Source organism: Phycisphaera sp., assembly GCA_025916675.1.
GTDB lineage: Bacteria > Planctomycetota > Phycisphaerae > Phycisphaerales > UBA1924 > JAHCJI01.
This window is the reverse complement of record CP098402.1, coordinates 1-57,671: the sequence shown is the minus strand read 5'-3', so window position 1 is coordinate 57,671 and position 57,671 is coordinate 1. Positions and strand designations below refer to the sequence as shown.

Below are 57,671 nucleotides of genomic sequence, written 5' to 3'. Positions count from 1 at the left end.
AGCGGCGCGGGGCGTTGGCGGCGATGACCACGCCGCCGGCGTCCTTAGTCACGTTGAACATCGCCTGGTGGCCCTCTGGGAAGTTCGTCGCACTGCGGCCGGACTTCTTGATAAAGTCTTCCTCTTCGACCATGCCGCCGAGGTATTCGTCGATGGCGAGCTGCTGGTCGCGCTCGAAGAATTCGAGGAGGAGGGCGGGGGTCTCGTCGCGGTCGCGGACGCTCAGCATGTCCTTCCAGATCGCGGCGGCGACGGGGAGGCCAACGGGGTGGCCGTGGAGTTCGCCGAAGAGGACGGCGTCGGCATCGGTGGTGATCTGGTCGAGCTGGTAGTCAGCGATCTCTTTCCCCGTATTGCCATCGAACGCCTTCACGCTTGTCTGGGCAACTTGATCGCGGTACCCGTGGGGAATGACCGGATCAATCATCGTGTGCATGCAACCACCAAGAAACATCTTGGTCGCGGCGATCAGGGTGAGCAGGAGTTGTCGTTGCATGGTTCCTCCACGGCGTGAGATGGGATTGACCGCCCCTGTTCTATGCTTGGGCCCCGTACCCCGCCGCCCCAGTCGGAGCCACACCCTTGGACCCCACCACCTACGCCGGCTTCGCCGCCGGGCTAGCCACCAGCCTGCTCTGGGCGCTCACCAGCCTGTGCTTTGCCGCGGGTGGGCGGCGGATCGGGCCCACGCTGGTCAACGGGCTGCGGCTGTACGTGGCCATCGTGCTGCTGACGGGCATGGTGTGGGTCACGACCGGCGATCTGTGGCCCGTGCTCAACGACCGGCAGTTCATCCTGCTTGCGGTCTCGTCGCTGGTGGGCATCGTGATCGGCGACCAGGCGTTGTTCACCGCCTTTGTCGACATCGGCCCTCGCCTGAGCCTGCTGATGATGAGCACGGCCCCGATCTGGGCGGCCGTGCTGGGGTGGATCGTGCTGGACGAGGCGTTGGCGTGGCCGGCGGTGCTGGGCATCTCGGTCACCATCGCGGGCGTGGCGTGGGTCATCATGGAGCGGCCCACGATGCGGGCCGACGAGCAGGCCCACCCGCACCGGGTTCGGGGGATCATTCTGGCTCTGGTTGGCTCCATGTGCCAGGGCGGCGGGCTGCTGCTGAGCAAGGCCGGCATGGGGCACGGGTGGATGGCCGAGGAGGCCCACATGGCCCCGCTGCCCGCCACGCAGGTGCGCATCGCGGTGGCCATCGTGTGCATGACGCCGGTGCTGATCGCCCGCTGGCGGTACCAGGCCAGCCGCAAGGCGATCAAGATCCCGCCGCGGACCCTCAAGATCGGGCTGGTGTTCACGGCCCTCGGCGCGTTCGTGGGGCCGTTCTTGGGCATGTGGATGAGCCTCGTGACGGCCGACCTGACGCCGGTGGCGGTGGCTCAGACACTGTGCTCGCTAGCACCGGTCATGATCCTGCCGATGGTGGCCTGGCAAGGGGACAGGGTTTCCCCACGTGCTGTCCTGGGGGCCTGCGTGGCCGTTGGCGGCGTGGCCTTGCTGGCCCTGCTGCCGCTGGTGATGCCAGAAAGTTGGACAAAAAGCGGCGACGCGCGTGAGTCGGGCGACCCGGCTGCGCTGCCCAAGGCATGGTCTCCACCCGAAACGCCAGATTCGCTGGAATGATGCCCAACGTTCGGGACACCGAACCTCAGGGGAAACGCGGCCCCGCCGGTTACAATCCTCGAGACGAACGATTCCGGGGGGAACCGACCATGATCCAGGACCAGCCCAATCGTGACGGCAAGGCGGACGGCGCGTCCGATCCGTGCGAGGCGTTGCTGAAACAGGCCATCCGGGGCGACCGCAACGCGCTCATCGAACTCCTGGAGCAATGCGCCCCGATGCTGCGAGCACGGCTGGAGGGCAAGATCCCAGCCGCGCTGAAGGTGACCGTGGAGGCCGACGACGTGCTGCAGGTCACCTACATCGAGGTGGTCGGGCGGATCTCGCAGTTCAAGACCGGGGGCATGGGCGGCTTCCGGGCGTGGGTGTCCCGCGTGGCCGAGAATAACCTGCTCGACGCCATCCGTGCCGCGCAGGCGGCCAAACGGCCCGACCCGGCCAAGCGCGCCCACACGCCGCGCAACGCCGACGACTCGGCGGCCACGCTCATCGAGGTGCTCGCGGGCGACAGCAAGGCCACCCCCTCGCGCTTCGCGGCGCGCGGCGAGGCGGTGATGGCGATGGAGCGCATGCTGGCCACACTACCGGCCGACTACGCCAGGGTCATCCGCCTGTACGACCTCGCGGGCCACACGATCGAAGAAGTCGCCAAGGAGATGGGCCGCTCGACTGGTGCGGTGTTCATGCTCCGGGCCCGCGCGCACGATCGCCTCCGCGACGCCATGGGCGACGAGGGGCAGTACTTCTCACGAGCGGGCAGCTAGAGGCCCACGGAACCGGATGCCGCCGATGGACGATACGCCAAGCCAGGGAAGTGACCAAGGGCCCACGCCCCCCGATGACGCTGCGCCCACGAATAAGGGCGGCTCCAGCAGCGAGCGCAAGCTCATCGAGGCGGCCTTCGAGGGCGCCCAGCCCGCCAGCGGCTGGCCCGAGACGTCCACCGCGTGGTTCGAGGGTGCGCCCCTGCCGCCGCATGGCGCGTTTCCCGGCTATGACATCGTGCGCGAGATCCACCGTGGCGGGCAGGGCGTGGTGTACCAGGCCGTCCAGCTCAGCACGCGGCGGCACGTGGCGATCAAGGTCATGCACTCGGGGCCGTTCATGGGCTCGTCGGGCCGCGCGCGGTTCGAGCGTGAGGTGCAGGTGCTCGGGCAGCTCGATCACCCCAACATCGTGGGCATCCACGACAGCGGGGTGACCAAGGACGGCTCGTGCTTCTACGTGATGGACTACATCAGCGGCAAGCCGCTGGACAAGCTCTTGGCCGAGGGGCAACTGCCCATCCGCGAATCGCTGAAGCTGTTCGCCAAGATCTGCGATGCCGTCAACGCCGCCCACCTCAAGGGCGTCATCCACCGAGACCTCAAGCCGGCCAACATCCGCATCGACAAGCACGGCGAGCCCATCGTCGTCGATTTTGGTCTAGCCAAACTGGCCATCCCCGACCTCGACGAAGAGGGCAGCGGCAAGCTGATGAGCATGACCGGGCAGTTCATCGGTTCGCTGCCTTGGGCCAGCCCCGAGCAGGCCGAGGGCTCGCCCAGCAACATCGACGTGCGCACCGACGTGTACTCGCTGGGCGTGATCTTGTACCAGTTGCTCACCAACCGTTTCCCCTACGAAGTCCTGGGCAACATGCGGGACGTGCTGGACAACATCGTGCGCGCCGAGCCGGCGCGACCCAGTACCATTCGACGCAAGATCAACGATGAGGTCGAGACGATCGTCCTCAAGTCCCTGTCGAAGCAGCGTGAACGCCGCTACCAGAGCGCGGGCGAACTCGGGCGGGACGTCCACCGCTTCCTCGAGGGCCAGCCCATCGAGGCCAAGCGGGATAGCGGCTGGTATGTCATCACCAAGACGCTCAAGCGGTACCAAGCGCCCGTCGCGGTGGCCGGTGGTTCGCTGGTGGCGCTCATCGTGTTCGCGGTGGTGATCACGGTGTTGTACGAGGACGCCAAGACGGCTCGCGGCATCGCCGAACAAGAGACCATCGCCGCGAATCTGGCGCGCTCCGCAGAAGCCGAACAGCGACAATTGGCCGAGTCTCGTCTCGAAAACGCGTACGACCTCACCGGCACGATGCTCACGGACTTCTACGACGCGATCCGTGATCTACGCGGGGCGACAGCGGCGAAGCTCGCGCTCGCCGAGAACGCTGTGGCAACGCTCGATGGCCTCGAAGCCGAGGCGGAAGGGGATCCGCAGCGGCTGCTGTTGATCGGTCGCGGTCGGTTGCGGCTTGGGATGTTGTACGCGGGGCGGGCGGAGTTCCATCGGGTCGGAAGGCCGGACGAGGGGCCTGCGCTGTACGAATCCGCTCTGGCGATCGCTGATGGCCTGATCGCCGAGGGGGCCTCGTTGACCGAGGCACGTGTGCTGCGGGCCAGAACGCTCGCGGCGATCTCGCACGCTCGCAGGCTGCAGAAGGACTACCTGGGCTCGAGCAAAGCCATCGATGAGGCCATCGATGAGGCCGACCGCGCTCTTCGGCTTGTTGGCCCGGATTCGGAGCTGCGAGCGAACATCGAGTACCTCCGCGCCGACAGCATGCTGGAACGCGGGAACACACAGGTCGAGCGTGGTATGGCCGTCGCGAGTACTGATGAGGCCACGGCCCGTGAGATCGCCCAACGAGCCCGCGATGCGTTCGAGCAGGCGCAACGGGCGTTCCAGTCGATGATCGACCGAACGGTCGACGTCGATCGCGGCGAACTCGGCGTTTCGCGGGCACTGGTGCGGCTTGCCGAATGGACGATTCGCAGCGTCACGTTTGACAACGCGCAACTGGAATCCGTCGACCACCAGGAGATGCTCGATCGTCTCGATCGGGCGATGGCATTGCTCGATCGGGCCGTGGCGCTCATCGAGGGGCTCGAGACGCGTGACCCGAAGAGTGCGGTGTATCCGCGTGATCGGCTGATGGCCGACGAGGGATGGGCCAAGGCCATGCGTGTCCGTGGCGCGCAGCTCGATGCCCTGGCCGAACAGCAGCCGGAGCGGTCGGAGGAACTCGCACGGGATGCCAAGGAGGCGCGTCAGCAGTCGATCAGCATGCTCGAAGACGCCGTCGCTCGTGGGCAGCAAGCATTCAATGCCGACGAAGCGAACGTGACTCTGGCGCGCCGGTTGGCGATGCTGACCGGCCAACTCGGCCAGAGCTATCAGGAAGCCGGACAACTCGACAACGCCCGGCGAAAGTTCGACGAATCGATCCATCTTCGTGAGGCGTCGGCCGCGATCGACCCAACATCGCAGCACTTCAACGACGCCGTCGTGGGTTGGTATCGCCTCGGCGTGTTCCACGAGCGCCGGGCCGGCGAGCCCGATCCCTCACAGGACGAATTACGGGCTGCTCTCGATGCATTCACCAAAGCGCGCGAGTTTGCGGAAAAACAGATCGAATTGGGCATACCGCCCGATAACACACACCTCGAAGACGTTCAAGACCTAATAGACGGCGTACGGGCACGAATGTCTGCCGGGTAATACTACATATTGCCCTTGAGTCTAAAGACGCTCCTTGGTATCTTCCATCATGAGGAGCAAGCCGCTTGAGGGCGGATTGGGAGAGATGACATGACCAAGATGCGTATTCCCCGGGCGGCCACCGCCGCCGGCGTTGTGTTGCTGGCGGGCCAATCGGCTATCGGTCAGATCGACTCGACGTGGGTCGATGATACTTCGGGTTCCTGGAGCGACGCCGGGCGTTGGAGCACGCCCGACTTCCCCACCGCCCGTGGGCCGGACCGCTACCGCGCCATCATCGATTTCGATTCCGGTGGTCCGTACACCATCGGCCTCGCAGCCGATATCGACCTGGACTTCCTCCGCTTCACGAGCGGCGACGCGACCATCGACGGCGGTAGCGTGGGCACGATCGTGGTGCGCACCGATATCGAGTTTGGTGATGCAACCGTGCGCGCTTTGTCCGAACTCATGAGCGAGGGCACGCTGCGATTCAGCGGCGACATTCTCTGTGAGATCGACGACACACCGGCATGCCACGTCGGTGGCGCAGCGCGGAAGACCGGCCTGGGCGACATCCGCTTCTCGGGCACCACCATCTTCGAGACGGGTGCCACCTCGACATTCACCATCGAGAACTCCGGAGACTTCGTTGGAGATTCGACCGCAGTGTTCCGAAATGGCGGCACGCTCACCAAGGAATCGGCCGGTCTCACCCTTATCGATGGGGTGGGCTTCGAGAACACCGGCACCGTCATCGTCGAGCAGGGCACGCTGCGTATCACCAACCCGATCCTGCCGGCCCCGACCACGCTCGGCCCGGCGGTCTACGACATCGGCAATGGCGCCACGCTGGATTTGCCCGGCACGACGATCGCCACGAACCAGGCCGACGTGATCTTCCGCAGCTCAGATTCGGTGTTCTCCCAGTTCTCGGGTGTCGACCTGAACCAGGGCCTGGTGCAGGCCGAGGGTGGGGCCGACGTGTTCTTCGCACCCCCCGGCGGGCTGACCAACGAGGGCGAGCTTATTGCCGACGGCACAGGTTCGTCCATCACCGCCATGAGCGTCATCGACAACAACGGCGGGATGGTCACGGTCCTCAACGGCGGCGTGGTGACCGCGGGCGGCGGTGCCAGCACTTTGAACAACAATGGCGGCGTTGTCCAGGGGAACGGCACGGTCCAGGCCTCGTCGTTTATCAACGACGGGCTGGTCAGCCCGGGCAACTCGCCCGGCGTGCTGGTGACCCAGGCCCCCGGCAGTGGCAGCCATGTGTACGAGCAGACCGCGGGCGGCTCGCTGCTGATTGAAATCGCCGGCCGCGTGCCTGGTGTTGGCCACGACGTGCTCGACGTGCGGGGCATCGCCTTGATGGACGGCACGCTCGAGCTCGAGTTCTCGCCGTTCACGGGCGAGCCGCCGGTGCAGCCGGGCGATCAGTTCCAGATTGTGTTGGCCGATGGCATCGATGGCCTCTTCCGCGACGTGCAGCTCAGGGGTTTGGGACTTGAGGGCCAGGTCGACGTGTTCTTTAATCCCGGTGCCATCCTCGTTGTGGTACGTGAAGTCCCGACACCGGGCGCGCTGGCCTTGCTCGGATTGGGCGGCCTGATCGCCACGCGTCGCCGCCGCTGAATCAGGCGAGTTCTTTCAACGCTTCGGCCACCTCATCGATGTGGCCGGGCACCTTCACCTTGCTCCACACGCGGGCGATCTTGCCCTGCGCGTCGATCAGGAAGGTCGTGCGGTTGATGCCCATGTAGGTGCGGCCGTACATGCTCTTCTCGATCCAGACGCCGTACTTCTGGGCGATGGCGGGGTCGGGCTTGCCGGCGTCGTTCTCGCGGTCGTCGGCCAGCAGGGGGAAGTTCAGGTCGTTCTTGCTGGCGAACTTGGCCTTGCTCTTGGTGTTCAGGATGCTGATGCCCAGCACGGCCGCACCGAGCTTCTCGAAAGCGGGCAACCGATCGCGGAAGTCGCAGGCCTCCTGCGTGCAGCCGCTCGTGTCGTCCTTGGGATAGAAGAACAGCACCACGGGCTTGCCGGCGTAATCGCTCAAGGCGTGGGTGTTGCCGTCCTGGTCTTGCAGCTTGAACGCCGGTGCCTTCCGGCCGGCCTTGATGGGTTCGATTGCGGTGGTGGCCATGCGAAGTACTCCTTGGGGTTCCCAAGGAGCGTACCGCGATCACGAGCCTCGCTGCGGATCGTTCAGGAAAGCACCCAGCGGATGAGCGTGGCCGCGAGGACGACCCCCACCATCATCGCGATGCCGAAGCGGGCGGCGATGGGCAGGCCGGCCGGCGTGGGCGTGTGGGCGGGGCGGATGAGCGGGAGCCGCTCGGCGGTGGCCAGGCCCAGGGGCTCCTCGCCGCAGCGGGCCGAGTCCTGGACGATGGCGATGATGAGGTTGGCGTCGAACTGGCGGAGGCCCAGGTGGCTGGCCTGGTTCAGGAGTCGGTCCCGGGATTCGGGCCTGAGGATTGCCGCCCGGCCGCCCTCGAGGCTGGCCGCGACGCGGCAGGCGAGCACCCACCGTGCGTCCACCGCGTCGATGGCGGCGGCCTGTCGGTTAGCCCGGGCGACTTCGAGTTCTCGGGCGGCCTGGCGGGCCGCCTCGCTGGGGCGTTCGACGGCCGGCGCGGCAGCGACGAGCGCGGCCGCTGCCCTGGCGACGTTGCGTTGGGGCAACGCCGTTGCCCCGGCACCACGCGGGTTGCCGACGAGACGCAACGAATGGCTTGTTCCGGTCGAATCCCTCATCGTGTGGGCAGGATTGCACATCTCGTGCCGAACCGTCGCGAACCGGCCGATACACTGGCCAGCATGACCCAAGGGGACTCCCAACCCAACCAGCCCGCAGGAACGGACGATCAGTCCGGCGATGGGCTCGCGGACATCCGGGTTCCCCTGACCACGGAGCAAGTGCTCGAACGCCTGGGGCGGGCGGCCCGGCGGGGCAAGCTACCCGAATACGCCCGCGGCGGGCCCGAGAACGCGCTGTTTCGCGCCAGCGCACTGGGCCATCCTTTCGACCGTGACTTGCTGGGATGGGCCGAGCGGGACGGCGACGGGGTCCGCCTTCGCTTCGGCCTCCATTGGCGGAAGAAGATCCCCATCATCTACATCGCGGCCCTCGTCCTGACGGTCGAGCCCGGGCGGTACTTTCTGGACGTGATGATCCCCGGCTCGTGGGGCTGGGGATCGATCATGTGGTGGTACTACCCGCTCACGATCATCTCGATCCCGTTCATGTGGTTGAGTTTTGTTCGGAAATCAAGGAAATCGACGATGGAGACGGCCCGGGAAAGCCACGAGGCGATCCGGACGATCCTGAACGATGGGGTGGCGGATTAGCATCGCCCCGGAGGCGGTTGGCCTGACCCGAGGAAAGGTCGGGACGTAAGTTCCGATAGACTATGGATCGCAAGCGCGTGGCCGGGCCACGCTGACAGCACAGCAACGCGGGCCCAACGGAGGCCAGGAGGAATCGCATGTTCAAGTCTGTTCGTTCGTTTGATGGCCTGACCGGGCGAGTCGCGTGTGTTGTTTCGGCTTGCGGGATGGCTATCTCCGCCCCCGCTCTGGCGACCCCGGTGGTGCTGGACTATGTGCCCGAGGACGCGATGGGCGTGGTGGCGATCAACAACCTAGGCGGTGCCATGGGCGACATGCGGGCGTTCATGGACGCCAGCAGCGTGCCGCTGATGGGCGGCGAGATGCAGGCCATGCTGGCCGAGGTTGACGGCGTGGGCGTCAACGCGGGCGGTTCGGCCGCGTTCTTCTTCACGGGTGGGCCCGATGGTGAGAGCATCATGCTGCTTCCCGTCACGAGCTACAAGGAGTTCGTCACCGCCCGCGGCGGCGTGGGCGCGGGCGTCGAGGAGATCAATTTCGGCGGGCAGGACGCGTTTGTGAAGCAGGTGAGCGACAGCTACATCGCGATGAGCGACAACGACCTGACCCTCGAAGATTGGGAGCCCACCAAGGGCCACCAGGCCGCGCACGTGAGCGCGATGGGCACGCGATCGCAGGCCGCCGCCGAGTCCGCCGACGTGTTCATCATGGGTTCGATCGCTTCCTTGGCCGCCGACTGGCGTGAGAGTTACGAGGGCATGAAGGGCATGGCCATGATGATGGGCGGCCCCGAGGCGGCCCAAGGATTTGCGGCCGCGGATCCGCTCGTCGCGGCTTTCCTGACCGATGCCCAGGCCGGCGTCATCGCCATCGACTTCGAAAACGATGGGGTGACCGCCCGGCTCTTGAGCAGATTCAAGGAGGGCTCGCTGCTGGCCGGCCTGTTCCAAGGCAAGTCGAGTACAGAGGGGTTGCTCGATAGCCTGCCCGATATGCCGTTCGGGCTCGCGCTCTCGTTCGATACGTCCTCGCCGGGCATGAAGAGCATCATGTCGATGGTGGAAGAGGGCGCCGGCGATCAGCAGCCCGCGCAGGCCCAGGCCATGATGGACGCGATGAAGAATTCGAGCGGCGGCGCCATCGTGCTGGGCGCACCTTCGATGCAGGAGATGAGCATCGGAGCCGGCGCATTCGTTCGCAGCGCGGCGTACTACCGCTCCGCCGAGCCCGCCAAGCTCCAGAAGGCCATGGCCGAGGGCATGCTCGCGGCCGATGGTCAGACGGTCGAGCAGGACGGCATGACCATCACCACCACAACGAGCTACCGGCCCGAGGCGCGCACCATCGAGGGCGTGACCGTCGACGAGTGGGGCGTGGCCACCAACATCGAGGGTGAGGCCAACGAGCAGGCCATGCAGGCCCAGATGGCCATGAGCATGATCTTCGGCAGCAACGGCCTGGGCGGATACGTCGCTCCCGCCAAGGACGGCGTGGTCATGACCATGTCGCGCAACAGCCAGATGCTCACCCAGACCCTGGGCACGGCCAACAACGGCGGCGGCCTGGGCAGCGGCGACAGCATCGGCGCCGTCTCGGCCAAGTTGCCCAACAACCGCGCGTTCGAGTTGTACATCGGCGTTGACCACCTCATGGGCATCGGCGCCGCGTTCCTGGGCGATATCCCCCCGATGCCGCCGGTGGGCATCGTCGCGGCCAGCGGTGACGGCACCGCCGAGATCGCGTTGCACATCTCGCCCGCGGTCATTTCCAAGGGCATGGAACTCGGCATGATGTTCGGCGGCGCCATGGGCGGCCCGGGCATGGATTTCGAGGACGAGGGCGACGGCGGGCCGGCGTTCTGATCGAGTCCAGCCCCCAACCCAAGGCTTGGGCTTTAGCCCACGGACGCGCGGTCGCTCTTGAGCGGCCGCGCGTTGTTGCCATTCTGAATGCCACGCCCGACAGCTTCTACGACGGCGGCGAACTGCCCGACACGGGTACAGCCTTGGCGCGCGCGATGCAAGCGGTGCGTGGCGGGGCAGCCATGCTCGACGTCGGCGGCGAGAGCACTCGACCCGGTGCCGATCGAGTTTCGGCCCACGAGCAGATCGCGCGCGTGCTGCCGATTATCGGAGCCATCCGTGGATGCGATGACATGGACGTCGCTGGCATCCCGATCAGCGTGGACACCACGTTGGCCGAAGTCGCGAGGGCGGCCATCGATGCCGGCGCGGACGCGATCAACGACGTCTCGGGTGGCACCGAGGACCCCGCGTTGCTTGATTTGGCCGCGAGCACGGGCGCGGGTTTGGTGCTGATGCATCGCGGACCGGCTCCACCCAAGGACAAGTACGCCGACGAGTACGAACGCGAACCGGCGTACTCGGGCGGCGTGGTTAGAGCCGTGCGCAGGGCCTTGGCCGAACACACCGAGCGAGCGGTGGCCCACGGCGTGGCGCGTGAGAGAATTGTCATCGACCCGGGCCTGGGTTTTGGCAAGAGCGTGGAGCAGAACATGGACCTGCTTCGGCACGTCGGCGAACTCGCTGGAGTGGGTTTGCCGGTGTACGTTGGTGCCAGCCGGAAGCGGTTCGTTGGCCGCGTGTCGATCGGCGAGGCCAGCGAGCCGATGGAACGCCTGGCTGGATCGGTCGCCGTCACGGTGCTGGGAGCCCTGGGCGGTGCGCTGTTGCACCGTGTCCACGACGTGGCCCAGCACGTGCAGGCCTTATCGGTATTGGAAGCATGGAATGCTCGGGACGGATCGGGGGTTTGATAGAAGCACCCCCGTGGTGCCCCGAACCGAGTGGAAGGGACCGGACGGCTCGCTAGGATCGGTTGTCCGATCTCGGCCGGATTCGAGAGTAGGATGGGCCGCTGAGGCCCGCGAAACGCAAGGAGCGGCACATGGCCAACGAGCATGTTCAGGAGTTTACCGACGCTAACTTTGAGGCCGAGGTGCTCAAGAGCGACCAACCCGTTCTTGTCGATTTCTGGGCCGAATGGTGCATGCCCTGCCGGATGCTGGCCCCCACGGTCGACCAACTGGCCGAGGAGTTCTCCGGCAAGGCGAAGGTGGGCAAGCTGGATACCGATGCCAACCGCGAGGTTGCGGTGAAGTACGGCATCCACGCCATCCCCACGATTATCCTGTTCAAGGATGGCGAGCCCGTCGAGAAGTTCATCGGCCTGAAGAACCGCGACGAGCTCGCGGCGGCCATGAACGGGGCCGTCGGCGCGGCCTGACCCGAAGCCTTCCCCCCGAGCACGCGATACAGTCTCTGGTGACAACACCCAACCCCAATACCGGCAAGACCAACGGCGCCCGCTTGAGATGCGGGGCCGTGGGTGTCGGCCGCATGGGCCGCCATCACGCGCGCGTGTACGGCCAGCTCGCCGACACGGAACTGGTGGGCGTGGTGGACGCCAACCTGGACCGTGCCGGCGAGATGGCCGAGCAGTTCGGCGGAAAGGCGTTCGCCACGCTCGATGAACTGCTCGATGCGGGCGTCGACGCGGTGTCCATCGCCGCCCCCACAACCGCCCACCGCGACTTGGCCGAGCGCTGCATCAACGCGGGCGTGCACTGCCTGATCGAAAAGCCGCTAGCGGGCACGTCGGCGGACGCCGAGGCCATCCGCGACCTGGCCGAGCAGCGCGGCGTGGTGCTGATGGTTGGACACATCGAGCGGTTCAACCCGATCATGCGAGCGATGCAGCGGGCGACGGCGGCCGACCAATCGATCACGCCCCGCTTCATCGAGGTGCATCGCGTCAGCCCGATGACCTTCCGCAGCGTGGACATCGGCGTGGTCATGGACATGATGATCCATGATCTTGACGTCGTGCTCATGCTGATGGGCGGCACCGAGCCCGACGAAATCCAGGCCGCGGGCGTAGCCGTGGTGACCGAGCACGAGGACATCTGCAACGCCCGGCTAACCTGGCACAAGCCGAGCGGCGCGTGCGTGGCGAACATCACCGCCAGCCGCCTGGCACTCAAGACCGAGCGTGTCACGCGCATCACGGGCGAGAAGGCCTACATCAAGCTCGACTATGGCGCCAAGACCGGCGTCATCATCCGCCGAACGGCCAACGAGCTCCAGATGGGCGAGATCCGGGCCCAACTCCGCGGTGGGGCCGATCTGACGGATCTGAAGTGGGACGAGTTGGTCAACGTGGAGCAACTCGAGATCGACGACGGCGAGCCCATCGTGATGGAGATCCGGGCGTTCCTGGATGCGATCCACACGGGAAGCCCTCCGCCCATCGACGCGACGGCCGGCTTCGCCAACGTGCGGACGGCCCAACGCATCGTCGAATCGATCCATTCCATCATGGGCGATAACCTCGCCTCGGCCAACTCCAGCATCGACCTCAACATCGAGGTCTCGACCGAATCGGGCCAGGACGTGCCCGTCGGCCGGCCCGTGAGACGATGAGACCCGGCCCCTTTTCCAACGCATGGATGCCAGCCATAGCTAGACTTTCCCCACCGGTGGCCAGACCCGCCGGCAGTCCGAGCATCGTGCCTGACGACTGGCCGCCCAGTTCCACTTTTCACCCGTCCGGAATCCAAAGCCATGGCCGAAGAGCAGACCAGCACCCCCACCGATCCGTCGCCCTCGCCGGCTCAGCCCGCCCCCGAGGCGAGCGCTGCCAGCGAGAAGCCCAGTCCTGCTCCTCAGAGCACGCCCGATGCCGCGGCCACGAAACCGGCCGATGATGAAAGCGCGCCCGGTGGCATGCCCACAACCCAGCCGCTGAGCGACGAGTTGTCCAAGCAGATCGACGCGGCGATGGAAGCGTCGACGCCCGCCGACCAGGCCGGCCCGGGCAAAGGGATGGGCAAGGGCGGCAAGCCGGGCGGTATCCGCGGCCCTCGCGTCGTCGGCGGCCAGCCGTCCATGCGCACGGGCAAGGTCGTGAACGTCACCGAAAACGACATCTTCCTCGAGTTCGGCCCCAAGGAGCTCGGCATCGTCTCGCGCGACCAATGGCGCGAGGGCGAGAACCTGCCCGAAACCGGCCAGGAGCTCGAGGTCATCATCGAACGGTTTGACAAGGCCGAATCGATCTTCGTGTGCGCCCGGCCCGGCGCCATCCGCAAGGCCATCTGGGACACCCTGCAGAGCGGCCAGGTCATCGAGGCCACCTGCGTGGCCACCAACAAGGGCGGCCTGGAGATGGAGCTGGCCGGCGGGCACCGCGCCTTCCTGCCCGCCAGCCAGGTGGCCATCGAGCGCGTGAACGACCTGGACAAGTTCATCGGCCAGAAGCTCGAGTGCGAGGTGCAGCGCGTCGACCGCCGCGGCGGGGGCAACGTGGTGCTTAGCCGCCGGACGATCCTCGAGAAGGAGCGGGCCAAGGAAGCCGAGAAGCTCAAGGACACGCTGGCCGTAGGCCAGGTGGTCGAGGGCACCGTGCAGCGCATCGCGCCGTTCGGGGCGTTCGTCGACATCGGCGGCATCGACGGGCTCGTCCACGTGTCCGACCTCTCGCACGAGCGTATCGGCCAGGGCGAGGCCGCCGTCCGCAAGATGGTCAGCGAGGGCCAGCAGGTCCGCGTTGAGATCCTCAAGCTCGACTGGGAGAACCAGCGTATCGGGCTGGGCATGAAGCAGCTCCAGGCCGACCCGTACGCCGAGAAGATGGGCGCCATCGAAGAGGGCGCCGAGGTCTCGGGCCGCGTCACCAAGATCATGGACTTCGGCGCGTTCGTCGAATTGGCCCCGGGCGTCGAGGGGCTGATCCACATCTCCGAGCTCGACCACAAGCGTGTGAAGGCTGTGAGCGACGCGGTGAAGCCCGACGAGGTGGTGAACGTCAAGGTCTTGAGCGTCGACCCCGGCTCACGCCGCATCGGCCTGAGCATGAAGGCCCTCAAGCCGGCACCCGCGGGGGGGAAGGGCGGCAAGGGCGAGCGTGGCCCGAGCGCCGAGGAGATCCTCAAGGAGACGCCGCAACTGCGCCGGCTCCGCGAGAAGTTTGGTGGCGGCGGGCTCAGGGGCGGGCTGGGCTAAGCCTCCGGACTCGATTTACGCTTCGCTGATCCAGGTCATGTATTCTCGATATCGCTCAACCATGGGTTGGGCGATTTGCATGTTGTTTTGGAGTTTGATGGAGCAATATTGGGTCGCAAAGGGGTGATCCTCGCTCAAGTGCGAGCAGTACGCGGCACAGATCGCGAGAGATATATCCTGGCTCGAGTCGCGCATATCACAGTCAATGATGAGTGCGATGTTCAACACCGCCGCGATGACGGCATCGGGCGTGACCTTGCGATCGGCAGCGTGCGGGATCGAGCCCAGGCAGAACGCTTGGACTTCATCGGCCTGCAGGAAGGTCCAGTCCCGATACGAGCCCGGAGCCGATGCAAGCCGCTCGACGAGTGCAACTAGGTCGCCAAAGAGTTCAACACGGTCATCGGGATCAATCTCTTCGCGGTATGCCTGACAGAACGCCGTCCACTCGGTCTGCAAGCGGGTTGCTTCGCAAACGAGATTCACGAGTGACATCAGGAAGCCGCCACGCCTGTCGAACCAAATCCACCCACGCCGCGGATCGTCTCATCGAGATCCTCAACCACCACAACCTCGCACATCGCCACGGCGGCAATCACGAGCTGGGCGATGCGGTCGCCGTGCTCGATGGTCTGGGGTTCGCGCGAGAGGTTGATGAGCGCCACACGCAGCTCACCTCGATAGTCGGCGTCGATGGTGCCGGGCGCGTTTGGCACGGTGATGCCGCGCTTGGTGGCCAGGCCCGAGCGTGGGCGCACCTGGCCCTCGTAGCCGTCGGGGATCGCGATCGCCAAGCCAGTGGGCACGATGGCGATCTGGCCCGGGTCCAGGGTTAAGGAGGGTTGCTCTGTTGGCAGGCATGCTGCGAGGTCGAGGCCGGCGGCCTGCTCGCTCCCGCGCGTGGGGATGGTGGCCCGGTCGTCGAGGATTCGGAAGCGAACCGGCGGTGCGTTCATCGGGCGTTGGCCCAGTGCTTGGGGCCGCCCTTCACTTCGGTCATCGGCGAGAGGGATGCCAGTTGGCGGTCGACCGAGGCGACGATCCGTTCGGCGGCCTCGGCGGCGCGTTGCAGGCTCGTCGTGCCCGCGACGCGGCGGTAGGTATCCCCGCCCGGGCGCTCGGCCATGCGGGCCGCGCTCGCGTGCTGGGCCTGGCGCATCTCTTCGAGGGCGACGACGGCCCTGGCCCGCGTGGCGCGCAGGTCGGCAACCAGCGTGGAAAGATCTGCGGTTGGGATTTCGGTGGTGGTGGCGGTGGCCATTGTGTCTCGGGGTCGGGGTTCGCAAGGGCGCGGCTGATGAGAATTCGAGCGGGGCCCATCCCGTATGAACGGAAGTTTAGCCGTCTCTTGTTGGTGCGGGCGAACGTTTGGTTGCCGGGGCCTGGGATTTCCCTTGCACGGCCGGCGCGACCCCGAGGGTCGGCACCCAGCGCCGCAGTTCGGCCAGCACGGCGTCTCGATCGGCCGACCCGGCCATATCTGCCAATGCCCGGGCCGCCTCGGCGCCGTCGGGGCCATCATCGGCACCGCTCAATCGCAGCACCCCGGGGCAGGCGGTCTCGACCAACTCCTCGGCGGCGTGGACCAGGGCCTCGTGGAGTTTTTCGCCGGGACGAACGCCGGTCTCGAGGATGACCTGTTCCCCCGGGGCCCCGCCGTCGTTCCACACGGGTGCCAGGCCATGGGCCCTGGTGAACCGCTCGGCCAGCGTGGCGATCTCGACGGGCTCGCCCATGTCCAGGACGAAGACACCGCAGTTGTCTGTGGGTTCGAGCGCACCGGCGTGGGCGACGAGCAGGGCCGCCTCGCCGATGGTCATGAAGTAGCGGGTCATGCGGCGATCGGTGATGGTGATGGGCTGACCCTCGGCCACCTGGGCGCTCCAGATGCGGAGCACGCTCGCCGCGGAGCCGAGCACGTTGCCGAAGCGGACGATGGCCACGCGCGTGGGCTTGCCCTCGTCTCTCGCCTTGCGGTCGGCGGCGATGCCGTACGCCTCGGCCAAGCGCTTGGTCGCGCCCATCACACTCTTGGGCGCGACGGCCTTGTCGGTCGACACCAGGACCACGCGCTGCGCACCAACCTCGATCGCGGCGTCGACGAGCGACGCGGTGCCGAGCAGATTGTTGCTGATCGCCTGGGCGGGGTGGTCCTCCATCAGCGGAACGTGCTTGTGCGCCGCCGTGTGGAAGACAACTTGGGGCCGCTCGGCGTGGAGCAACCGGCGCGTTCCGTCCCGATCGGCGACATCATGCAGGAGCGCCCGCCGCGCCATGCCGGGATGGGCCCAGGCCAGGCGGCGATCGATCTCGAACAGCGCGTTCTCGGCCCGCTCCATCAAAATCAAACTCGACGGCGCGAAGCGGGCGCACAGGCGGGCCAGCTCGCTGCCGATGGAGCCGCCCGCGCCCGTCACCAAGACGCGCCTCCCCTGGATGAGCTCTCTTAAGGGTGCCTCGTCGGTCTCGCGCATCGGCCGGTCGATGAGCGCTTGCAGGTCGATCACGGGCGCCGTCGCCATCGTCGCGCCGGCGGTGCCGGATTTGCTCTCGGGCGGGCCGCCGAGTCCAACGAGCACCGGCGGCTGCCTCTTCAGAAGATCAACAACCGGCGGCAGGAAACGCTCCTCAAGCCCGGCCTCCTGGATCGCCGCGCGCACCTTGGCGATTCCGGCGTGGTCATCCAGCGGCAAACTCACGATCGCCACACGCACGCCCAATCGCTCGCGGACGTCTTCCAACGCTTCCAGCGACCCGAGCGTGGGCACGCCGATCAGCCCCGTGTGCCCCTTCTCGCCGATGCCCGTCAGCACCAGCCCCGCGACGACCGGCCCGCCCTCGGGGATCAGCCGTGCGGCCAGGGCGGCGGTGGTCGCGTCGCCCACGACCACGCACGGCACCCCGGCGAGGGGCAGCAGGCCGCGGGGCTTGGCCTTGGGGGTGGTATTCTGGGCAAGCTGGCTCATGGATGGTGTATCGGTTCACGGGTGGCTCTGGCTCCGGGCGCGGCCCACCGTGGCCCAGGAAGATCCGGGCGCGGCCAAGCCGGGCCCGCGCGATGCATGGTGGTCCGCGCTCCGGCGCCAGCGATGCACGGCATCCGGTTTGCATGTCGCCCTGGGGCCTGGGGCGACTTGTCCCGCCGCATACACCATCAGGGGAGCGAATCCATGCAACGCTACACCACGATCTCGGGCCTGCTTGCCGCCCTGGCCGCCACCGCCACGCTGGCCGACGTGCCCGACTACGAGCTCACCGTCCTGGCCGAGTTCGGCAGCACCACCACGCTCACAGGCGCCAGCGACGCGGGCCACGGCGTGGGCTGGCAGGTCGTGGCTGGATTCGCCCGGCCCTTCATCGTAACCGAGGCGGATGGGCTCGTGCTGCTGCCGCTGCCGGCGGGCTTCGCGACCGGGCAGGCCTCGGGCGTCAACAACCATGGCGTAGTCGTCGGGACGATGTCCTCCGATACGTTCCCCTCCGATGGGGGCCAGCCGGCCATCTGGCTGCCCGACGGCATGGGCGGCTACCAGGACGGCGTTGTGCTGGACACCCCCGACTTCGTCCAGGGCCCCCGCGGCCCGCTCGCCAGCGCGGGCGGCATCGCGGTCGACATCAACGACGACGGCACGATCGTCGGCTGGACGCGGGCCCAGGGCTTCCAGGGCGGCCCCGCCACGCTCTTCTCGATGACCGCCGAGCCGGTGAACCTGGGCGACCTGGGCTTCCAGGCCACCCCCACTGACCTCAGCGAGACGGGCGTGGTCGTCGGCGGCCAGCTCCGCATGGACCTGGGCACCCTTGAGGTCACCGACATTGGCGTGCCCGAACCGCTGGGGACCGTGCGCTTCACCAACGTGCTGATCTACGGCGTCAACGACAGCAACGAGACCGTCGCCGCCGCCGACCTGGCCAGCACGGTCTTCGAGAACTATCTCTGCTACACCCACAGCGATTCGGCGGGCTTCGCGATGGCCGACCCCGCCGAGCTGCCCGCCCGCTTCGTGGGCTTCTACGACATCAACAACCGCGGCGACGTGGTGTGGTCGGCCGGCGGCGGCTCGGGCATCCTGTTCAAGGACGAGGGTCAGATCGTGCGCAACCCCGCGTCGCTCATCCCCGGCGGCAGCGACTGGCAGATCGCCAAGGGCTTCCTGGACAACCACCGTCGCATGATCACCACCGCGTTCCAGTTCGCCCCCGAGCGCAACGCCATCGTCCTGCTCACGCCCACCGGCCTGGCGTGCGACGCCGACCTGGACGGCGACGGCGTGCTGACGCTCTTTGACTTCCTCGAGTTCCAGAACCGCTTCGACGCGGGCGACCCGATCGCCGACTTCGACGGCGACGGCGAGCTGACGCTCTTTGACTTCCTCGAGTTCCAGAACGCCTTCGACGCCGGCTGCCCCTGACGCCGCGGCGCGGCGCTCGCCTCACGCCGCCCGCGCGCCCGCCTCCCCCGCGCTCACGCACCCGGACCCGAAGTGCACCGTCTTGCGCGCGGGCGTGCCGCGGCGCGTGCTCGTCAGGGCGGTCACCTGGTAGGTCACCATCGGCGTGCCGGGGGGGATCGTCCCGTCGCGGAAGCGGCGCTCCAGCGCGGTGCACACGTGCTCGAACCCGCCATCGTCGCCGTCGCGCCGGCGGACCTCGTACACCACCCCGCGCAAGCGCCGCCCGCGGTCGGCCCTGTTGTCGCACTTGAAGGTCGCCTCGATCGAGCCGTCGTCCAGCAGCCGGAACTCGAAGCGGAAGGGCGTGCCCGGCGCGGGCATGGGCGAGGCATCGCGGCGGCCGGGCAGCAGCGCCTTGGCCAGCACGTCCGACGGCGACGCCTGCGCGGCCGCGTGGGCGCGGACGCGGCCGACGGCCACCGACGCGTTGTCGCGCAGCGTGCCGGTCAGGTTGTTCGAGTGTTGCAGCGCGGCGTCGGCGGCGTCGCGCAACCGCATGTACGCCCGCCGAGCGGCCAACGCCTCCTCGGTCTGGGCCTCGAGGCTCGCGACGGTGGCCCCGTCCAGCCCGATCGCGGCGGGATCGGCCGCCCACGCGGTGAGGCGGCTCTTGCACCAGGGGACAACATCGGCCAGTCGCTCGGGGATCGTGCTCATGCCGGTTGTGTCGGCAAGGCGGCGAGCCGGCTCTACTCAAAATCGGCGCAGGCGGCACAAATCTCCGATTTGCGGGTCCAGGGCGGTGTTCTGGGCCCCCGAGACGCGATCGTGGCCGCCCAAACTGGAAATCCGGATGACCGGAATGCCGTTTTGGTCATCCGGATCGTCGGTTTGGGTGGCCGGTTTGGGGTTCTGGTGGGCCGGTTTCGCGTCGTGGGCGGCCGCAACCGGGGGTTGGGCGGGCGGTACACCAATGCGGCCGGCGATCGATCGGCCGTGCCCGGGGAGGTTCATATGACAACACCGCGTTCGACTATCTCGCTCTGCTGCCTCGCCGCGATCGCCCTGGCGAGCCCGGCTGCCAGCGCCCAGTGCCCGCCCGTGCGGTTCGTCTCTCCCGATGGGGCCGAGGCCCGCGAGTTTGGCGGGCCGCTGGCGATGTCGCCCGCAGGCGAAGACGTTCGCGTGGCCATCGGCCAGGACGGTTCGGTGTGGGCGTTCGACCTTGTCGACGGGCGGCTGACCGGGGGGCAGGAACTGACCTCACCCTTCACCGTCTTCAACTACGGCTTCGGCTGGAGCGTCGACGTCCAGGGCGACCGCATGGCGATCGGGGCGTACCAGGTCCGATGGCCCGATCGCCACTACAGGATCGGCAGCGCGGCGGTGTACGACCGCGTCGGGGACGCGTGGCAGTTCACCGGCGTGTGCAGGCCGCCCGAGGGCGTGACAACCGAGGGGGCCGCGTCTCGACCGCTGATCGACGGCGACACGATCATCGGCGCGGGCGGGCATCGCGGCTCGATCGTTGTGTTCCGGCCCGCGCCGGGCACCGACGACGGCTGGACTCCAATTCAGGTCATCGACCAGCCCAAGGGCATAGCCGCCGACGCGTGGTTCGGCCACGACATCGCGGCCAAGGACGGCTGGCTGTTCGTGGGTGCCTTCAACGAGGACATCCTTCCGACATCCGGCGGCGCTGGTTCGGTGTCGGTGTACCGCCGCCAGGACAGCGGGACCTACGACTTCGTGCAGAAGATCGATGGGCCCGACATGGGTCCGTATGACATCAGGTCCTTTGGGCGGGCGATCGGCTTCGACGGGACAACGCTCGCGGTGAGCGCGTTCCGGGTCTTTCCCGGCTCCGAGTACCAGGGTTTTGTGCACATCCTGGAACTGGAAGACGGGCTGTGGACGCTCCGCCAGGCGCTCGCGCACCGCCCGGCCAAGGACGGGCACCACTTTGGCACGTACGCGGTCGAGGTCGATGGCGACCGCTTGGTGGCCCAGGTGTGGGGCGACCGCACACCGCGATCGGACCATATCGCCGTTGCCTTCGAGCGTACCGATGACGGTGTATGGCGGCAGAACGCCCGCCTGCTGCCGACGCCGCCATTCCACGCGGCCCAGTACGCAGGCTATTTGGCCTTACTGGGCGACCTGGTGCTCGTCGGCTCGAGCGAGGAGTGCGAGGGCCCGGGCACCCCCGCCACCGGCGCCGCCTACCTCTTCAACCTCTCCTGCTACGAGTGCCCCGACCTGGACAACGACGACGTGCTGACCGTCTTCGACTATCTCGAGTTCCTGCGCGCCTTCGACGCGGGCGAGGCCATCGCCGACTTCGACAACGACGGCCAGCTCACCGTCGCCGACTTCCTGGCCTTCCAGGACGCCTTCGCGGTGGGGTGCCCCTGAGACCGGGCCGCCAGCCCCATAACGCCCCCCACGCCCCAAACTCGCCCCATCTCGCCCCCGGACAGACCCCAACGGGCGGCCGCTGTGGGCCAAACGGGCGGGCTTCTCCCCTATCATGTGGATTCTGCCCGCGCGACCGCCTTTCTTGAGCGAGGAACGCCAGCTTGACCACGTGCTCCGGTACCGATCAGTCCCCCGTCATCGTCGAGGCGCCCATGAAGACCCAGGCCCCGCAGCCCCAGGCGGCTGCTCCCATCTCGCCCGCCCTCGCCCCCACCGACACCTTCGTCCACCGCCACATCGGGCCGGACGAGGCGGAAGTCGCCGAGATGCTGGCGTTGCTGGGCTATCCGTCGCTAGACGCGCTCATCGAGGCGGCCGTGCCCAGCCAGATTCGGACCAACGAGCCGCTGCACGTCGGACCGGCCCGCGGCGAGCACGAGCTGCTGGCCGAGCTGCGCACCATCGCCGGCAAGAACGAGGTCCGCCGCAGCTACATCGGCATGGGCTACACCGGCACCGTCGTGCCGCCGGTCATCCAGCGGAACATCCTCGAGAACCCCGGCTGGTACACGCAGTACACACCCTACCAGGCCGAGATCAGCCAGGGCCGGCTCGAGGCGCTCATCAATTTCCAGACCCTGGTGAGCGACTTGACCGGTTTGCCCCTCGCCGGCGCGAGCCTGCTCGACGAGGGCACCGCCGCCGCCGAGGCGATGGCGATGTGCGTGGCCGTGAAGAACACCAAGCGCTTCGTCGTGGCCGATGACTGCCACCCGCAGACGATCGCCGTCGTGCAGACGCGTGGCGACTCGATGGGCGTCGAGATCGACGTGCGACCGGCGAGCGAGATCGCCGCGAACCTCGACGGAGCGTGTGGCGCAATGGTGCAGTACCCCACCACCGACGGGCGCGTGGAGTGCTACGAGGAACTCGCCAAGCAGGCCCACGACGCTGGCGCGATGCTGGTGTGCGCGTGCGACCTGCTCGCCCTCACGCTCCTCAAGCCCCCGGGCGAGTTCGGGGCCGACATCGCCATCGGCAGCGCCCAGCGCTTCGGCGTGCCCATGGGCTTTGGCGGGCCGCACGCGGCCTTCATGTCGACGCGCGAGGAGTTCGCGCGCAAGATGCCCGGCCGGATCATCGGCGTGAGCAAGGATGCCCAGGGCAACACCGCCTACCGCATGGCCATCCAGACCCGTGAGCAGCACATCAAGCGCGACCGGGCCACCAGCAACATCTGCACGGCCCAGGCCCTGCTGGCGATCATGGCCAGCATGTACGCGGTGTACCACGGGCCCGAGGGGCTGCGACGGATCGCGATGCGCGTGTACACCATGACGCAGACGCTGCGCGCGGGGCTGCTGGAGCAGGGCCACACGATCGCCGAGGATCAGGTGTTCGACACGCTGCGCATCAAGCCCAGCGGCGCGAGCGTGGCCCAGATCGTCGAGGCGACCGACACCAAGAAGATCAACCTGCGCAACTTCGGTGATGGCACGCTCGGCATCACGATCGACGAGACCACGATACCCGGCGACATCGCCGACCTGCTCGCGTGCTTCGGTGTCGAGGCGAACGTGAACGAGTTGGCCGGCAAGGCGCATACCGAGATCGCCCCGGTCTTCCAGCGCACCACCGGCTACCTCACCCACCCGGTCTTCAACACGCACCACAGCGAAACCGAGATGCTGCGCTACATCACCAAGCTGCAGCGGCGCGACCTCTCGCTGGCCGACAGCATGATCCCGCTGGGCTCGTGCACCATGAAGCTCAACGGCACCAGCGAGATGCTGCCCGTCACGTGGCCCGAGTTTGGCAACCTGCACCCCTTCGCGCCAATCGAGCAGACCGCCGGCTACCAGGAGATGTTCGATCGCCTCGAGAGCTACATCGCCGACATGTGCGGCCTGCCCGCCGTCAGCCTGATGCCCAACGCCGGCAGCCAGGGCGAGTACGCGGGCCTCCTGACCATCCGCGCCCTGCACCAGAGCAAGGGCGAGGACCGCGACGTATGCCTCATCCCCACCAGCGCCCACGGCACCAACCCCGCCAGCGCCATCATCGCCGGCATGCGTGTGGTGCCCGTCAAGTGCGACGCCAAGGGCAACATCGACATGGACGACCTGAAGGCCAAGGCCGAGCAGCACAAGGACAAGCTGTCTGCGCTCATGGTCACCTACCCCAGCACGCACGGCGTGTTCGAGCCGACGATCAAGGACATTTGTAAGATTGTGCATGATGCCGGCGGCCGCGTGTACATGGACGGCGCGAACCTGAACGCCCAGGTCGGCCTGTGCCGGCCGGGCGAACTCGGCGCCGACGTCATCCACCTGAACCTGCACAAGACCTTCTGCATCCCCCACGGTGGCGGCGGGCCGGGCATGGGGCCCATCGCCTGCACCGAGGAACTCGCGGCATTCCTGCCGGGCCACCCGGTGCGCAATCCGGCGAGCGCGGGCGAGCAGGCCATCGGCCCCATCAGCGCCGCGCCCTACGGCTCGCCCAGCATTCTTACGATCTCGTACGTGTACATGGCCCTCATGGGCAGCGCGGGCCTGAAGCGCGCCACAGAGATCGCGATCCTGAACGCCAACTACATGGCCAAGCGGCTCGAGGACCACTACGACGTGGTGTACCGCGGGCCCAACGGCCGCGTGGCCCACGAGTTCATCATCGACTGCCGCGCATTCGACAAGAGCGCGGGTATCAAGATCGACGACATCGCCAAGCGGCTGATGGACTACGGCTTCCACGCCCCCACCATGGCCTGGCCCGTGCCCGGCACGCTGATGATCGAGCCTACCGAGAGCGAGGCCAAGGGCGAACTGGACCGCTATGTCGACGCGCTCATTGCCATCCGCCAGGAGATCCGCGACATCGAGGACGGCAAGGCCGACCGCGAGGACAACGTACTTCGCAACGCCCCGCACACCCAGGCGGCGCTCATGGCCGACGCGTGGACGCACCCCTACACCCGCGAGCAGGCGGGCTTCCCGATCGAGTGGCTGCGCGACGCGAAGTTCTGGCCAGCCGTCGGCCGCATCGACAACGCGTTCGGCGATCGGCACCTCGTGTGCACGTGCCCGAGCGTTGAGGAAGTCGTGGCAGGGTCGGCCTGAATCAATCGCGCGCGAGCCGAGGTAGTGCTGCAGGCGGCATCGGCCAGGGGGTCGGCGAGTTGGCCAAGATCTGGAAGGTCTTGCCGTCGCCGGACACCGCTTCGGTTCCGCGTGTGGCTCGCTACCAGGTGTATCCCAGTTCGACCAAGGCGGGTTCGAGGTAGGGCTTCATCCGCTCGAGTTGCTCGGACGTGTTCGCGTCCTGGCGATTGGAAAAGCGGGCGTGATCGACGCTCTCGGCCAAACGCTCCGAAAGACCGTCGTCGCGGAGTTCCGCAAACGACAGGATGCGTTCCAGCGTCGGGCCCGGATCCATCACAAGATCCTCATAACGAAAGATCAATACTCCGGGGTCCTCGCCGTTCGCCTCGGCCTGCTCGATCCATGCCCTGGCATCGCGATAGGCCGTAAGGATCGTCGCCGACCACTGCTTGGCGCGTACCACGTCTGGATGGTCCTCACGCACCCACTGACGCCAACCGGGCGGGCGAGGGCCCCAGATGGGCATGGGCTTGCCCAAGACCCGGCGGCGCACCATGTCGAGCACGCGGCCAGTCTCGGCGGGCCATTCCTGCGGGGGCATCTGCCTCGCGCGATTGAAGGCGTTGCGCAGCTTGCCTTTTCGTTGCTGCAGATCAGCGGTCGAATGCACCACGCTCCGGCCATCACGGATCACTAGGAGCAACCTCGCTTGTGGGTATACAGCGCGCAAGAATGGCACGCGCAGGCAGTTGCTGGGGGTCTTCTCCACAAGCCGTGGCTTGCCTTGTTCACGCAACATCGTGTTGAACGCTCGATGGATTCGCGCCACGATCCGGGGGGATGCATCGTCGGCGGTCAAACGGTCGTCGGGCTTGTAGGCATTCCCGCGCACCCAGATGGGTCGGGGTTCGGCAGCGAACGCGGTCTCGGGATGCTCGCTGAGGATCTTGCTGAGCCAGGTCGTGCCGCTCCGGTGCGTGCCCACGAGTAAGACCGGGCGTGGGTCGATCGGGCGTTCTTTCCCGCCTCGCGAAGGCGATTCTGGATCGTCAACAACCATGGGCCAAGCGTAGGCCAAGGGCTATTTGCGAATCGACTCGAGCTTCCAGTACGTCAGGCTCCGCCACAGCCATTCCATCGGGCCGAAGCGGAACCTCGAGAGCCACAGCGGACTCATGACCAGTTGGAACGCCCACACACCAAGAACGATCGGCACGTATTCGCTCCGGCTCAGGCTGCCGAAGTAACCCAGGCCCCAGCCATAGAAGATGAACGCGGCGATGAGCGATTGCATGAGGTAATTGGTCAGGGCCATCCGGCCGACCGACGCGAGCGCGTGGCGGAGCCAGCCGAGCACGCCGCCCTTGCACAGGAGCATGACCAGCGCGACCCACGCGAGCGCGACGCCGATACTGCCCACATAGTTGAACCAGCCCATAACGCCGAAATAGGCCACAGGATCGAAGCCGTTGCGGTGGTTGAGGGCCACGCCCGTACCGACGATCCCGCCACCCAACACGCCGCCGATGAGAAGCATGCCCAGATAGAACCGCGCCGAGCGTTCCGCCTTGAACACGCCCCACTTGTGCAGGGCCATGCCCAGCAGCATGAGCCCGCCCACGCGCCAGAGCATGAAGATCGCGAACACGTAGGTCTGCATGAACATGGCGTCTTCGGCGTGGGCCGACACGCGATGGAAGAAGCCGCCGAGCGCCCCCTGGCGCTCTTCTTCGAGGGAGGTCTCGGTCGGGTAGAACATGGTGCCCACGTCGTCCCATGTTTCCATCATCTGCGGATCGTCGCTGGCACGCAGCATCTCGAAGAGTGCCTGCTGCAACCCGCCGAGTACCATGGCCACCGGCAGGAGGGCGCACGCGATGATCATCAACCAGATCGCCGGTAGCCGTCGCAAGGGATACACCAGCATGCCGATGAGCGCGTAACCGACCAGGATATCGCCGATCCAGATGAGGTACGCGTGGGCCATGCCGATGAGCAGCAGCCAGCCCATGCGCCGATAGTGGACACCGGCCCCACGGCCCGACTCGGCCAACCGCTCGGCCATGAGCGCCACGCCCGCGCCGAAGAGCATGGAGAAGATCGCCATCATCTTCAGTTCGAACAGCACATGGCTGACCAGCCAGGTCAGGTAGTCGAGCCCCTCGAACCCGCCGGCGACTGGCGGATTGAAGAACGCCGCCTCGCTCAGTGCGAATGTCGGGATGTTCATCATAAAGATGCCCATGACCGCGATGCCGCGGAGCGTGTCGATCGAATCGATCCGCTTGCCCCGCGTCGTAGGCCCCAGCGGCCCGGGCTCGATCGGGGGAGGCGGTTCGGTGGGAGGGGTCTTGGCCATGGCCGATGGTATCAACCAAATGTAACAAAAGGCGGCGACCTTCTCGTGGATAGGTCGCCGCCTGGGGTAAAGAGAGGAACAGAGCCACCGAAACAGAGAGAGAATCCGTGTGACCGGGGACCGAGTATTACGGGCAGCCGGCCACGAACAGGTTCTGGAATGCCAGGAAGTCGAAGATGGTCAGGCTGCCGTCGCCGTCGATATCGGCCCGGGGGTTACCCATCGCGAACGCGGTCTGGAAGGCCAAAAAGTCGAAGATGGTCAGGCTGCCATCGCCGTCGAAGTCGGCCCGGCAGGGCGGTGCCACCACAGCGTCGTTGATGAACACGCTGGTGGTGTTGCTGTCGCGGTTGGTCACGGCGATATCGCTTGAGCCGCTGCCATCGAAATCGGCGATCGCGGCAAACTCGGGCTGCACGCCCGTAGGCAGCACCAGGGCGGCGCTGAAGGCCAGTCCGCCGAGGTTCTCGAACACGGAAACCGAGCCACCGTCGTTGTTGACGGTCATCACGTCGGGGCCGGCACCACCGGGCGCGAAGTTGCCGACGTACATCTCGGAGGGATCGAACGAACCGACTGCCACACGACCCGCAAAGGAGAAGGCGCCCGCGTCGTTGCGGTACACCTGCATGAAATCGTCAACCGTAGCGGCCAGATCGGCGTCGCCGTCGCCGTCGAAGTCGGCCGACACGATGCCCTCGGGACGCTGGCCTGGGGTCGTGATGACCTGACCGGCCACGAAGCCGCCCGCGCCGTTGCCGGTGTAGATACCAATCGAGCGGCTGTCGTGGTTGGTGACGGCCAGGTCGGCGTTGCCGTCGCCGTTGTAGTCACCGATCGCCGCGGCACGCGGCTCGGCACCGACGGCCAGCGTCGAGCTAACGGTCGAGACGCCGAAGTCCAGCAGGATGGTCACGCTATTGCTGTCGCGGTTGACGATCACAAAGTCGGCGCCCGGGTTGGCGTTGAGCCGGCCCTTGGCGATCCAGACCGGCTCGGCACCGGTGGCAGCGCGGCCACCCGGGGCAAAGTTGCCAGCCCCATCGTTGAGCAGGATCTGGGCACTCGAAGTGTTGTCGAAGATGACGACCAGGTCCTGATCGCCATCGCCGTCGATGTCGTGGGCCTCGGCGGCATCGGCACCGACGCCCGCGCCGAGGAAGGTGACCGGACCGGCCGCGAAGCCACCAGCACCGTCGCCGGCCATGATCAGCACACGGTCGGGGTTATCGACGACGACGGCCAAGTCCATGAGGCCGTCGCCGGTGAAGTCGCCGGCGGCGACGCCGGCCGGGCGCTGCGCTGTCGGCAGGTCGGTACGCGGGCCAAACGAGATCTGGGCGTTGGCCGCGCTGGTGATCGCGCCGGCGGCGAGGACGAGGGTCAGAGTCTTCGTGTTCATCGTGCGTTGCATCTTCGTTCTCCTGAGGTAAGAAAGTTCGTGTGTCTTGGTCCCGCGGTAACTCCTCCGACCGCGGGGCAATGAACACCATGGCAACTGCCGTGCCAAAAGCAACAACCCCCGCAGCGTGAGCGACGGGGGTTGTTGCAACGTGGAGGGAGTCGGTGTGGCTCGCCATGGCCGCCAGCCGTGGCCACAGGGCCTCGCGTGGCCAGTCGACGACCGTTACTCGTCGAACGTGTTTTGGAATGCGAGAAAATCGAAGATGTCGAGCGTCTCACTAAAGTCAAAATCCGCGCGGAGGTTGCCGGCGTCGAAGAAGTTCTGGAAGGCCAGGAAGTCGAACACTGTCAAGACGCCGTCGCCATCCAGATCGGCCCGTGGCCCGTAGACCGCCAGGTCCCGGTGCTCGATCTCACCCGAGGCGTCGAGGTCGTACAGAGAAAAATTGAACGGTGTTCTGCGAACAACCACAACCCCATTCTTGATGCCGTCGGCATCGAACGCCGCCCCATCGTTCGCGTAGACCCAGTTCCGCAAGATGCCCTGGTCCAGCAACCCAACGCTCGAATCCCCGTTGAGGTTGCCCGGTTCCAAGTCGAAGCCAACGTCGGTCCAAACAAACAAGCCATCCACAAACGGATCGGTGTAGCTCGTGCCAACGAGAGCCGTCGCTTCCCAGCGGTCGGGCTCGAGCGAGTCCTCGATATCTCTGCCTTCCCAATCCTCGATTAGCAATTCGGCGGCGCAACCGTAACAGACCGAGAGGATCAGGTCGGTCACCCCCTCTTCGATGCTCCAGCCGTCGTCGGCCCTGAAGTTGATCGGCGGGGTCGATGTGCCCGCGAGTTGGCCGTACCCCCGATTGGTAACCGGCCCGACGAACGTCACCATAGTTTGATCGCTCGCGATGTTGTGGCTGAATCGCAGATCGACCCACGGGTCGTACGCGCCGTCGACCGAGCCCCCGCGCATCCCGCTCGGGCCGATGTACCCCTCCGAGCGTGCGAAGAAGCGGCCGCGAACGATCATGGTCTCGCCGGCCTCGAACAACCCGTTCCCGTTGCCAATTTCCCGCACGAGTGTCACGGCCGAGCAGCCGCACAAGGAGAGCGACCAATCGGCGCCGCTCCGCTCGAATTGCGGACCAGTTCTGATGTCACGGTCGTAGTCATCGGCCGATGCCGCGATCCGCCCGCCGATGGAGTCGTGCGGCCGGCTCCCGAATCGGGCCACGTTGGCCATGAACCGGCTCTCGGCAGAAGCACCCAGGTGCCCGCCTGTACTCTCGCGCCGGTCCACGCTCAGCTCGATGAAGCCGAACACCGGGCTCGTGCCGAACCGGTAGGGGTCGAACGGCTGGCCCGCAAAACCAAGCGTACCGGGCGGATTGATCAATCCATCGAACACGGCCTGGAGCCTGAAGATATCGGCACCCTCGCTGCCAATCACGGACCCCGAGTACGGATCGCTCGCCGGCGAGAACGGCTGCCACCCCACGATCGTAAGCGACACGATGTCGGGCAATACCGCGTCGGGATGCACCATCCCCATGCCACCGCGATCGGTCGGACGCAACACCGCGTCGCCCGTCGGATCAAAATACACCCCGTCGGTCGCATCAGCGGCAGCAACGACGGCTGCCAGAAGCACGAACAACACCGCGACTACTTGTGCCCTGCAAAGCCCTATCACGCGCTCAGCTCCTTCACGAACTCGTGCAGACCGTACCGGTCGATGCGGTTGCGGATGCTGCTGCGTTGCATATCGATCAGGCGAGCCGCGGCGGTGACGTTCCCGCCAGTGTGCCGCAGGGCCTGCTCAACGAGGGCTCGTTCGACCGCCTCGACAGTGCACGGCCCGTGCTCGAAGTCAAACTCCAAGCCACTCTCCCCGAACGAGTAGGCATCTTGACGTGAGATTGGCAGGTCCGCGGGCTCGACAGTCGTGCCCTTGCTCAGCATCGCCGCACGCTGCATGACATTGACCAGCTCCCGGACGTTTCCGGGCCATGAATGGCCGAGCACGGCCTGTTCGGCAGCGTCGCTCAGATCCATATCACCGCGCCCGAAGTGCTTTCCGAATCGCTGCAAGGCCGCGTGCGCAATCAAGAGCGAATCCTTGCCACGCTCGCGTAACGGCGGGATCTCGATGGTAAACGTGTTCAATCGATAGAACAGATCGCCGCGGAACTCCTTCTCGCGTACACGCTCGGGCAGGTTCTGATTGGTCGCCGCCACCACACGCGCCGAGATCTGACGTTCGCGCGTACCGCCCACGCGACGCAGCGTGCCCGCTTCGAGTACCAGCAGCAGCTTGCTCTGGAGCTCCAGCGGCAACTCGCCGATTTCGTCAAGGAAGATGGTGCCGCCCGACGCCATCTCGAACAGGCCCTCGCGCGCCGCCTTGGCATCGGTGAACGCACCGCGTTCGTGGCCGAAGAGCTCCGACTCGATCAGGTTCGCGGGCAGGGCCGCGCAGTTGACATGGACGAAGGGCGGTTCCCCCGCGTCGCGCGGCGCGGCCATGTGCAGCTCCCGAGCGAGCACGCCCTTTCCCGTGCCGGTCTCGCCGGTCAGCAGCACCGTTGGCAGCGCCTGGGGCCCGCTCCCGTTCTTGGGCAAGGGCAGGCCCGCCAGCCGCCGGGCCATGGCCAACGCCTCTCGCCACGCGGGGTGCTCGCCAGCCGGCTGCTCGCTGTCCTCGCCCGCACGCTGGCTGGCAAGCCTCTCGTGCAGCCGTAGCTTCGCGTCACGCTTGCCCCGCTCGAGCGTTCGCTCGACCACGAGCGTCAGTTCGGCCACGCTAATGGGCTTGAGCAGATACTCGTCGGCTCCCAGCTTCATGGCCTCCACGGCCATCGACACGCTGTCGTCGGAGGTCATCACCAGCACGCCGCCGGCGAAGCCCTCGCCACGCACCGCCTTGATGAGCACCAGCCCGTCATCGCCGGGCAGCCTGAGATCGGTCAGCACGAGGTCGACATGCCGCTGGCCGAAGACTTCGAGCCCCTCTGGGACACTGCCCGCCTCCAACGCGACATGCCCAGCCCGCTCCAGCGTGGCCTTGATCGAGTACCGGAGGTCTTGGTCGTCCTCGACTAGAAGAATTGTGGCCATACGTGGCCTCCACGGGGCCACACAGGGCCCGAAGCAGGGTCAATCCGTGGGGAGCCATAGGGCGAACACCGCTCCATGACCCTCCCCAGCGTCGCGGAGCCACGCATCTCCTCCGTGGTCCCTCGCAACCTTCTGCACCATTGCAAGCCCGATGCCACTCCCCTCGGTCTTCGTTGTAAAGTACGGCTGGAACAACCGTTCGGCTGCCTCCTCGGACACGCCGGGCCCCTCGTCGGCCACGTCGATCCCCCACCTTGGGGGTCCATCCGCTGGCTTCTCGGACCAGGCAAGCACCCGGACCGTGCCACCCTTGGGCGTTGCCTCCAACGCGTTGGACACCAGCGCGACGACCGCCTGCTCGAGTTGGGCCGAGTCGAACCGTGCCTGTTCCGGTGCTCCAGAAACATCGACCTCGAACTCGATGCCCGCCCCTTGGGCCCGGGCGTGCAGTGGCGCGAGGATGTCGTTCAGCCACCGTGCGGCCCCGGTGATCGACGTGTTCAGTTCGCCGGGCCGCGACACGTCGAGCAGCCGCTTGAGCCAGGTGTTCATGCGGTCCACGGTGGACACGATGCGCTCGAGCTTCTCCTTGGCGTCGTCCGCCCCATCGCCGGCGAGCTCGGCCATCATGCGGATGCCCGCCAGCGGGCTCTTGATGTTGTGGACGATGCGCTGGGTAGCCGTGCCGAACGCTGCGAGCCGCTCACGCTCGATGCGCTCGTGCTGCATGCCCTTGATCGTGCCGGCCATGGTGTTGAACTCGCTTGCCAGCGTGGCGATCTCGCCCTGGCCAACGACCGCCACGCGGTAGTCTAGCTCACCCCGCGCGAATCGCTCGGCGGCTTCTCGCAATTCGGCCACCGGCGCGAGCACCCACCGCCGCACGAGTTGGGCGGCGAGGATGGCCGTCAGGATCGCGATCGCCACGCTCGCGGCCAGTGAGATCCAGACCTTCTTGCGCATGCTGTCGGTGTGCGAACTCGCCATCGACGCGTTCTTGACAACGTTCGTCTCGGTTGTCTCTATACGCTCGTGGAGATCGAACAGCAGCCGCAGGGTCTCGGCCCTCGCGTCCTCATCGCCGCTGTCCATCCACGTGCGCAGCGCGGTATTTGCTCGGGAGACCCGGTCCTTTAAATACTGGGGCACACCCCCGCCGAGGACGATCTCGAGGTCTTTCGCTTCGAGCAGGTTGCTGGTTGCGCGTTCGGCCTTCGCCGCTCGGGTGAGCAACTCGACATGGTCAACGCGTCCGAGCGGCCCCTGGCCCTCGGCCACCCTCGGCCCGATCGCCGCCGCTTCGGTGCCCCTTGCGATGTCGTTGTGTTGCTCTCCCGCGGCCCGCTTGGCCTCGCTCAGCAGGGTCAACGCCGTCTGGGTCGCGCGCAACGGCCGGTCGATCTGCCGCTCGAGGAACAACACACTCCAGAGCATCGTCGTGGCGTTGATCACCACCACCAACCCGAAGGCGGCCAGCAAGAACACAAACTTTATACGCAGGGGAGACAGCGCCATCGGTCGGGCTCACGGGTTAGCAAGCGTAAGCCCGGCGTCAGTGGCGAGCGTAGTAATCCCAACGCCATCCGGCCTCTTCCAGTGGCCGATGGCTTGAGTCGATGTGCCCATCCATGAAGACCACGTTCATGCCCGACCCGTGGCGTGCGGCGGGCATCCAACTCAGCCCGTCGTCATAGAGCCCGCCATCGCCGATCGGTGGTGCGGAAAACACGGGGGTCACGCCGCGCCGAGTGGCCTCTTTTCCATCCACGTCCCAGGCCAGCGGGACCATGCCGTTTTCCAGCACTCGCTCGGTCAAACAGGTGCCCATGCTGCGACCGCCCGGGCCATCGACCCGATGCAGCCGCGCGTTGAAGCCGTAGGACACGGTGTTCCAACTCGCAACGCCACCCGAAGAGCATGGCGCGTCACGTCGCAGGACGAGGTCGCCACGAACCGCCGCACAGCGCAGCGGCACGTCGTCCTCGTTACCAAGCGAGACCTGCGAGCGATCGCTGCCGTACCGCCAGTACTCGTCGATGCCGTACAGGCTCTCCTGGAACGTCTCGAGCGCCACGTGCCCGTGCCGGCCGCAAGGATCCTGCGGCCTGGGCTCGTCCAGATCGATGAACATCGTCAGGTCTAATGCCACGTTGCGCATCGACATCTGGCATCGGAACGAGCGTGAGGCATCGATGGCGCCATTGAGCACGGGAAGCAGGATGCCCAACAACACGCCAAGCAAGGCCAGCACGATCAGCAACTCGATCAGCGTAACGCCACGGCGCACGCGCAACACCCTGGCCAAAGCCATGGGGTTGTAATCCGCTGGGATTCGATCGTCGGGCATGGACATCACCCCACAAGTCGTTGATATTCTACCCGAGTCACCGCGGTTTCAATGCCCACCGAATGAAGCGAGCCAGTTTCTTGCACGGTTGGGGTCCGGTATTGCCCGATCCGACAAACGGCCATGAGTGGCCAATTCGGGTAGTACGCCTCGCTTCGTACGAACAAAAATAAGACCCCAGCCGCCGGGCCGGGGTCTCGATCGTTCGGGAATGAGCGCAATAGGACTCGAACCTATGACCTCTGCCATGTGACGGCAGCGCTCTAGCCAACTGAGCTATGCGCCCGAAGCCGGGAGTATACGCTCCGACTCGCCCGCCAGCATGGTTGTTCGCTCCCTTTGCACAACCACGACGGTCCGGTCGTCGGCAGCTTGACGATCGCGCGAGAACTCGCTAACTGCCAACCGAACCGCATCGGTAATCTCTTCTGGTGTACGGGCATTGTTCGAGTGCAGGACCTTGGCCAGCCGCTCCACGCCGAATTGCTCGCCGTTGAGCGCCGTCTCGGCGATGCCGTCCGACGCCAGGAGCAGCGTGTCGCCGGGTTCGAGTTCGATCTCGCGGCAGCCATCACCCTCGAGCCCATCGAGGATCCCCAGCGGCACCGTGTCGGTCGGCAGCCGCTCGACCCGATCGGTCGCGGCCCGGTACACCAATTGCGGATCCTGGCCCGAGCTGATCATGCGCAGCCGGCCCGTGGTGTGATCGAGCACGCCGAACCAGGCTGTGACGAACCGACCGTCGGGGAGCTGGGCCACCATCCGTTCGTTGAGCACCCGCGCCACGGCCAGCGGATCCCGCTCGTGGCGCCACGAGAGGTGGGCCATGGCCTGCAGCTGCGCGATCGCCAGAGCTGGCCCGATGCCATGCCCCGACGCGTCGGCGATCATGATGGCGACTTCCCGGCCGCCCCCGAGCTCGACGAAGTCGAACGTGTCGCCGCCGGTCTCATCTGCCGGTTCGCTCCATCCGGAAAACGCATATCCCGCGACCTTCGGTAGGCTCGATGGCAGCGTCGCCCGCTGGATGCGTCGCGCGACCAGGAGATGCTCCTTCAACTGATGGTTGAGCCGCTCCTGCGCACCCTCGTAGCGATGCAGCAGCATGTTCAAACCGAACCCCGAGATCGAGAGCACGCCGATGGATGCGAAACCCGCGATGATCAAGATCCATTGCGTGCTCGACTCACCAGTCTTGATGAGACCGCTCACGGGTTGATGCACGAGCAATCGCAGCCCGTTGCTGTCGATTGGTTGTGTTGCGACATAGTGGAACTCGCCGGGAAACTCCAGGATGCCCGAGGCGGGCTCGTTGGGCGAACCGGCCGAGATCACTGGCTGATACTCGGCTTCCGGGTCGAGGCTCTCGGCGATCTGCATGCCGCTGAAACTGAAGTTTCGTAATCCAGGATCGTCTCGGATATCCGGATGGCACAGCAACCGGCCATCGGGCTCGATGAGGCACGCGAATCCGCCAGCCGGAAGGTCGTTGAGCGCCTCGCCCTCGATCACCCGCTGGAGCTTCTCCCAGTCGTCGCCGCCGAACTCGACGTCGTCCATGACCGACGGCAGCAGCGACGCCACACGCTCGACGATCTCACGATTATGTTCTTGGACAATGTCCTCGACCACAAGGCCGAACGATCGCTGCACGATACGGAACGTCAGGAACCATCCACCGCCGAGTACGACCACCTGGACGAGTAGAGCAGAGGCGATCAACGCCCGCTTCGACTTGGGTCGCGCCAAGACACCAAGCACCCTTATTCGCCACGGTACACGCATCGCTTGCACCAAACCGCGGCTGGGCCGCATTGTTCCCGAAGTGACGCGTTACGCGCTCAAGGGGCACCGGCGGCCGATCAGGTGTGCCGGAGGTTCTCACCCGTGTCCCGGTAGATCAGGTCGCGGCAGATGCTCGCCATCACGTCGGCGGTCCGCTCCAGCTCGCGCCCCACGCGGAAGATGTAGAGCCCGGCCATCTCGCCATTGGGATCGTTGCGGATGAGTTCGAGCGTCTCGCCAAACAGGGTTTTCTCGAGCTGGTCGATCAGCTCGTCCTCGTCGATGATCTCGCGGGCGGCATCGAGGTCTTCGTCGAGCACGGCCCGCAGCGTCTTGTGGCACGCCGCCGGCACGCGATGGGCCATCTCGACGAGCGAGGTTGGCCACCTGGGTTCGAGCCCGGCCTTGACCATGCGCGAGGCGCACTTGGCGATGCTGGTGGCGTGGTCGCCCACGCGCTCGACCTGCGTGTTCACGCGGAGCACGAAGAGCACGGCCCGGAAGTCGCTGGCGACCGGATGTTGCATCAGGAGCAGGTCGAGGCAAGCCGCTTCGATCTCGAGTTCCTGCCGATCGATGACATCATCCTGCTTGCGTACGGCCTTGGCCTGCGGGCGGTCGAGCCGCAGCAGGGCATCGAGCGCCTGCTCGATCATCGCGACGGCGTAGGAGGCTTCTTTGATCAATTGCCGCTTGAGGCCCACGATCTGGCGGGGAAGGTCTTTCCCGCCGATCTGCCGCTCGAATGCCGGTTGTGATTCCATCTGGGTGGGTTCCTTCCCGCCGGTGCCGCGCGGTCCACCGGAACCGGACGCATTCGAAGCCATCGGCAATCGTAGGCCAATCGCTCCATCGGGCGTACGCTACAGGCGATGCGCAGCAGCCCCACGAGCCCACTACCGGACGCCCCTCCGGCCGTTGATGCCGTGCCCGCCGAATACCGGGACACGAACCCACGCCGCGACCAGCCCGCGCCCCCGGGCCCGGTCCGGCCCGCCGAACCAATCGAGTACCGCCCACCCGCCGAGCGCAATCGCGTTTCCAACGCCGCGTTCGAGTTCTTTAAGAAGGCCGTTCGTCGCGCCATCCGCCCGGCCTTAGCCCCCATCGAGGACGCCATCGCCGGCGCTGGAGGCTGGCACGCGTGGCGCGGCGGGCTCGACGGCTCGCTCACCAGCGCCATCGGCGACGCCCACCTCGAGCGCCGCCTGCGCGACGAGTTGGCGTACTGGGTCAGGGCCGTCCGCGTGCCCGGTGCCCACGAAGCGATCGACCCAAGCTACGGCGATTTTCACACGGTCTTCGCCCGATGGCAGGTCGACCGCTGCAAAGAACTCGCGCATTGGCTGGGCATCGACGGCGTCGACATGTGGCAGGCCGCCACCGCCGCACTCGAGATCGGCGGCGGCCCGCACCCCATGGTCGCGCAAGGCCACTGGCGCTTCGCCGCCGCGGTCGATCCCCTGAACGACGGCTATGCCGCCTGCGACCTGTTCCCCCCACCGCCACTGACCTTCACGCCCATCGCAGCGCCCGGCGAGCAACTCCCCCTCACCAGCGCCACGTTCGATCTCGTCGTCTGCGACAACTGCCTCGACCACGTGGCCGACCCCGGCCGCGTCGTTGCCGAGATCGCCCGCGTGCTCAAGCCGGGCGGCCACGCCTGGATCCTCGTCGACCTGCGCAGCACCGTCGACGACATGCACCCACACGCCTTCACGCCCGAGTTGCTCGCGGCGATGCTCACGAGCCAGGGCTTGGACGTGGTCAAGGAACGCATCGGGAACCACGCGAGCCACCCGCTGGCGTACGGCGAGGTGCGCGTGCTGGCGTGCAAGCGTGAAGACAGGCCGGGCTAAAAACAGAGCGTTAATTCTTGCTCAGCCCGTGGACGTTGCCCGAGTGACCCGGCACTCGCCGGCCACACTCAGGACATTGGCTTCCAATCCCTGACAAATCGTATCCACACACCATACACAGCCCGCGGTGCCTGCGACGAGCGCGAACACCAAACACGACTGGAAGCTTCACAAGCATCAACATCAACCACAACAATAAAAAGAGCAGTCCCCACGTCGCCAGCAGTGTGCTCCAAACCGGACCGAACACCAACTGCCATCGGTCACGTAGAGATTGGGCTCCCCTTGCATCGAGCAGGCTCGTTCTTGTGAGTACGTCCGCCGGTGGCACGGTTCCTCCCTTATCGGGCACAAGCACTCCACCACGCAACGTGCGCAGCGGCCAGCCCAATAAAGCAACCTCCGCATCGGTGGCTTTCCGCTCGCCCAAGTCTGCTTCTAGCTCATTCCATACAGGTTCGAGCATAAGCGGCATCGTGGCCGGTACAGACAAAGGGGCGGAGGATTCATAGATTTTCGTGTAATCGTCATAGTTCGACCAACCCGGTCTGGAAAGAAGTCGGAACCGCGAGCCTGCTCGAGTCTTGAGTACACGAAAAATCGATCCGTCTTCAAGCCGGCACCAGCGACCATTGTGGTCCAATCGATCCTCCACCATCTGAATGCCGAGTTGTGATACAGGCGTAAGCACACCCGCTATGCCTCCGAGCACCACGAGAAGCAGCAGTTCTCGACGGATACGACGGCGGCGTCGACCGCTCGGGGCCGCCACCTTCCCATTGTGAAAATCCTCGTTCAACACATCACCCTTGGATATGCGCCATCCGCTCTCGAGATCGTACCACGGTCGCTTTAGTCACTTCCTCACCCAATCCATCAATAAGAACCCCCGGGCCTGGTGGCGGGCCCGGGGGCGTGGGCGATCGTCGGAACCGGGTGGTGGCAGCCCGTCGGAGAGAGGGGGACGGGCTAGATCCCGACGATCTTGGGGGAGAAGGAGTTCGTTATCTCAGCCGATCAGCTGCACCCCATGCTGTTGCCGCAATTCAGGCACTTGTAGCACGTGCCGTTGCGAACGGTGATCGTGCCGCACACGTCGCAGGCCGGGGCGTCGGCCATGCTCTCGAGCATGGATGAAAGCTGCGCGGCCTCGCCCGACTTGGCCTCGGTTTGCTTGCTGGCAACGGGTTCAACCGATCGGCTCCGGCGTGCCGCGGTCTCGGTCGCCTCGGCCACGGCCGATCGGCCGCTCGGGACCACCACTTCGGCCGTCGCACGAGCCTTGCCCGAGCCATCGGAGTCGCTCCCGGCCTCCGGGTTGGCCTCGCGTGTCGCCCGGGCGGCGATCTCTACGCGCCCGCCAGACCCCTCCGTGGGTCCGGCGAGCGAACGCAGACGGTCGGGCGTCCCTGCTCCAGACTCGCTCTTGGTGCTCTCGGCCTCGCTTGTGCTGCTCTTGCCGCGGTTGGGCGTGTTGGCCTCGCGATAGCCAGGGATGAACTGGATGCCAAGCCAGCGGAAGATGTAATCGACCAGGCTCTTGGCCAGCGGTATATCGCGGTTGGTCGTCATGCCCGCCGGCTCGAAGCGCTGGTGCGTGAACTTGCGCACCAGGCTCTCCAGCGGCACGCCGTATTGCAGCGCCACGCTCACCGCCGTGCCCAGGCTGTCCATCAGGCCGCCGATGGTCGAGCCCTCCTTGGCCATCGTGATGAACAGTTCGCCCGGCAAGCCATCCTCGTAGAGGCCCACCGTCAGGTAGCCCTCGTGGCCGGCGATGTTGAACTTGTGCGTGATCGACCCGCGCGTGTCGGGCAGGCGGCGACGCATCGGCCGATGCACGATCCGCTCGACGGTCTTGATCGTGACCTGCGCGTCTTCCTTGCTCACCGACTCGGCGGCCGCAACGGTCAGGTCCTCGACCTCTTCCAGAGCCTCGGCCTCGCCAAGCTCGTCGATCTCGACCACATCCTCGAGGTCAACCTCGACCGCGACCAACTCGGACGCATCTTCCTTCGCGTCGCTCTTGGTGCTCAGCGGCTGGCTCAGCTTGCACCCGTCGCGGTACAGCGCGTTGGCCTTCAGCCCCAGCTCCCAGCTCAGGCGGTAGCAGTCCTTGATGTCCGCCACGCCCGCGTCGTTGGGCAGGTTGATCGTCTTGCTGATGGCACCACTAATGAACGGCTGGGCCGCCGCCATCATGCGGATGTGCCCCTGCGGCTCGATGTACCGCGTGCTCAAGGGTCCGCACGTGTTGGCACAATCGAACACCGGCAGGTGCTCGTCCTTCAGGTGCGGCGCACCCTCGAGCGTCTGCGTGCCGCACACCTTCAGGTTCAGCTCGCCAAGCTGCTCGGCGGTCAGCCCCAGCTCACGCAGCAGGTTGAAGCCCGGCTTGGCCTTGGCCGCCTCGGTGTCCACGCCCGCGCGTTCGAGCACTTCGTCGCCCAGCGTCCACGCGCTGAAGGCAAACCCGAGCTCGAACACGCCCGGCAGCGCGTCGGTGATGGTCTTCAGGTCCTGCTCGGTCAGCCCCTTGCCGCGCAGCCACTGGGCCAGCGTCTGGCCGATCTGCGCCCCCGGCACACCCTCAGGCAGTTCCACTTCCAGGTGCAGCGTTCCCAGCAGGTACCGCAGCATGTCCTGCCGCTCGGTCTCGCCGTAGCCCATGGCTTCGAGGGCGGGCTTCACGCTCGCGTTGGCGATCTTAAAGTACCCGCCACCCGCCAGCTTCTTGAATTTCACCAACGCGAAGTCCGGCTCCACGCCCGTGGTGTCGCAGTCCATCAGCAGGCCGATGGTCCCCGTCGGCGCGATCACCGTCGTCTGGGCGTTGCGATACCCGTGCTTCTCGCCGAGCTGGATCGCCTGGTCCCACGCCATCTTCGCGCGGTCCAGCAATTCGGCCGTGTTCGCCACGGGGATCTTCCCGCCGCGGCAGCGTGCCTGATCGATCGGCACCGGCCGCGTCTTGGCGTTCAGCCCCTCCCACTCGGCCGCCTCGCGCTTCACGCCGTGGGCCGCACGGCGGTGGTTGCGCACCACCTTCAGCATGCTCTCGCTATCGGCCTTGTACCCGGCGAACGGGCCGTGCTCCTTGGCCATCTTCGCCGACATGCGGTACGAGCCGCCGGTCAAGATCGCCGTCAGGCACCCGGCAATCGCACGCCCATCCTCGCTGTCGTACGGAATCCCCGCCTGCATCAGCATCGCGCCCAGGTTCGCATAACCAAGCCCCAGCGTGCGATACTTCCAGCTCAGCTCGGCGACTTCCTTGCTCGGGTACGCCGCCATCAGCACGCTGATCTCCAGCACCATCGTCCACAGGTCGGTCGCGTGCTCGTACGCCCGCACATCAAAGTGCCGCGTGGGCGAGTCGTAGAACTTCATCAGGTTCAGCGACGCCAGGTTGCACGCCGTGTTGTCCAGGAACATGTACTCGCTGCACGGATTGCTCGCGTTGATGCGCCCGCCCTGCGGGCACGTGTGCCACGCGTTGATCGTGCTGTCGAACTGCACGCCCGGATCGGCACACCGCCACGCGGCGTACGCGATGTCGTCCCACAGCTTCTTCGCGTCCACCGTCCGCGCCACGCCCTCGGCCGTCCGCCAGCGCGTCTCCCACGCGCTCCCGGCGTCGACCGCGTCAAAGAACTTATCAGGCACGCGCACCGAGTTATTGCTGTTCTGCCCGCTGACGCTCGCGTACGCCTCACCATTAAAGTCGAAGTCCAGCTCCAGCCCCAGCCGCTTGGCCGTCTCGCCCACCGTCTCGGGATCGTGGATGCTCGCCCGCTCGCCGGCGATCTTGCTCAGCCCCTCCACCATCGCCGCCACCTTGATCTCCTCGCGAACCTTCCAGTTCACGAAGCTCTCAATGTCGGGGTGGTCCATGTCCAGGCACACCATCTTGGCCGCCCGCCGCGTCGTCCCGCCACTCTTAATAGCACTCGCGGCCCGGTCACCGATCTTCAGCCAGCTCATCAGCCCGCTGCTCTTGCCGCCGCCGCTCAGCGGCTCGCCCTCGCCGCGCAGGCGGCTGAAGTTCGTGCCCGTGCCACTGCCATACTTGAACAGCCGGGCCTCGCGCACCCACAGGTCCATGATGCCGCCGTCGTTCACCAGATCGTCGCTCACGCTCTGGATGAAGCACGCGTGCGGCTGCGGGTGCGCGTACGCCCCCTCGGCCAGCTTCACCTCGCCCGTCTTGGGGTCGGGCACCCAGTGGCCCTGGGCCGGCCCGTCGATGCCGTACGCCCAGTTGAGCCCGGTGTTGAACCACTGCGGGCTGTTGGGCGCCGCCATCTGGTGGATGAGCATGTACACCAGCTCGTCGTAGAACGCCTGCGCGTCGGCAGTACTATCGAAATACTTGTGGCTCTCGCCCCAGTGGCGCCAGCAGCCGGCCAGACGATGCACCAACTGGCGCACGCTGCGCTCGGGCCCCATCACCACGTTGCCGTCGTCGTCTTTCTGCACGCCGGAGGGGAGGCCATCCTTGGCCCGCTTGGTGGCGGCCTGCCACCCCCCGGCGATGATCGAACCGGCCTTGTCCATCTGCGGCACGCCCGCCTTGCGGAAGTACTTGCTCACGGCGATGTCCGTCGCAAGCTGGCTCCACGTCGCCGGCACCTCGGCGTCGTTCATCTCGAACACGATCGAGCCATCAGGATTACTGATCTTGCTCGAGCGCGTCGTCCACTTGACGCTGTCGAAGGGGTCCTGGCCGGCGGTGGTGAATTTGCGGGTGATTTTCATAGCGTCGTTCGTTCCTGAACCTAAATCTTGCTTCTATCCAACCTTGGAATCGCGGGGAACTTCAACCAGTTGCAACTGCGCGAGACGCTCGCCGGCTTGATGGGCCATAAATCCGCTCGCTACTGTGGTAGCAAAAAACTGATGAAACTGCAGTGCCCTGTGATAGAAAAAGAACGCGGTCACAGCCAGAGCGAAAGCCCACGCGCCTAAAGGCGCGGAAGCCATGATGAAGGCCGCGAATGCAGAGAGCACACTTGAGAGACTACTGATAGTCGCAATGCAGAACGAGAAAATTGCAAGAGTATTGAATCGATCTGCGTGCCCGTAGTTGGCATTCTGTTGTAGGTATCCTGCTGCTGCCCAGACCTGGGACCTTGCTCTAGTCACTGACGCATCAGCAAGCCTGAGCCGAGCAAGGCTATCCTCGAACAAGTCGCGTTGGGATCCAATCCGCTTTAGGCCTCGCTCGAATGGATCGCCAATGTCAATAAACCGATCTGGAACCCAAGCCAGCATCTTCTCAACGCGGCTTGGGATCAATTTGGACAAGCCCTTCTTAGTTTCAAACACTACGCGTGTGAAACGAAGCCTCAGTATGTCAGTCACACCAAGGAGTAACTGGCCAAAGGTGAACAGACATGCCAAGGAGACCAGAGCAAGTACGAGAGAAGGAAACGTTCCCAGCGTGGAAAGAGTTGTGAAGGCCTGACTGCTCACCATCTTGCTAGCGCAGCCATACATCACTTCAAGAGCCGGGAGTATTGCGCCAGCAAGAATCACCGGCGGCGTGACGACCAAGGCAAGATCGTAGAAATTAAGCTGCGAGGGAATTCCAGACAATTCAGTCCACCTTCGGCAACGTCAACCCACCCTGATCCTGATACTTCCCAGCCTTATCCGCATAGCTCGTCGCGCACACCTGGTCCGCCTTCAGGAAGACCAATTGCGCGATCCCCTCGTTCGCGTACACCCGCGCCGGCAGCGGCGTCGTGTTGCTGATCTCCAGCGTGATCTTGCCGCGCCACTCGGGCTCCAGCGGCGTCACGTTCACGATCAGGCCGCAGCGGGCGTAGGTGCTCTTGCCCACGCAGATGACCAGGCAGTCCCGCGGGATCTCGAAGAACTCGACCGTCTCGCACAGTGCGAAGCTGTTGGGCGGGATGATGACGTGGTCGGTGTTGTGGTCGTCGGTGTTCACCTCGACGAACAGCTCGTCGGTGAAGTTCTTGGGGTCGACGACCGTGATGCCGCCGCTGCGGGGCGTGGGCGTGAAGATCTTGAAGTTCGGACCCACGCGCACGTCGTAGCCGTAGCTCGACACACCGTACGAAATCTTACCAGGACGCCGCTCGCCCTTCTCGAAGGGCTCGATGCGGACCAGCTCCCTGATCTGTTCGTCGCACAGCACGGGCATCGTCGGATCCTTCCCTGATTGAAGCCCACCGGCGTCCAGGCCACCCAGCCAGACGCGAATATCGGTGCCACCACTCTACCCACTACAATTCGTGGACGCAAGACTTTTTCACCACAAGATACAGTATGGACAACCTGTCGGTCTGCCCATCTTCACGGTAAACCACGCCTGTGAGACCACTTGCGCCCCTCCAATACCACCAACCGACAGCACAAGCGCCATATTTCGACAGGTAGTGGTTCTGGTAAATGCTTATACACCATGCGGTACCCAACATGAAATTCTGGCAAAATCTGGCTCAATCACCACCAGATGGCGGCAACCGTTCGCACATGCCGAGTGGATGCCAAACAACTCGAGCATATCCTTCTTCGAGAGCCCCCGCCACGCCAGCCGCATGCAGCAATCGCCGCTGGCGGCCGTAAAGTCTGGACCTTCTCGTATCCAGAGAGGACATGCCCGCCCCCGCCGGAGATCGCCGCATGGCCAACCGCACGCCCGCCCGCCACCTGACCGCCGCCCTGACGGTGGTTGCCCTGCTGGGGCTCACGCTCGCCTCGATCGCCGGCTGCCGCGGCAAGGGCCGGGTGGTGAACCCCGGCGGCGGCGTGGTGGCGCCGTTCGACGGGCCCAGCGTGCTGCGGGGCACCGTGGGCGCGTCGGCCGACCTCATCGGCATCCAGCCCACGCTCGTGTCGGGGCTGGGCATCGTGGTGGGCTCGTCGGGCGAGGGCGGCCCGCTGCCCCAGGCCGTCGAGGCCACCGTCGTCCGCCAGCTCGCACTCCGCGAGGGCGCCCGCGGCATGGACATGTTCGAGGGCACGCCCTTCGAGGGCGAGAGCCCCGAGAGCTTCCTGCGCCGGCCCGATGTGTCGGTGGTGGCCGTGCTGGCGATGGTCGCGCCGGGCGCGCCCCAGGGCTCGACCTTCGACATCCTGGTCTACTCGCTGAACAACGAAGAACTGACCGGCGGGCACCTCTGGCGCACCGACCTGCGGCTGGGCCGCCCCACCGTGCAGGGCGGGCCCGCGACCCGGCTGGTCGGCTTTGCCGAGGGGCCGGTGTACGTGAACCCCTTCGCCGCCGGCCCGGCGGCCAACAAGACCCAGGGCCGCGTCATCGGCGGCGGGGTGATGACCAATCCGCTGGAGCTGGCCATCCGCCTGAACGTGCCCAGCCCGAGGCGCACGCGGGCGATCGCGTCGCTCATCAACAGCCGCTTCGGGAACAGCCCGGTCGACCGCGGCGACATCGCCAGCGGCCGCCTGACCGGCCAGGCCGACGCCTCGACCTCGCTGGTCACCGTCAGCATCCCCTGGAGCTACAAGGACAAGCCCGAGGAGTTCCTGCGGCTGGTGGCCCACATCAACCCCGACGCCCAGGGCCGCGAGGAGCGATACGTGGGCCGGTACATCCAGGCCCTTCGCGAGGAGCCGGGCTCGGCCGACCGCATCGCATGGGCCCTGGAAGCCCTCGGGCCGGTGGTGATCCGGGGCTCGACCACCATCTCGACGCTGTACGACTCGCCGGAGATCGCCCCGCGCATGGCGGCGCTGCGGGTGGGCGCCAAGCTGGGAGACCCCAACGCCGAACGCCCCCTCATCGCCATCGCCCAGAGTTCGGATCCGGCGCTGCAGATCGAGGCCATCGAATTGCTGGGCGAGTTGGGCACGGGGGCCATGATCGACGCCACGCTGCAAGAGTTGGCTGGTACCGAGTTGGTCTCGGTGCGCGTGGCGGCGTACAAGGCCATCGCCAGGCGGGCCGGCCTGCGCGAGCTGCGCGCCATGATGATGGAGCAATCCAAACTGCAGCCGGGCGACGACCCCGTGAGCGTGCTGCGAGCCTGGAGCGAGTACGCCCGCAATCGGTTCCGCGGCAGCCTGATCCAGGGCCTGCGACGGGACGTCATGCCCGGCGGGTTCGTGGTCGACCGCGTGCCCATCGGCGAGCCGCTGATCTTCCTGCGCCAAGAAGGACTCGCCGGCCTGGTGCTGTTCGGGCCCGAGATGCAGATCGAGCCCGGGGCCGTGCTGCGGCTGAGCGACGACCTGATCCTGGCGCGACCGAACGAGGGCGACCCGGACTTCGACCCCCAGGGCTACGACGTGCGGGTGCGCTATCGCCACCAGCCGGCCGACTGGCTGGTGACCATCACCAACGCGCCGGCGAGCCTGCACGAGTTCATCGAGTTTCTGGCCACCAAGCCCACCGTGGAGCGGCCCACGGGGGGGCTGGGCATGAGCTTCGGCAACATCGTCACCGTGGTGCACCAGCTCAAGCGGGTGGACGCGGTAAAAGCCCAGTGGCAGGTCGAGCAGAACCTGCTGCGCGAGGGCGTCGACCGATTCACCCGCGGGACGGCAGCCGACCGGCCCGAGTTCGAGGGCGACGAGGCCCAAGAGCCCGATCCGCTGCAGAGCTACATCCAGCGGTCAATCCGGGGCGAGGGCGGCGGTGCCGATCGGGGCGAAACCGCTCCGGACGGACAGGGCTGATAACCAGCCAACGCGGGCGTGGAAAGGGCCGAAGAATCCCACGTCTCCAACGGCACGGGGCCGATACTGTGGCTCGGGCGGCAGGATGCCGCCCCTGGCCTGTATCAGCAGGCCAATTGGGGACAGGAGGTCCGATGCGGCTTGCCAAGCTGACGCTCAATGGATTCAAGTCGTTCGACGACCGGACGGAGTTCCACTTCGATGATCCCGTGACGGGCATCGTGGGGCCCAACGGCTGCGGCAAGAGCAACGTGGTGGACGCCCTGAAGTGGGTGCTGGGCGAGCGGAGCAGCAAGAGCCTGCGCGGCAAGGAAATGCTGGACGTCATCTTTGCCGGCTCGGCCGCACGCAAGCCGGCGGGCATGGCCAGCGTCACGCTGACCTTCGAGAACCCGCCGCTGGACGAGGCACCGAAGGTCCAGGACCCCGAGGCCGAGCCGCTGGAGATCAACGCCACTCTCGATGGTGCCGAGGACGAATCGAGTGACATCGACGACGAGCCGGACGCCAACAGCGTGCTGGCGGACCGGCGGACGGTGGGTCGCGGGCTGCCGGTGGACACCGACATCGTGGAGGTCGAGCGTCGGCTGTATCGCGATGGTGGCAGCCAGTATCTCATTAACAACAAGCGCTGCCGGCTGCGGGACATCCGCGACCTGTTCCTGGACACGGGCGTGGGTGCCGATGCCTATTCGATCATCGAGCAGGGTCGCGTGGACGCCATGCTGCTGGCCAACCCGCAGGAGCGGCGGACGATCTTCGAGGAGGCGGCCGGGATCGCGCGGTACCGCCAGCGTCGGGTCGAGTCGATCCGCAAGCTGGACCGGGCCGAGCGCAACCTGGCGGTGACGCGCGAGCAGCTTGCCAACACCGAGCGGCGGCTGAAGATCGTGCGCGGGCAGGCAGCCAAGGCGCGGCAGTTCGTCGAGCTGGACGCCGAACTCAGGGCGTGGCGGGCGTCGCGGGCGCTGGCCCAGCACGACGCCCTGACCACCGCGGTCGAGCGCATCCACGAGGATATGGAGGGCGCGCGGGCGCAGCGCGACAAGGCCGAGGCCGAGCTGGGTGCTCTTGAGAAGGAACGCCAGGAGGCCGACCTGAAGCGGCACGACGCGGCCCGGGCGCTGCGCACGGCGGAAGCGGAATTGGCCGAGGCGAACGCATCGGTCGAGCGAGCCAAGCACAAGCGGGAGTTGGCCGAGCGATCGGCGAGCGAGGCGTTGTCTCGGCTCGACGCCGACGGTCAGCGGCTGGCCGAGGTGGAGCAGGCCGCCGAAGAGGCCGAGGCGCAGGCCGAGAAGGCCGCCGAGCGGGTGGCCGCGGTGGCCGAGCAACTGGCCGACGCCGAACGTGTGCTGGAGCAGGCGTCTCAGGCGCGTCAGCAGGCGCAGCAAGACGTGGCGAAGCATCGGCAAGCCCACGGCGAGAAGCGGCGCGAGGTCGAGCGCATCGAGCGTGACCAGCTCTCGGCGAAGGCGCGCATCGAGGAAGAAACGCGGCGGGCTGACCAACTCGCCGAGAAGGCGCGGCTGGTGGAGGCCGAGTTGGCAGGGCTCGACGAAGAGGCCGAGCGAGCGAGCGGGCAGCGTGAGGCGGCGCTCGGCGAGGCACAGAAGTTTGGCGATGCCCACGCACAGCGCACGAGCGAGGCGGAGCGGCTGGAGACCGAAGCCTCGTCGTTGGGTGAGGGCCGCGCGAAGCAATCGCAGGAAGTGAAATCGCTTGAGGAGCGGCGGCTCCGGCTCGAGACGCGGCATCACGCGGTGGAAGAGGTGCTGGCCTCTCGCGAGGGGCTGGGTCAGCCGGCGCGCGAGGTGCTCGATAGGGTGGCACGAGGCGAGGGCTTCGGCACCGTCATCGCTCCGCTGGCCGAGTTGATCCGGGTGCCGATCGAACACGCGCCGCAGGTTGAGGCGGCGTTGGGGTCGTTGCTGGCGGCGCTGGTAGTGCCCTCGATGGACGCGATGCCCAGCCGTGAGGATCTGGCGACACTGACCGGGCGGGTGAGCTTCGTGCCGCTTGGTATCGGTGTGCCTGCTGTCGAAGAGCGCTACGACCACGCGGCGTTCGCGGCGTTGCGCGCGGCGGGGCGGTTGTTGCCGTTGCGTGAGGTAGCCGGCGTGGATGAAGTGGCGTGCCGGGCGGCGGGCGTTGATCCGACCTCGGTGTCGGGGTTGCTCGACGTGCTGCTGCACGACTGCTGGCGCACGGGCGACCTGGAAGCCGCGGCGTTGCTATCGGCTGGGCCGATGCGTGGGCCGATGCGTGGGGCGACGATCGCCGATGGGAACGCGAGCGTACTTCGGTACCCGGGCGTGGTGAGCGCTGGGCCCTTGACGGCCGAGGCCGGCGAGGGCGGGCAGGCGATGGGCGTGCTGCAACGCCGGGCCGAGCTCGAGCAGTTGACGGTGGATCTGGAGCGGGCGACCGGCGAACTCGAGCGCGCACAGGCGGCATTGCGGACGCTGGACGAGAAGGCGGGCGACCTGGCCGAACGGCAGACGGCGGTGCAGCGCACGCTCAACGAACTCGTGCAATCTCGGTTGAAGGCCGAGGGTGAGGCCGAGCGCGCGGGCGATGCGTTCGCGCGGTTGGATCGCCAGCGCAACCGGGCCCGCGACGAGCAGGATGCGGCTGCGAAGAGTGGCACGCAGGCGCGTGAGAAGGTCGAGGAACTCGAGGGCAAGCTGGCGTCGCTGTCGGGCATCCTGGATGATGAGCGTACCGCGCTCGATGGGTTGGGTGCCGTCGCCGAGCAGGCGGAGAAGGACGCCGACTCGCTGGGCGAGGCGTTGACGGTCGCTCGGGTGTCGGCGAGCAGGCTGGGTGAGCAGATCGGTGCGGTTCGGCGTGAGGCTTCGGGGTTGCGCGACGCGGCGGCGAAGCATCGGGCGAGCCAGCGTGACCTGGCGGCGCACGTACAACGGGCCAGCGAGCAGGCGCAGGCGCACCAGAAGACGGCGCGCGAGGCTGCAGAAGAGATTGAATCGCTGCAAGAAGAGGCCGAGGCGGTGCGCGAGGGCCTGGACGGCAAGCGGGCGGCTTTGCACGGCGCGCAGGAGGCGGCGTTGGGGCTCGAGCGGAAGTTCGACGCGGCGCGGCGGAGCGCGGGCGACGTCGACAAGGCGTGGCATGATCTGGAGCTCCGCGGGCGTGAGGCGGACATCAGGCTCGAGAACCTGGTGCAGCGAACGATGGACGAGGACGGGTTGGATTTGCCCGCCGAGTTGCCGGGGTATCGCGAGGCGCTGGGCTCCGGGTCCGATGGAGACGAGTACGGCGTGATGCGGGCGATGGGCGATCAAGAATCGAGCGAGGCGATCTCGACGCTCAAGAAGTCGATCGACAAGCTGGGCAGCGTGAACCTGGCGGCGATGGACGAGGAGGGCCAGCTTGCCGGCAAGAACGAGCAACTCGCGGCCCAGGTCGAGGACATCGACAACGCGCGCATCCGGCTGGAGACGCTGATCGACCAGTTGAACGAGGCGAGCCGGCATCGGTTTGGCGACATGCTGGAACGTGTGCGCGAGAGCTTCGCGGGCGATGACGGGTTGTTCCGGCAGTTGTTTGGCGGTGGGCGTGCGGAGATCAAGCTCATGCCGCTGGTGCGCGAGGTGGATGGGCAGAAGGTTGTGACCGACGAAGTTGACTTGCTCGAAAGTGGGATCGAGATCGTTGCGCGACCGCCGGGCAAGCAGCCCCGCTCCATCAGCCAGCTCAGTGGCGGTGAGAAGGCGATGACGGCGGTGGCGTTGCTGCTGGCGATCTTCCAGAGCAAGCCGAGCTGCTTCTGCGTGCTGGACGAGGTGGACGCGGCCCTTGATGATGCCAACGTCGATCGGTTCAGCCGCGTGGTGAAGCAGTTCAGCGTGAAGAGCAACTTCATCGTGATCACGCACCACAAGAAGACGATGGCGATGTGCGACCGGATGCACGGCGTGACGATGCAGGAGCGCGGCGTGTCGACGCGGGTGGGCGTGCGGTTCGATCAGGTGGGTGCCGATGGGCGATTGAGTGCTGCGGCTGTGGATTCGTCGGCGAAGGCACCAGATGCGAATGGGGTCGAGAAGCCCAAGCTGCGTGATGCGCTCGCTCATATGAAGCGGGGCGAGGCGGCCGAGGTTGAGGCGGGCGAGACCGCCGAGTTGGCCGAGGCGAACTGACCGTGATCGAGGCCTTCCAGAACGCGAAGCTGGCGCTCGAGGCCTTTCTGGCCGACGGGCGGAACTTCACGACGCTGGACCTTGCCGCGGACATGCTCACGGAATCGTTCAGCGAGGGTGGGAAGGTGCTGGCGTGCGGCAACGGCGGGTCAGCGTGCGACGCGATGCACTTTTGTGAAGAACTCACCGGACGGTTCCGCAAGGATCGCCGGGCGCTCGCGGCGGTCAGCCTGACCGATGTGGGGCACATGTCGTGTGTTGCAAATGACTACGGGTACGACGAGGTGTTCGCGCGTGGGGTGCGGGCGCTGGGCAAGCCCGGCGACGTGCTGGTGGCGCTGAGCACGAGCGGAAATTCGGCCAACGTCGTGCGCGCGGTCGAGGCGGCGACCGAGATCGGAATGCGGACCATCGGCTTGCTCGGACGCGACGGCGGGAAGCTGGCGGGCACGAGCGACCTGGAGTGGATCGTTCCGGGTGTGCCGGTAGGAGCCCCCACGGCGGACCGGATCCAGGAGATCCACATGCTTGTGTTGCACGCGCTAGTCGAGGCTGTTGAGCGACGGTTGTTTGGGGATTCGTGAATCGAAGGTAAGGGCAGCGACGCGCCCGTTGTAGAGAGGCCACGTGTGGCGCGGTCGTATTCTGCCTTGCCTTCATCATTTGTTCGTAATCAGTTGCATATCCGCGAGCTTTTCGCGTTGAGATACGCGAGATAGGCCTTGCTGTTGTTTCGCGCGCTGATTTCTGGTAGATTGGTGCTCGGGCGAGTTATCGGTGTGAGGCCATGGTGTGTGGCTCGTGGTGGCCCGCCCGGGGCAACCGACAGGAGGCATGGACATGCGCGGGATGACGTGTGCGGCGGCGGTGCTGGCGATGGCCGGCGGGGCGATGGGCCAGACTTGGGAGATCTTCTACGAGGTGTCGAACCCCGAGCCCATGCCGGGCGAGACGATCACCATCACGATGAAGGCGGGGTATGGAGGAAGGGACTACGCCATCGCGGGTGTGGTCACCAACTTCGAGGTCTCGGCACTCCAGGGCGAGTTGAGCGATTGGCGCCTCGTTGCACCGATGGACGGGCCCGGCACGAGCATGGGGATGCCAGTGGGCGACAGCATCGAGGGCATCCTCGCGGGGCAATTAAACTTCCCTGCGACAGCTGGTATTTACGCCGACCCGACGAACCCGATCCCCTTCTGGGCGGTGGACCTGACGGTGGATGATGTACTTTCGGGTCCTGTGGTGTTGGATGTGCGGACTCGGACGACGAGGTACGACGTGTATATCGATATGAGTTCTTCGACGAGCGAATCACGGCTGGACGTGTTTGTCGAGGGCGAACTTCGGGTGCTCGTTGGCCGCGACTGCGCCGTGGACCTAGACGGCGATGGCGAGGCGACGGTGTTCGACTTCCTGGCGTTCTTCAACCTGTTCGATCTGGCCGATCCGCTGGCGGACTTTGATGGTGATGGGGATTTCACCTTGTTTGATTTTCTGGAGTTCCAGACGCAATTCATGGCGGGGTGCTAGGGCGTCCGTTGGGCGCAAGAAGTAGGAAGGGGTATTGAGATGCGGCGACTTACATGTGGTGCGGCGGTATTGTTGGCGGCTGCTGGAGCAGCGGCCCAGGGCGTGGAGATCTTCATCGACGTGTCGAACCCAGAGCCCACGCCGGGCGAGACGATCACGATTACGTTGCAAGCCGGCTTCGAAGCCCGGGACTACGCGATCGCGGGCGTGGCGACGAACTTTGAAGTGTCGGCCTTGCAGGGGGAACTGAGCAACTGGCGGCTGCTTGACCCCATGAGAGGGCCGGGTACGGAACGCGGCGAGTTGGTAGGCGACAGCATCGAGGGCATCCTCGCCGGGCAGCTCAACTTCCCGGGTACCGGTGCGATCTACGCGGACCCGACCAACCCGATGCCGTTCTGGGCGATCGACTTGACGGTTTCCGATGTGCTGTCGGGGCCTGTGGTGTTGGATGTTCGCACACGGACGATTCGGTACGACGTGTATGTGGACCGGATGTCGTCGCTGAGCGAATCACGGCTCGATGTCCTTGTCGAAGGTGAGCTTCGGGTGCTCGTGGGCCGCGATTGCGCCGTGGACCTGGACGGTGACGGTGAGGCGACGGTGTTCGACTTCCTGGCGTTCTTCAACCTCTTCGATCTTGCGGATCCGCTCGCCGATTTCGACGGCGATGGCGAGTTCACGCTGTTCGATTTTCTTGAGTTCCAGACGCAGTTCATGGCGGGGTGCTGAGGTGCGCTGCACCACGGGAGGTGGACGATGGGCATGATGACACGGGTGGCGGTTGCGCTTGGCTTGGCGGCTTCGGTAGCCGGAGCGCAGGAGGCGTTCGAGGACGTGACCGAGGATGTTGGCTTGGCGGGCTATCGCGCGACAACGGGCGACTCGCGCGGGCCGGGCGGGGTGTTTGCCGACTTAAGCGGCGATGGATACCCCGACCTGTACCTCGTGCGCGCGCTGTCGATGGGGCCGCCGGGGACGAACCAGTTGTTCCTGAACATCCCCGGGCCGGTCGCCGGAAGGTACTTCGTTGAGATGCCCGACGCCTCGGGCGCGGCCGATGCGGGCGACGCAACGGGCGCGATTGCTGGAGACTACGACAACGACGGGGACTTGGACCTGTACGTCGTGAACTTTGACGGTGCCAACGTGCTCTTCAAGAACATGCTGGTGGAAAGCGGCACGATGTCGTTTGTCGACGTCACGGCGAGTACCGACCCGACGCCGGGCGTGGCCGATGATCAGTTGGGCGTTGGCAACTGCTTCTACGAGGGCGTGGCGCTCGACAACTCGCTGACGGCGGCCTGGGGCGACCCGGATCGCGACGGCGACCTGGACCTGTATGTGGGCAACCACAACGGGTACTTCGAGAAGCCGCTGCCATTCGAGGGTCCGTACGACGTGCCGGGGCGGCGCGACGTGTTCTACATCAACAACGGGGACGGGACGTTCACCGACATGACGATGGCGTACGACGTGCCGGGGTGGGTGGCGGCCGATGGCAGCTACGAGAATGAGCACCAGCGGTTCAGCTCGAGCAACGCCGTGATCTTCGCCGACTTTAATAATGACCGATGGCCCGATTTGCTGGCCACCAACAAGATCGGCGGGCCGACCGACCGCGATATGCTCTACATCAACCAGGGGGCCGATGCCGACGGCACGTGGCTGGGGTTCCGCGTGGCAACGTACGACCTGAGCCCGGAGTTTGGCGCGGCCTCGACGTTCGCGATGGGCATCGACGTGGCCGACCTGGACAACGACGGCGATCTGGACATGTACATCACCGACATGTCGGATATCCGCGAGCCATCATCGCCGGGCATGAACGATCTATGGCTGGGGCAACTGGCCGACACGGGCGCGTTCGGCTTCGAGCTGGCCGCCGACGTGGCGCCGGCGTACCACGCGCCGGCCAAGCTGGGGTGGGGCGCGCAATTCCAGGACTTCAATAACGACGGCTGGCAGGACCTGCACACGACCACGAGCTTCCCGTTCCGTGATTATCTGTACATGAACACGGGAACGGGGTTCGCCGAGCAAGCCGAGGCGCTGGGCATCGCGCGTGACCGGCGTGAGGCGCGCGGGAGCATGTCGGCCGACTACGACCGTGACGGGTGGATCGACCTGTTCCTGATCAACATCGACGGGCTGGCATCGGCGATGATGCGTAATGGGTTTGCCGACATGGCGGGGTCGTCCAACGGGTTCTTGAGCATCCGGGTAGAGGGCGATCCAACCACGTCTGGGCCGCTGCGTTCGACGCGGGACGCGATCGGGGCGCGGGTTCTGGTGTCGGCCGATCTTGATGGTGATGGGACCATTGAGGCCGGCGAGACACAGATGAAGGAGGTCGCCAGCGGCAGCAGCAACGCGGCGAGCACGAGCGGCCTGGATCTTGAGTTCGGGCTCGGGCTGGCTTCGGTGGCGATGGTCGAGGTGCGATGGCCCAGCGGGGTTGTGAGCAATCACGAATTCGCGGCCGATTCGTTCGTGGAGATCCGTGAAGCGGCGATTTGCCCGGCCGATCTGGACGGGGATGGAGATCTAACGATCTTCGACTTCCTCGCGTTCCAGAACCTGTTCGACGCGGGGGACGTGGCCGCGGACTTCGACGGCGATGGCGTGCTGACGATCTTCGACTTTCTTGTGTTCCAGAATTTGTTCCAGGACGGCTGCGCTTGAAGCGGACGGCTCTCGCACTCACTATTTAGAAACAACCCAGGAGGCAATCCATGCGCGGAATATTCATCGGTGTTTGCGGGGCGTTGGTCGCGACCGTTGGCGGGTGCGATACGGGTCGGACGTACGCCAAGAACGATCTGACGATCTCGAAGACCACAGTGGGCGAGTCGGTGCAGGGGCGGGCGGCGCTGGAGCGGCCCATCGGGCTGCCCGGGCACGAGGTGGTGCTCGTGCCCTTCGTTATGGAAGACGAGAAGGGGTGGTTCCAATCCGATGACCCCTACCGACGGCGTGGAACAGCACCGGCGATGCGGAGCAGAATAGGGCGCGGAAATGATGGTTGGCTCGAGACCGCGTCGCGCGACTCGCGCAGCGGCGCGTCGTACGCCGCCACCGGCGTGCGGTGGCACAACGCGTTCGGGCGTGATCTCGCGAATGACGAGCGATGGATGCTGCTCGATCGGCGGGGCGTGATCAGCTCGGTGGCGTTCCTGACGCCGCCCAAGTCTCCCGAGCGGAGCGTGTGGGCGGTGATGTACCTGGCGACGACCGAGGACACCAACGAGGACGGCCTGCTCGACAGCCTGGACGCGCGGCGGGCGTGGATGGCCGATGGCGACGCGCGCAACCCGCGGGTCGTCACGCCCGAGGGCATGCTGGTGGTCCGCTCGTGGATCGATTGGGAGCGCGAGTACGTGTACTTCCAATTGCTCGGCGACACCGATGGTGACGGGAAGTTCAGCGACGCCGACGAGTCGGCGCCGTGGCTGCTGAAGATGGGCGACCGGGGCGTGGCGCGGCCGTTGATCGACGATGTGACGATGCGCGAGGCTCGCGGGCTGCTCGAAAACTAACACCGATCTCCTGATCCAGTATGAGCCGGTTTTCACCCCCGGAGCGGGGGTTGTTTCACGTGCCGGTTCATATTCTGAAAGCGTCGGGGATTCGCCCCGGCATACTCGAAGGCACCCCTGGGAGTTTCAAAATGGAATATGGCATCATCGGGCTCATCGTCCTGATCCTGGATATTATCGCGATCATCAGCATCCTTGGAGCCGGCAAGAGCGTGGGCTGGAAGGTGCTGTGGATCCTCGTCGTGCTCCTGCTGCCGGTCATCGGCATGATCCTCTACTTCCTCATCGGCAAGAACACCTAACCCACCTAACCGAGGATGCCCGTGCGAAACCCACTGTTCCGATTCGCGGTCATTCTGGTCGCGCTCGTGCTTGTTGCGCCCGCGTGGGCGTGGCAGGACGAGCAGCCGGCGGCCGGGGAAGTCACCGAGCCCGATGCCGAGTTGTCGGCCAGCGAGCAGGCGGTCGATGTCAACGACCAGGTCGACGACACGCGCATCGCCGATCGGTTGCGCGAGGTGCTCGTCGCGACCGAGCGGTTCTCGACCATCGAGGTCGAGGTGCGCGAGGGCGTGGCGTTCCTGAGCGGATCGACCGTGTACGACGAATCCAGGAAGCTCGCGGGCGATCTGGCGCGCCGGACCGAGGGCGTGGTCGCGGTGGTCAACAACATCGCCATCGAGCAGGGGCCCATCTGGACGCTCGAGCCGGCCAAGCGGGAACTGGTCACGCTATGGCGGCAGATGGTCGCCAACGGCCCCCTCGTGGGCGTCGGGTTGGTCGTGCTCGCGTTGTCGTTCTTCCTTGCCTCGCTTGCGCAGCGGGCGGTCGGCCCGATCATCGGCCGAGGCACCGAGAGCGACCTCTTGCGCGGTGTGCTGCGCAAGGTCGTGTACATCGTTGTGCTGCTGATCGGCGTGTATATCGCCCTGCGGATCAGCGGGCTCACACGCGTGGCCATCACCGTGGTCAGCGGCACGGGCGTCCTTGGCCTTATCCTCGGCTTCGCGTTTCGCGATATCGCCGAGAACTTCCTGGCCAGCCTGCTGCTCAGCATCCAGCGGCCGTTCCACCTCGGCGACGTGATCGAGGTGGATGGCAACACCGGCGTGGTTCGCAAGGTCACCAGCCGCGGGACGCTGCTGATCGACTTCGATGGCAACCACATCCAGATCGCCAACTCGACGGTGTACAAGAGCACCATCCGCAACTTCACGGCGAACCCGAAGCGGCGGTTGACCTTCACGGTTGGCGTGGGCTACGACGATGACGTCGCACAGGCGCAGGAGGTGCTGCACGCGATGCTCGTGGCTCACCCGGCGGTGATCGACGACCCGGAGCCGCTGGTGCTCATCGAACAACTTGGCGCTTCGACGGTGAACCTGCGGGCGTACTTCTGGATCGACGGCACGGAGCACAGCATGCTCAAGGTCACCAGCTCGGCGATCCGCCGGGCCAAGGCGGCGCTCACCAGCGAGGGCATCTCCATGCCCGACGAGGCGCGCGAGGTCATCTTCCCGCAGGGTGTGCCGGTGCGGATGCTCGAGGGTGACGAGGCGGCGGCCCAGCAGACCGCCGATCGGGAGCGTGTCGCGCCACGGCCGGCCGAGTCCCCGGACGCGACCATCGAGGCCGAGGGCGACCTGGGCACCGAAACGCACGATCTGGAGAAGCAGGCCGACGAGTCGCGCGATCCCGAGGAGGGGGCGAACGTGCTGGAAGAGAAGCCGGCCGGCTAATCCTGGAGCGTCGGCCGCCCGCGCTGGCCGCGTTCACGCCAGTGGTCCATCGCGCTCTCGCGGTCCTCGAACTCGCCCTCCCAGAAGGCGACCTTCGAGCGGCCGATCTCCAGCACGTCGCCGTCCTGCAACTCGCACTCGCCCTCGACCGGGCGGCCGTTGATGGCCACGCCGTTGGCGCTCTTCATGTCGGTGGCCAGGTAGCGTCCGTTGTCGAGCCGGATCTGGAGGTGGCGGCGGCTGACGCGGTCGTCGTTGACCTGGACGGGGCAGGCCTCGTCGCGGCCGATGACCATGGTCCGCGTGCCGAGCGGGTAGTAGTCGCCCTCATTGGGGCCCGAGACGATGGAGAGGGATGGCATGGTGGGGTCTCCGGGGGTTGGGCCAGTGTATGGCGGCTGCGCCTCGGGGGTTTGGGCTCTTGGGTTGTGTCGATCGCGCGTTGCTGGCACTTCGCCGCTCGGCGGGGTGTTCTTGGGCGCTCGCTCGAAGACTCACTCGGCGGATACTCCGGCGTGGGGCGCTCGTGGTGCCGGGCGGTCGCGGGTGTTCGGGAGGGAGCTCCGGCGCGTTCCGAATGTTCGACGCTGCGGCGGAGCCGAAGACGGCTGCGCCAGCGCTCGTCCAACGGGGTGTTCTTGAGCGCTCCCTTCGGTCGCTTGCGGCCTATCGGCCGGGCCGCTCAGCGGCCGCGCCTCTCGCATGCGCTTTCGCTCGAAGACTCGCTCGGCGGATGCTTCGGCGTCAGGAGCCCAACGCG

At 66.3% G+C, this 57,671-nt stretch carries 44 protein-coding genes and 1 tRNA gene (1 of these 45 running past the window's edge); 23 read left to right on the top strand and 22 right to left on the bottom strand.

The annotated features are described in order from the left end of the window. Positions 1-496: the 5' portion of a ChaN family lipoprotein gene (locus NCW75_00225; GenBank protein ID UYV12731.1), read on the bottom strand. 452 nt of this gene lie to the left of the window's left edge; the window shows 496 of its 948 coding nt (coding positions 1-496); the start codon lies at positions 494-496; its stop codon lies off the left edge, out of view. Between the two features lie 86 nt (positions 497-582). On the opposite strand from NCW75_00225, the gene NCW75_00220 reads away from it, so the two are divergent. From NCW75_00220 to NCW75_00205, 4 genes are all read left to right on the top strand, one after another. Beyond that, a complete protein-coding gene (locus tag NCW75_00220; protein UYV12730.1) occupies positions 583-1,632 on the top strand; it encodes a DMT family transporter in 1,050 nt (349 codons plus the stop codon). An 89-nt stretch (positions 1,633-1,721) separates the two neighbouring features. Then, on the top strand, positions 1,722-2,396 hold the full coding sequence (locus NCW75_00215) for an RNA polymerase sigma factor (protein ID UYV12729.1): 675 nt from the start codon (positions 1,722-1,724) through the stop codon (positions 2,394-2,396). 25 nt (positions 2,397-2,421) lie between these two features. Then, positions 2,422-5,124 (top strand): protein kinase, encoded by a 2,703-nt coding sequence (locus NCW75_00210; GenBank protein ID UYV12728.1) that lies wholly within the window; start codon positions 2,422-2,424, stop codon positions 5,122-5,124. A 90-nt stretch (positions 5,125-5,214) separates the two neighbouring features. Then, positions 5,215-6,741, top strand: coding sequence for a hypothetical protein (locus NCW75_00205; protein UYV12727.1), 1,527 nt, complete (start codon positions 5,215-5,217; stop codon positions 6,739-6,741). A 1-nt stretch (position 6,742) separates the two neighbouring features. On the opposite strand, the gene bcp is transcribed toward NCW75_00205, so the two are convergent. Both bcp and NCW75_00195 read right to left on the bottom strand, forming a co-directional pair. Further along, entirely contained in the window at positions 6,743-7,252 is a 510-nt protein-coding gene (gene bcp / locus NCW75_00200) for a thioredoxin-dependent thiol peroxidase (protein UYV12726.1), read from the bottom strand. Between the two features lie 62 nt (positions 7,253-7,314). Then, positions 7,315-7,866 carry a hypothetical protein gene (locus tag NCW75_00195; protein UYV12725.1) on the bottom strand — a complete coding sequence of 184 codons (552 nt, stop codon included), beginning with the start codon at positions 7,864-7,866 and terminating at the stop codon, positions 7,315-7,317. Between the two features lie 63 nt (positions 7,867-7,929). Here NCW75_00195 and NCW75_00190 point away from each other — a divergent pair, with 63 nt between their 5' ends. From NCW75_00190 to NCW75_00165, 6 genes are all read left to right on the top strand, one after another. Further along, positions 7,930-8,460, top strand: coding sequence for a hypothetical protein (locus NCW75_00190; protein UYV12724.1), 531 nt, complete (start codon positions 7,930-7,932; stop codon positions 8,458-8,460). Between the two features lie 137 nt (positions 8,461-8,597). Beyond that, positions 8,598-10,322, top strand: a complete 1,725-nt coding sequence (locus tag NCW75_00185) for a hypothetical protein (GenBank protein UYV12723.1) — start codon at positions 8,598-8,600, stop codon at positions 10,320-10,322. 122 nt (positions 10,323-10,444) lie between these two features. Further along, entirely contained in the window at positions 10,445-11,236 is a 792-nt protein-coding gene (gene folP / locus NCW75_00180; GenBank protein UYV14204.1) for a dihydropteroate synthase, read from the top strand. 131 nt (positions 11,237-11,367) lie between these two features. Then, complete coding sequence (gene trxA / locus NCW75_00175; GenBank protein UYV12722.1) at positions 11,368-11,706, top strand: thioredoxin; 339 nt, start codon at positions 11,368-11,370, stop codon at positions 11,704-11,706. 38 nt (positions 11,707-11,744) lie between these two features. Beyond that, entirely contained in the window at positions 11,745-12,902 is a 1,158-nt protein-coding gene (locus NCW75_00170) for a Gfo/Idh/MocA family oxidoreductase (protein ID UYV12721.1), read from the top strand. A 141-nt stretch (positions 12,903-13,043) separates the two neighbouring features. Next, a complete protein-coding gene (locus tag NCW75_00165; GenBank protein ID UYV12720.1) occupies positions 13,044-14,483 on the top strand; it encodes a S1 RNA-binding domain-containing protein in 1,440 nt (479 codons plus the stop codon). 15 nt (positions 14,484-14,498) lie between these two features. Here NCW75_00165 and NCW75_00160 read toward each other — a convergent pair whose 3' ends face one another. The 4 genes from NCW75_00160 to NCW75_00145 form a co-directional block, all read right to left on the bottom strand. Continuing rightward, positions 14,499-14,942, bottom strand: a complete 444-nt coding sequence (locus NCW75_00160; protein ID UYV12719.1) for a hypothetical protein — start codon at positions 14,940-14,942, stop codon at positions 14,499-14,501. Between the two features lie 35 nt (positions 14,943-14,977). Continuing rightward, the gene (gene dut, locus NCW75_00155) at positions 14,978-15,439 is read right to left on the bottom strand and encodes a dUTP diphosphatase (protein ID UYV12718.1); all 462 of its coding nucleotides are present in this window, start codon (positions 15,437-15,439) and stop codon (positions 14,978-14,980) included. Further along, positions 15,436-15,744 (bottom strand): hypothetical protein, encoded by a 309-nt coding sequence (locus tag NCW75_00150; protein UYV12717.1) that lies wholly within the window; start codon positions 15,742-15,744, stop codon positions 15,436-15,438. The genes dut and NCW75_00150 overlap by 4 nt, the downstream gene beginning before the upstream one ends. 76 nt (positions 15,745-15,820) lie before the next feature. After that, positions 15,821-17,449: a polysaccharide biosynthesis protein gene (locus NCW75_00145; protein UYV12716.1), complete on the bottom strand. Its 1,629-nt coding sequence runs from the start codon at positions 17,447-17,449 to the stop codon at positions 15,821-15,823. A gap of 204 nt (positions 17,450-17,653) precedes the next feature. Here NCW75_00145 and NCW75_00140 point away from each other — a divergent pair, with 204 nt between their 5' ends. Continuing rightward, positions 17,654-18,895 (top strand): hypothetical protein, encoded by a 1,242-nt coding sequence (locus tag NCW75_00140; protein UYV12715.1) that lies wholly within the window; start codon positions 17,654-17,656, stop codon positions 18,893-18,895. A gap of 21 nt (positions 18,896-18,916) precedes the next feature. On the opposite strand, the gene NCW75_00135 is transcribed toward NCW75_00140, so the two are convergent. Continuing rightward, positions 18,917-19,594 carry a hypothetical protein gene (locus NCW75_00135; protein UYV12714.1) on the bottom strand — a complete coding sequence of 226 codons (678 nt, stop codon included), beginning with the start codon at positions 19,592-19,594 and terminating at the stop codon, positions 18,917-18,919. Positions 19,595-19,891: 297 nt separating this feature from the next. Between NCW75_00135 and NCW75_00130 the strand changes: the two genes are divergently transcribed. Both NCW75_00130 and gcvP read left to right on the top strand, forming a co-directional pair. Beyond that, positions 19,892-21,292 (top strand): hypothetical protein, encoded by a 1,401-nt coding sequence (locus NCW75_00130; protein UYV12713.1) that lies wholly within the window; start codon positions 19,892-19,894, stop codon positions 21,290-21,292. A 164-nt stretch (positions 21,293-21,456) separates the two neighbouring features. Further along, positions 21,457-24,414, top strand: coding sequence for an aminomethyl-transferring glycine dehydrogenase (gcvP, locus tag NCW75_00125; protein UYV12712.1), 2,958 nt, complete (start codon positions 21,457-21,459; stop codon positions 24,412-24,414). A gap of 121 nt (positions 24,415-24,535) precedes the next feature. On the opposite strand, the gene NCW75_00120 is transcribed toward gcvP, so the two are convergent. From NCW75_00120 to phoU, 10 genes are all read right to left on the bottom strand, one after another. Further along, positions 24,536-25,456 carry a sulfotransferase gene (locus tag NCW75_00120; GenBank protein UYV12711.1) on the bottom strand — a complete coding sequence of 307 codons (921 nt, stop codon included), beginning with the start codon at positions 25,454-25,456 and terminating at the stop codon, positions 24,536-24,538. Positions 25,457-25,477: 21 nt separating this feature from the next. Further along, positions 25,478-26,755, bottom strand: a complete 1,278-nt coding sequence (locus NCW75_00115) for a DUF418 domain-containing protein (GenBank protein UYV12710.1) — start codon at positions 26,753-26,755, stop codon at positions 25,478-25,480. A gap of 127 nt (positions 26,756-26,882) precedes the next feature. Beyond that, positions 26,883-28,169, bottom strand: a complete 1,287-nt coding sequence (locus NCW75_00110) for an FG-GAP-like repeat-containing protein (GenBank protein UYV12709.1) — start codon at positions 28,167-28,169, stop codon at positions 26,883-26,885. Positions 28,170-28,382: 213 nt separating this feature from the next. Further along, a complete protein-coding gene (locus NCW75_00105) occupies positions 28,383-29,852 on the bottom strand; it encodes a hypothetical protein (GenBank protein ID UYV12708.1) in 1,470 nt (489 codons plus the stop codon). Then, on the bottom strand, positions 29,849-31,276 hold the full coding sequence (locus NCW75_00100; protein ID UYV12707.1) for a sigma-54 dependent transcriptional regulator: 1,428 nt from the start codon (positions 31,274-31,276) through the stop codon (positions 29,849-29,851). Before NCW75_00100 ends, NCW75_00105 begins: the two co-directional genes overlap by 4 nt. 39 nt (positions 31,277-31,315) lie before the next feature. Beyond that, the gene (locus tag NCW75_00095) at positions 31,316-32,791 is read right to left on the bottom strand and encodes a HAMP domain-containing histidine kinase (protein ID UYV12706.1); all 1,476 of its coding nucleotides are present in this window, start codon (positions 32,789-32,791) and stop codon (positions 31,316-31,318) included. Between the two features lie 37 nt (positions 32,792-32,828). Continuing rightward, positions 32,829-33,623, bottom strand: a complete 795-nt coding sequence (locus tag NCW75_00090; protein ID UYV12705.1) for a prepilin-type N-terminal cleavage/methylation domain-containing protein — start codon at positions 33,621-33,623, stop codon at positions 32,829-32,831. Between the two features lie 212 nt (positions 33,624-33,835). Further along, positions 33,836-33,909: transfer RNA gene (locus NCW75_00085), tRNA-Val, on the bottom strand. Continuing rightward, a complete protein-coding gene (locus NCW75_00080; protein ID UYV12704.1) occupies positions 33,900-35,372 on the bottom strand; it encodes a SpoIIE family protein phosphatase in 1,473 nt (490 codons plus the stop codon). Before NCW75_00080 ends, NCW75_00085 begins: the two co-directional genes overlap by 10 nt. 113 nt (positions 35,373-35,485) lie before the next feature. Continuing rightward, positions 35,486-36,172, bottom strand: coding sequence for a phosphate signaling complex protein PhoU (phoU, locus tag NCW75_00075; protein ID UYV12703.1), 687 nt, complete (start codon positions 36,170-36,172; stop codon positions 35,486-35,488). Positions 36,173-36,280: 108 nt separating this feature from the next. Between phoU and NCW75_00070 the strand changes: the two genes are divergently transcribed. Beyond that, complete coding sequence (locus NCW75_00070; protein UYV12702.1) at positions 36,281-37,267, top strand: methyltransferase domain-containing protein; 987 nt, start codon at positions 36,281-36,283, stop codon at positions 37,265-37,267. Between the two features lie 1,017 nt (positions 37,268-38,284). Here the strand turns inward: NCW75_00070 and NCW75_00065 are convergent. From NCW75_00065 to dcd, 3 genes are read right to left on the bottom strand one after another with little or no spacing between them, the layout of a single operon-like run. Next, the gene (locus NCW75_00065; protein UYV12701.1) at positions 38,285-42,025 is read right to left on the bottom strand and encodes an adenosylcobalamin-dependent ribonucleoside-diphosphate reductase; all 3,741 of its coding nucleotides are present in this window, start codon (positions 42,023-42,025) and stop codon (positions 38,285-38,287) included. A gap of 33 nt (positions 42,026-42,058) precedes the next feature. Continuing rightward, complete coding sequence (locus NCW75_00060; GenBank protein UYV12700.1) at positions 42,059-42,823, bottom strand: hypothetical protein; 765 nt, start codon at positions 42,821-42,823, stop codon at positions 42,059-42,061. A 43-nt stretch (positions 42,824-42,866) separates the two neighbouring features. Then, positions 42,867-43,439, bottom strand: a complete 573-nt coding sequence (gene dcd, locus NCW75_00055) for a dCTP deaminase (GenBank protein UYV12699.1) — start codon at positions 43,437-43,439, stop codon at positions 42,867-42,869. A gap of 455 nt (positions 43,440-43,894) precedes the next feature. Here dcd and NCW75_00050 point away from each other — a divergent pair, with 455 nt between their 5' ends. The 9 genes from NCW75_00050 to NCW75_00010 all read left to right on the top strand — a co-directional run bounded on the left by NCW75_00050 (position 43,895) and on the right by NCW75_00010 (position 56,911). After that, entirely contained in the window at positions 43,895-45,937 is a 2,043-nt protein-coding gene (locus tag NCW75_00050; GenBank protein ID UYV12698.1) for a flagellar basal body P-ring protein FlgI, read from the top strand. Between the two features lie 134 nt (positions 45,938-46,071). Then, positions 46,072-50,100, top strand: a complete 4,029-nt coding sequence (smc, locus tag NCW75_00045; protein ID UYV12697.1) for a chromosome segregation protein SMC — start codon at positions 46,072-46,074, stop codon at positions 50,098-50,100. A gap of 2 nt (positions 50,101-50,102) precedes the next feature. Then, positions 50,103-50,684, top strand: coding sequence for a D-sedoheptulose 7-phosphate isomerase (gmhA, locus tag NCW75_00040; protein ID UYV12696.1), 582 nt, complete (start codon positions 50,103-50,105; stop codon positions 50,682-50,684). Positions 50,685-50,940: 256 nt separating this feature from the next. Then, on the top strand, positions 50,941-51,633 hold the full coding sequence (locus tag NCW75_00035) for a hypothetical protein (GenBank protein ID UYV12695.1): 693 nt from the start codon (positions 50,941-50,943) through the stop codon (positions 51,631-51,633). A gap of 39 nt (positions 51,634-51,672) precedes the next feature. Next, positions 51,673-52,365 (top strand): hypothetical protein, encoded by a 693-nt coding sequence (locus tag NCW75_00030; GenBank protein UYV12694.1) that lies wholly within the window; start codon positions 51,673-51,675, stop codon positions 52,363-52,365. Between the two features lie 27 nt (positions 52,366-52,392). Beyond that, the gene (locus tag NCW75_00025) at positions 52,393-54,318 is read left to right on the top strand and encodes an FG-GAP-like repeat-containing protein (GenBank protein UYV12693.1); all 1,926 of its coding nucleotides are present in this window, start codon (positions 52,393-52,395) and stop codon (positions 54,316-54,318) included. Between the two features lie 50 nt (positions 54,319-54,368). Beyond that, positions 54,369-55,172: a hypothetical protein gene (locus NCW75_00020; GenBank protein UYV12692.1), complete on the top strand. Its 804-nt coding sequence runs from the start codon at positions 54,369-54,371 to the stop codon at positions 55,170-55,172. A 131-nt stretch (positions 55,173-55,303) separates the two neighbouring features. Then, positions 55,304-55,474 carry a PLDc N-terminal domain-containing protein gene (locus tag NCW75_00015; protein UYV12691.1) on the top strand — a complete coding sequence of 57 codons (171 nt, stop codon included), beginning with the start codon at positions 55,304-55,306 and terminating at the stop codon, positions 55,472-55,474. 21 nt (positions 55,475-55,495) lie between these two features. Then, positions 55,496-56,911: a mechanosensitive ion channel gene (locus NCW75_00010; GenBank protein ID UYV12690.1), complete on the top strand. Its 1,416-nt coding sequence runs from the start codon at positions 55,496-55,498 to the stop codon at positions 56,909-56,911. Here NCW75_00010 and NCW75_00005 read toward each other — a convergent pair. Beyond that, the gene (locus NCW75_00005; protein ID UYV12689.1) at positions 56,908-57,273 is read right to left on the bottom strand and encodes an FHA domain-containing protein; all 366 of its coding nucleotides are present in this window, start codon (positions 57,271-57,273) and stop codon (positions 56,908-56,910) included. The genes NCW75_00010 and NCW75_00005 overlap by 4 nt on opposite strands. Positions 57,274-57,671 lie beyond the last annotated feature (398 nt).

What these genes read in the sequence shown, in the direction of transcription:
- NCW75_00130 (UYV12713.1), top strand. Translation starts at nt 19,892, where the DNA reads ATGACAACACCGCGTTCGACTATCTCGCTCTGCTGCCTCGCCGCGATC.
- NCW75_00140 (UYV12715.1), top strand. Translation starts at nt 17,654, where the DNA reads ATGCAACGCTACACCACGATCTCGGGCCTGCTTGCCGCCCTGGCCGCC.
- NCW75_00030 (UYV12694.1), top strand. Translation starts at nt 51,673, where the DNA reads ATGCGGCGACTTACATGTGGTGCGGCGGTATTGTTGGCGGCTGCTGGA.
- NCW75_00165 (UYV12720.1), top strand. Translation starts at nt 13,044, where the DNA reads ATGGCCGAAGAGCAGACCAGCACCCCCACCGATCCGTCGCCCTCGCCG.
- NCW75_00190 (UYV12724.1), top strand. Translation starts at nt 7,930, where the DNA reads ATGACCCAAGGGGACTCCCAACCCAACCAGCCCGCAGGAACGGACGAT.
- NCW75_00070 (UYV12702.1), top strand. Translation starts at nt 36,281, where the DNA reads ATGCGCAGCAGCCCCACGAGCCCACTACCGGACGCCCCTCCGGCCGTT.
- NCW75_00135 (UYV12714.1), bottom strand. Translation starts at nt 19,594, where the DNA reads ATGAGCACGATCCCCGAGCGACTGGCCGATGTTGTCCCCTGGTGCAAG.
- trxA (UYV12722.1), top strand. Translation starts at nt 11,368, where the DNA reads ATGGCCAACGAGCATGTTCAGGAGTTTACCGACGCTAACTTTGAGGCC.
- NCW75_00210 (UYV12728.1), top strand. Translation starts at nt 2,422, where the DNA reads ATGGACGATACGCCAAGCCAGGGAAGTGACCAAGGGCCCACGCCCCCC.
- NCW75_00120 (UYV12711.1), bottom strand. Translation starts at nt 25,456, where the DNA reads ATGGTTGTTGACGATCCAGAATCGCCTTCGCGAGGCGGGAAAGAACGC.
- NCW75_00215 (UYV12729.1), top strand. Translation starts at nt 1,722, where the DNA reads ATGATCCAGGACCAGCCCAATCGTGACGGCAAGGCGGACGGCGCGTCC.
- NCW75_00020 (UYV12692.1), top strand. Translation starts at nt 54,369, where the DNA reads ATGCGCGGAATATTCATCGGTGTTTGCGGGGCGTTGGTCGCGACCGTT.
- NCW75_00205 (UYV12727.1), top strand. Translation starts at nt 5,215, where the DNA reads ATGACCAAGATGCGTATTCCCCGGGCGGCCACCGCCGCCGGCGTTGTG.
- dut (UYV12718.1), bottom strand. Translation starts at nt 15,439, where the DNA reads ATGAACGCACCGCCGGTTCGCTTCCGAATCCTCGACGACCGGGCCACC.
- NCW75_00110 (UYV12709.1), bottom strand. Translation starts at nt 28,169, where the DNA reads ATGCAACGCACGATGAACACGAAGACTCTGACCCTCGTCCTCGCCGCC.
- NCW75_00100 (UYV12707.1), bottom strand. Translation starts at nt 31,276, where the DNA reads ATGGCCACAATTCTTCTAGTCGAGGACGACCAAGACCTCCGGTACTCG.
- NCW75_00090 (UYV12705.1), bottom strand. Translation starts at nt 33,623, where the DNA reads ATGCCCGACGATCGAATCCCAGCGGATTACAACCCCATGGCTTTGGCC.
- NCW75_00115 (UYV12710.1), bottom strand. Translation starts at nt 26,755, where the DNA reads ATGGCCAAGACCCCTCCCACCGAACCGCCTCCCCCGATCGAGCCCGGG.
- NCW75_00050 (UYV12698.1), top strand. Translation starts at nt 43,895, where the DNA reads ATGCCCGCCCCCGCCGGAGATCGCCGCATGGCCAACCGCACGCCCGCC.
- NCW75_00185 (UYV12723.1), top strand. Translation starts at nt 8,598, where the DNA reads ATGTTCAAGTCTGTTCGTTCGTTTGATGGCCTGACCGGGCGAGTCGCG.
- NCW75_00025 (UYV12693.1), top strand. Translation starts at nt 52,393, where the DNA reads ATGGGCATGATGACACGGGTGGCGGTTGCGCTTGGCTTGGCGGCTTCG.
- NCW75_00065 (UYV12701.1), bottom strand. Translation starts at nt 42,025, where the DNA reads ATGAAAATCACCCGCAAATTCACCACCGCCGGCCAGGACCCCTTCGAC.
- phoU (UYV12703.1), bottom strand. Translation starts at nt 36,172, where the DNA reads ATGGAATCACAACCGGCATTCGAGCGGCAGATCGGCGGGAAAGACCTT.
- dcd (UYV12699.1), bottom strand. Translation starts at nt 43,439, where the DNA reads ATGCCCGTGCTGTGCGACGAACAGATCAGGGAGCTGGTCCGCATCGAG.
- smc (UYV12697.1), top strand. Translation starts at nt 46,072, where the DNA reads ATGCGGCTTGCCAAGCTGACGCTCAATGGATTCAAGTCGTTCGACGAC.
- NCW75_00150 (UYV12717.1), bottom strand. Translation starts at nt 15,744, where the DNA reads ATGGCCACCGCCACCACCACCGAAATCCCAACCGCAGATCTTTCCACG.
- NCW75_00145 (UYV12716.1), bottom strand. Translation starts at nt 17,449, where the DNA reads ATGAGCCAGCTTGCCCAGAATACCACCCCCAAGGCCAAGCCCCGCGGC.
- NCW75_00195 (UYV12725.1), bottom strand. Translation starts at nt 7,866, where the DNA reads ATGAGGGATTCGACCGGAACAAGCCATTCGTTGCGTCTCGTCGGCAAC.
- bcp (UYV12726.1), bottom strand. Translation starts at nt 7,252, where the DNA reads ATGGCCACCACCGCAATCGAACCCATCAAGGCCGGCCGGAAGGCACCG.
- NCW75_00015 (UYV12691.1), top strand. Translation starts at nt 55,304, where the DNA reads ATGGAATATGGCATCATCGGGCTCATCGTCCTGATCCTGGATATTATC.
- NCW75_00005 (UYV12689.1), bottom strand. Translation starts at nt 57,273, where the DNA reads ATGCCATCCCTCTCCATCGTCTCGGGCCCCAATGAGGGCGACTACTAC.
- NCW75_00095 (UYV12706.1), bottom strand. Translation starts at nt 32,791, where the DNA reads ATGGCGCTGTCTCCCCTGCGTATAAAGTTTGTGTTCTTGCTGGCCGCC.
- NCW75_00035 (UYV12695.1), top strand. Translation starts at nt 50,941, where the DNA reads ATGCGCGGGATGACGTGTGCGGCGGCGGTGCTGGCGATGGCCGGCGGG.